Origin of the sequence: Psychrobacter immobilis (assembly GCF_003148585.1) — a bacterium.
Classification (GTDB): Bacteria; Pseudomonadota; Gammaproteobacteria; order Pseudomonadales; family Moraxellaceae; genus Psychrobacter; species Psychrobacter immobilis.
Genome location: NZ_QGGM01000013.1, coordinates 57,672 through 102,974, shown reverse-complemented (window position 1 = coordinate 102,974; position 45,303 = coordinate 57,672). Strand labels below are relative to the sequence as shown.

Sequence of the window (45,303 nt, the reverse complement as noted above, 5' to 3'; positions counted from 1 at the left end):
TCACTATATCTCTTAACTTTCTTTGTCATGGTAAACTCCTATTTGTCTTCTTTAGTTTACCAAGTTTTTGTCTACGGTTTTTTCAGCATATATCATTATGATGGTACATATAGAGTGAGAGGGAAAATTGAACGGAATTTATTATAGAAATACGCAAACTAATATACCTAGATGGATAGATAATTTGCATGAAAGAAATGCTCTAGGTTATGCCTACGAAACAGACTCACATTTCGTTCATATTTACGGTAAAAATTATGATTTCAATGTTATTTCTGTCGGTTTGACCGCAATTGAAGGTAAAAGCGGTAGTTTGCGTGATTGGGTAATTAGAGTATTTGGGGCTCAAGATGTAAAACCATTACAATTACCCATTGGTAGTTCTATAGAAAACGTTTGGAGGCCATCCTTATATTATATACAGGACATCCATGACGCTTTGAAAATCAATGCTTTTGAACAACGTTCAGCCGAGCAAGCATTGAGGGTATTGATAGAAAAATTAGATGATTTGTTACTGTACATTGAACCAGATCAAAATGGATTAAAATCTTACGGACATAAATCCAGAGAGCTACTTATTTTGGCATGTACAGAGGTAGAAAACTCATGGGTATCGATTTTCAAAAACTCAGGAATATCACCTCAAAATAATCGAATGTTTACCACAAACGATTATGTAAAATTATTGTCTAAAGCTCGCTTGAATGAATTTCAAATTACTTTCAAAAATTATGATGATCTACGGAATTTTATACCATTTTCTCAATGGGATGTATCTCAACCTACAAAATCCTTAAAATGGTATGACTCTTACAATAAGACGAAACACGATCGCAATTCTTCATTTAACGAAGCAACATTAGAAAATGTTTTAGATGCAGTTTCAGCTAATATAGCTATGTTTTGCGCAAGGTTTAGTCCATTTAGCCTGCTTAATAATAACAATACATTATCTTCTTTAATTAATCAGCATTTTAAAATTAGTCTTATCGCAAGTGATCCATCAACATATTACATACCAAAAATAGAACTTCCTGCTGATACAAGAACAGATTTATTAATCTATGATTGCTATGAGCAAAAACACAATCTTGCTTGGAATATTGTTCCGCTTGTATTGTAAAACTATCTAAAAAGCATCATATTATTTTGAATTTAAACCGTAATATGTATAACTTTAAAACAACTCACCAGTCTCAACCACTTCTTCAAAATCAAATCCTAACTGCTCGTCTTTACGATCTCTCATTTGCTCTATACGCAGCTTACGTCCTGCGATAAGCCTTAGCACATCGCGCTGTTGTTCTGTCGTCATATCATGCCATCGTTGGCGCTCAGGACGACTACGCAGGCAACCGAAGCAATAGCCTTTTTTATTGCTTTGGCAAAGACCAATACATGGATTGGCAATCTCAAACAGCTCAAACTGTTGGTTCATGGCGACTCCATTGCTATTATCGTCATTCCTTTGACTTGCATAAAACTATTATGACAATATTATTATGTCGCAAATACTGACTAATGGTGTGCCGTTTTATTGTTATTATTTTTGTTTGGCGGGTGCTATGCTTAGCGTCACTAGCCTATATAAGATAATCATAACAAAATTAATAAGTGAGATGATACGTGAACTTGATTTATATCCATGGACTGGACAGTGATGCGAACTCTACCAAGGGAATGCTATTAGAAAAATACTGCCAGCATCATCATCCTGATATCAATGTACTGCGTCCCGATTTGAATAAATCGCCACAAGACGTGTTTGATAAACTGATAAGTCTAGTTGAGGAATGGGGCAGCGACTCAAAAGTTGTATTCGTTGGTAGCTCATTGGGTGGCTATTTTCCTACCTTGGTGAGCAATCATACAGGCTGTGCGGCTTTACTATTAAATCCTAGTACTCAGCCACATGTGACATTACAGCGCTTTGCTCATGACTTACTGCTAAATAACGATAGTAATGAAGGTCAAGGCGAAGATGAATTGCCAAAGAATCAAATTCTCTATACGACCACTGGCGGTTGGGATATTACTTCTGCGGATTTGCAATGGTTTGCAGATCATCAGTTATCAGAAATTCATTATCCTAAAAAAATTGCTGTATTTATCAAAGAAGGCGATGAGTTATTAAATCCTGAATTGTCTAAAGCCTTTTATCAACAGCAAGGGAGTACGGTTATTTTACAAGCGGGTGGCGATCATCGGTTTAGTGACTTTGGTGAGCAGTTGCCGATGGTGATAAATATGCTACAAGATTTAGTACGAGCCTAAATTAGTTGACCACTACAAACAGGCGACATTATATGACGTGAGCGATGGACTATTAACCTTAACGTCGCTATTTTTGGTTATAATGGTTGAATAGAATTAATCAGACATGAATCGTTAAGGATGCATTTGTGAGTCAATATAATGCGCAATCGTTAGAAGTTTTAGAAGGGCTTGAGCCAGTACGTCGTCGTCCAGGTATGTATACCGATACCACGCGCCCCAATCATTTGGCGCAAGAGGTTATCGACAACTCAGTTGATGAAGCGTTGGCGGGTTATGCTAAAACCATCAAGGTGCAACTGCATAGTGATGGCTCGTTGTCTGTCGAAGATGATGGGCGTGGTATGCCGACTGATATTCATCCTGAATTTAATCAATCGGGTATTGAGCTGATTTTAACTCGTTTGCATGCCGGTGGGAAGTTTTCGACTTCTAATTATGAAGTGTCAGGCGGTCTGCATGGTGTGGGTATCTCTGTCGTCAATGCGTTATCAACACGTGTTGAGGTGACGGTATGGCGTGATAGTACACAGTTTGATATGGCGTTTGAAAATGGCGCACCAGTTACGCCGTTGACTGAAGCAATCAGCTCAAACAAACGCAAACGTGGTACCAGAGTACATTTTTGGGCAGATGGTCGCTTTTTTGATACGCCTAAATTTAATGTAAAACAGCTCAAGCACAATCTAAAAGCCAAAGCAGTATTGGCCGCTGGATTGACGATTGAATTTGTCGATGATATTAATAATGAAAAGGTGGTTTGGCAGTTTACTGACGGAGTGGTCGAATATCTAAGCGAACAGTTGGATGGTTTAGAAACCTTACCTGAAGCACCGTTTTATTATAATTACGATGCAAAAGCGGGCGAACGTGCTGCTATTACCTTTGCCTTGTCTTGGTTGCCTGATGGTGGCACGCCGATTCAAGAAAGTTATGTGAACCTTATCCCTACGGCTCAGGGCGGTACGCACGTCAATGGTCTGCGCACTGGTATATTAGAGGCATTGCGTGAGTTTTGCGATATTCATAATTTGCTGCCGCGTAGTGTCAAGCTAACGGCAGAAGATGTCTGGGATGGGGTGAACTATATTCTGTCGCTTAAATTTTCTGAACCGCAGTTCTCTGGGCAAACCAAGGAGCGTCTGTCTAGTCGTGAAGCTGCTGGGGCAGTACAGGCGTTGGCAAAAGATGCCTTTAGTCTGTGGTTAAATCAGCATGCCGATATGGGTACTCAAATCGCAGAGCTGGCGATTAATAAAGCTGGACGTCGTCTCAAGTCTGCCAAAAAAGTCGCCCGTAAGAAAATCACGCAAGGTCCTGCATTGCCGGGTAAGTTGGCAGACTGTCGTGGTGATTTGCGTGATGGTGCTGAGCTGTTTTTAGTAGAAGGGGATTCTGCGGGTGGTAGCGCCAAGCAAGCACGTGACCGTCATTATCAGGCGATTTTACCGCTGCGTGGTAAGATTTTAAATACGTGGGAAGTGTCTTCTGATACGGTGTTATCGAGCCAAGAGATTCATGATATCGCTATTGCTATCGGTGTCGATCCGGCATCTGACGATTTGTCTGAGCTGCGGTATGACAAGGTATGTATCTTAGCGGATGCGGATTCTGATGGTCTGCATATCGCCACGCTCATCTGCGCTTTATTTGTGAAGCATTTCCCTGCGCTAGTGGATGCGGGTCATTTATTTGTCGCCATGCCGCCGTTATATCGAGTAGACGTGGGCAAAGAGGTGCATTATGCGTTAGATGAGCCTGAGCTTCAGCATATTTTGGCCAATGTGCCGGGCAATAAAAAAGCGCAGATTACCCGTTTTAAAGGCTTGGGTGAAATGAGTGCAGAGCAGTTACGTGAGACGACCATGAACCGTGATACTCGGCGTTTAGTTCAGCTAGATATGGATGACATGGTGTTGACTAATAGCGTGATGGATATGCTGTTGGCTAAAAAACGTGCTGCTGATCGCAAGGTTTGGCTTGAGAATAAAGGCAATTTGGCTGACATATCCTAATGGGCTCGATGGATATGTCCATCAATAGCTATATATTTATATAAGTTTATAAACCGGTAAGCTGGCAAGCAATAAAAGCCTATAAAATTCAATTTAGTTGTATAAGCTTAATGTTATTATGTAGGTATCTTTTATTATGTGGTGCCGTCATGACATCAAAGTTATTTAATCGCTCAAAAGCTGCTGCTTCTCAGTCTGTAAACTCTAAAATATTGCCCAAGCTTAGTAGAAAGCAGCTGGGTATTTTAGTTCCGAAACGCGGTAATAAAATTGCGCCAGTGATTGCCTCAGCTATGCTAAAAGCTGCGGGTTGGCGTACGGTTGGAGAGATTCCAAATATTTCACAAGCTGTAGTTTTAGCGCTGCCGCATACTTCGAATATCGACGGGGTTTATGCGATACCCAGTTTATTTGCCCTAGATTTGAAAATCAGTATTATGGGTAAGCATACGTTATTTAAAGTGCCCGTATTTGCTCAGCTATTAAGCTGGATAGGGGTGATTCCCATTGATCGTAGTGATAAAGGCTCAGTGCTGCAAGCAAGTATTGATAAGTTCAAAACAGGTAAGCCACTATTTTTGGGTTTAGCACCAGAAGGCACTCGTCAATATACTGAAACTTGGAAATCAGGTTTCTATTATTTAGCAGTGGGCGCTGGTGTACCTATTTTGCCGGTAGCGATGGATTACAAAACCAAAGAAATACGCTTTATGTCGTTAGTTTATCCTAGTGGTGATATCGAAGCGGATTTACCAAAAATTTATGCTCAGTATAAAGGGGTGATACCAAGACATCCCGAGCGCTTATCTCAACCATTACAAGATATCAATCATTCAGCTGAATAAAGTTTTTAAATGAGTTATGAGTATCTGTATTATATTAAGACCCCCTGACTGATTAATGTCAGGGGGTCTTTTGTTTGCGGTGATGAGTTTTAAGAATGGCTAAAAAACTAAGCATTGAGTTAGCTGTTGAACGTACTCACCCCACCATCGACAGGTAAATTCATACCAGTAATGATGGCAGCGTCATCACTGGCTAAAAACATCACAGCGGCGGTTACATCAAACGGTGTCGCTGTCTTCCCTAGTGGAGAGTGGGTAATAAATGGATTTGGACTGATATCCGTTGCCACCAATCCAGCAGATACGGCATTAATACGTACATTATTTGGTATATTCTCTAATGCCAGCTTCTTTGTAACATCAGTCAAATTCTTTTGTCTAGCTTTATAGGTCTCTATATTCCAGTCTGCTGATATCTCCGTTAGCGTTGACACATTAACGATATTGCCTTGTGTTTTTATCAGTTCTGGAATAACTGACTGATGAATGCCAACCGCAGTATCTATATTGACCATCACATCAATATGTTTATATTTATCGCGTACATGCTCTATTAATCTTGCCGTTTGGGTCAGATCATTAATATCACTGGTTACGGTAAGGTGGTTACCTGTATTGATCCATGTATGATCCTGTGGCAGCTCCTCGTAGATGTATTCTAAAATATCGTTATTAATACCAACGATTATACAGTTCGCCCCTTCTTGTGCAAATCTAAGCGCCGTTGCACGACCAATATCAGAATCTGCACCTGTTATAATGACAGTTTTTTCTTTAAAGCGCTTCATAACGTTCAATCCTTTTTATTATATGATGGTCATTAAATAATTTTAATAAATGACTCTAAAAAATGTAATCAAAGGCAGCCCATAAGCGATAAGTTTGACTGCAAATCATGCTACTTTGCTATTATCATAACAACTCATTGCCCTGAAAGCGACTGCATTTAATAAGGCTTATTTTGTTAAGTTTTTCGTTGGTAGCCTGTCGTTATAGCAAAAACATTTGCGAATATTCAACATGCTCTAGTGTTATGCTCATCAATAGCAACTTACCATACAACGCGTCCATTCGATAATAAAAGGTTAACACTGTGTCTGACTCATCTATTACCCTATCTGATAATGATTGTCTTGTTAATGAGTTGACCTGCTATTTGCAGAAAGAGGCTGTAGATATTGCTTTGACCAATATGCAGCATCTTGAGCATAAATATGACGCGTATTACCGTGCTCAGCAGTATCACTATCAATTGCCACTGGGTAACCTATCATTACTTGAGCTCATATTGTATTTGCCTGCTAAAAGTAGTCTGGTCGATATTGAAGCTGCGCGTGTGGCGGTAGTAAAGGCCGCGCTCATATGGCACAAGACATATCTCACTCAGCATAAAAATAACGCCAACATGAGCCATAATGTTTTAGTTTTTGATATTCAGCTCACCGATAAAGCTGAAGAAATCAATAAAATTAAGATAAATAACCAGCAACGACAACTTCTAAAACGGCTCACTCATGGTTTTGGTGTCCGCTATTTTATGGAAGATTTGGTTGTGGATATGAGCGACAGTATGCAGCAGCTACAAGTTTTTAGCTGGCATGACTGGCAGGCGATATTAGTAAGCCTACAAGCACCATGCGAGTTATGGCGATTTTTGCATTATCGTTTAGGGCAATTACAGTCTTCAGCCAGTAATCATGTCATTAGCTTTGAATCAGAAGCAGATCTAGTCACTCAGTTTTTACATAGCCCGACTTTATTTACGGATGCTATCGCAGTAGATAATGCACTCATCAAGTACGAGGTGCAAGATGAGCCCAATCCTGCATTAGTCGCTATGACACTTGCCTACAAAAACAAAAGCACGACTGCGCAGATGTATCATCAGCATATGGTGCAAGCGGCAGCTCTGTGGTCGCAGCTAAGCACCCAAATGATAGAGATGCTCGATGAAGAAGTACTAGACAATGCTGATAAAGAGACACTAGGAATAAAACGCTGTTATTGGCAACAGCAGCTATTGGACGAGTCTTTATTTTCGCGCCATGAGCTGGTTCGAACTCTATATAGGCATCCTAAACAAGCACATGGTCTGCAAAAAGAAGGTTATGTCGTCCATCAGCACTCTTATGAGAGCTTGGGACGGCATTATGTATTGATCTTCTATGGGCAAGATGTTGAGAGCCAGCACAGTAAACAGGCTATTCAGCCAAACTTAGCAAAGATTGCACAGGATGTTGCGAGCCGCCTGCCAATAACCGAGCTGCATCATGTAATTGTGTTGGGCATTGATTTTATTGACGAGTCTAATGACACCTTTATTGATATCGATTTATGGATTCAACCGGTTGATCCGATGACCCAGCGTGAGCGGCAGCTGACCAAGCAACTACAGCGCTTAAACCAACAGCATAAAAAGCAAACGAAAAATAACTTATGAGCAAGTAACAATGAGTCAGTGCGAATGCAATTAAATTTGAATATACCTGCACGGAAGACCAAGTCCTGAGTATGATTTTGTAGCGATGTTTTCATAGAAACTAAATTTACGCCATAAAAAAAGACAGCCTAGGCTGTCTTTTTTTCAAATTAAATCGTTAACGATGACTTATTTTAAGTCGTTATTATCAATATCAGTAAAGCCTTTATTACTTGGCGCTAGATTTGAACCAGTGTCGATATCGTCATCACTTGTTTCAACATGAGTGATATCTACATGACCCGTACTAAGATTGTTGGTATCGACAGTGCTAGTAGGGAAGTCACTAGTCATTGTACCTGAAGCAGCAGGAGTGTTCTCTCGAACTGAGTCAGCAACTTTTTCTTGTGTACTTGAGCTAGTATGAAGAGCAGATTTCGCTTTAGCTTCTTCACGTTCTTTGTCCATTTTATCCTGCATTTTACGTAGGAAACGGGCAGCGGCTTCTTGACCACCAAGACCAAATGAAAGGGCAAAGGCTACTGCTACGGCACCTAGTGTTAGACCAAAGGCTAGGTTAACGATAGAATCAGCAATACCCATCGCTTTTAGACCCATGGCAAGTACTAAACCCATGATTAGTACACGGACGATGTTTGCTAAGAATTGTGAGCCTTGCTCAGAACGCTCAACGACACCTGCAATGATATTGGCAAGCCAGAAGCCAATAAATAGGATAATTGCGCCCAAGATAATGTTGGCACCAAACGCAATAAACATGGCGATAATGGCTGAGATAGGCTCAAAACCTAGTAAGTCAGCGGCGGCAATTGAGGCAAATAACATTGCAAAGAAGATAATCGCATAACCAACAAGGTCAGAGACTCTCTTGTCGCCCATCGTTTCTTGTAAACCAACTTTCGCAGGCAATTGGTTAATCTCAGTGTTTTCGATCAAACCTTTGATGATATTGGCAACCATGCGTACCACATAGAAGGTCACGACTAAAATTGCAACTGCCATAAAGATGTTTGGCAATGCTTCCATGATTTTGTTCAGCATGTTTGTCGCAGGACGAGCAATCACTTCAATTTTTAATGCATTTAATGCAGCAATAATAGTTGGAATGATCACTACTAAAAATGCCAATGAACCAGCGATATTAGGTAAGCTATTTTTTTCGCTTAAACCTGCTTTTGTAGCCAATTCTTGAACATTAAAAGTAGAAACAAGATTAGTCACAATGCCGCGTACCACTTTGGCAATGATATAACCGACGACAAAGACAACACCTGCAATGAGGATGTTAGGAATAAAGCTAAAGATTTTATCAACCATGTTAGTCAATGGAGCAAATAAACCATCAAGCTCTAATTTCCCCAATACCATCGTTAAAACAACCAACAAGATGAACCAATAAACCATATCGGCAATCGTGCTACTCATCGGTTTTACACCTGCTTGAGCACTTAAACGCTCATCCATTGACGTTTTCGCCAATGCCGCGTTGATAGCTGTGCGTGCAACAGTAGCCAAGACCCAACCAATAATACCCACAGCGATAGCGCCGATAAGATTAGGGATAAATGCTAGGACTTGATTGACCATATTTGCAAACGGTGTCGAGATTGAGTTCAAATTCAATTGATTCAGCGCCCCAGAAATCGCGATGATAAAGATGAACCAAAATACAATCTTAGAGATAATACCTTCTAAATCGTAGGTCTTACCCGTTGAAGAGTTCATGCGTTGGTTCAGATTGACTCTAGATAATACATTACGAACCAGTGCTGCGATACCCAGTGCCACTAGCCAACCAATAATAAATATTAAAATAGCACCAATAATAGAGCCGATAGGCCCACCAAGATAACCGTTAAAAGATGTGTACATTGGATTCATCTTATCCTCCTTTAATCATCATACGAAAGCCACTCAACAATATCATCAGTACAGCTAGTGTTGAGCGAAACCAATACATAGATGGTTATAATTAATAGTATTTTTAAAATAAGTTATGCGGTGATATTATAATTTTTGATTAGGTAACCTTATCAAAAAACCTTATCAAAAAACGTTGGTTTCCCTCGTGTTGATTACCTTACTGCCAATGTTAATCATCCATGATAAAGACGTACACTCGGTTACTTATCACCTTAACTAATTTAGCTTAGCTGATGTATTAGTGGATTTAAAGATAGAAAGCTTAACGTGTTACTGTATTTGTGTGATAACTTGTTATTATGATGAGAAATATTAACATAGACTGTACATTCGCCCGATAATTTGACGGCAAACATGGTTCCTAAAACTAAGATTTGTTATTATAGGAACATGTGACATCTCGCCACTATCCTTACAATTTGAGAGTACTTTATGAAAAAAATCACTACTTTAAGCATTGGTGCACTTGCTAGTGCTATGTTGTTGGTAACAGGCTGTAGCACAAATAACGGTAACCAAGAGACCGCTGCTAAAAGCGTTTCAATCACCGAGCAAAGCTCAGCAAATGAAAAAGTAGGTTATAGCTTAGGCTTCATGATGGCTGAAGGTAACAAAGAAGCGGTCGGTGACCTGAATCTTGATACCTTTGAAAAAGGCTTCCGTGATGGTTATGAAGGCAATGAATCAGCATTGACCCAAGAACAAATGCAGGAAGTATTAACGACTTATCAAAAAGAGCAAGAAGAAAAGTTCGTTAAAGACATGGAAACAAAAGCTGGAGAAAACAAAACCAAAGGCGCTGCATTCTTAGCAGAAAACGCTAAAAAAGAAGGCGTCAAAGAAACGGCTTCTGGCTTACAGTACAAAGTTATCACCGCAGGTACGGGTAAATCACCAAAAGCGACTGACGTGGTTGAAGTAAACTACGAAGGTAAGTTAATCGATGGTACGGTATTTGATAGCTCTTATGAGCGCGGTGAGCCAATTGAGTTCCCGTTGAACCAAGTCATCGCTGGCTGGACAGAAGGTCTACAGCTGATGAAAGAGGGCGGCAAATATGAGTTTTATATCCCATCAGATATTGCTTATGGCGAAGCGGGTAACGCAGGTATCGAGCCTAACAGCACGCTTATCTTTACGGTTGAGCTGTTAAAAGTAAAATAATACTTAGTACGCACCCTAGTTAACAGTGTTAAAAAATAAAATCATAAAAAAGCCCTCATAATATTATGAGGGCTTTTTTATGACTAGAGATTGAGCATCTAAAGAGTTTTTTGAAAGACTTTAGAATTACGACCATTATGGTATTTTTCTTGACGCGATGCAGGTAACGCGCTGGCCTCGACTTCGGCAAAGCCTTGCTCGACGAACCAATGTGCCGTCCGTGTCGTTAACACAAACAACTTGTGCAGACCATGACTGCGCGCTTGTTGCTCTAAAAATGCCAGTAAGTCTGCACCGCGACTACCGCTACGATAATCGGGATGTACGGCGACACAGGCAACTTCTGCTGATTCTGCATCCAATGGATATAGCGCCGCGCAGCCCAAAATCATACCATCACGCTCGATGACACTATAATTATCAATCTCTTGCTCTAAGCGTTCGCGTGAGCGGCTGACTAATATGCCTTGCTCTTCTAGCGGTGATAATAGCTCAATCAGTCCGACCACATCGTCAATATTGGCACGACGAATCTCTTCGTAAGGGTCATGGCTGATAAGAGTGCCAGAGCCATCACGAGTAAATAACTCTTCTAATAAGGCACCGTCTTTGGCGTACGAGATAATATGGGTGCGATGGACGCCTTGGCGGCAAGCCAAACTGGCGCAATTTAAGAAATAATTGATCTCGCAATTTAAATCACGATCACGTAAGAAGCGATCGACTTCATTAGGAATCATCTCCCTTAGTAAGCGATCATCGTCATTGATGCCTGCTTCTTCGCCCAAGAAGATAAGCTTATCAGCACCCAGTGCCACAGCCGCACTGAGCGCCACGTCTTCAGCCAACAAATTAAAGACTTCACCAGTCGCTGAATAACCCATTGAGCCTAAAATCACAATATGGTCGTGTAGCAGGTTGTTTTTGATGGCTTCAACATCGATAGAGCGCACTTCGCCAGTCATTTGGTAATCGATACCATCACGAATACCGTAAGGACGTGCGGTCACAAAATTGCCTGAAATGGCATCGATGCGTGAACCATACATAGGTGAATTGGCCAGTCCCATCGACAGCTGTGCTTCGAGTTGCAGGCGAATAGCGCCTACCGCTTGTAAAATAGCAGGCATCGCCACGCGCGGTGTAATTCGAATGTCTTGATGCAGTGGGGAGGTAATGTCAGCATCTTTTAAGTTCTTTTCGATTTGCGGTCGCGCTCCATGTACCAATACCAGCTTGATACCTAAGCTATGCAGTAGCGCAAAATCATGAATAAGGGTGCTGAAATTTGGATGATTGACCGCCTCACCACCAAACATAATCACGAACGTTTTGCCGCGATGGGTATTGATGTAGGGGGCAGAGTTACGGAACCAATGGACATATTCAGGGTTAATTTGGGGCATGGCGCTAGTAGTCATAATAAGGGCAATAGTAGTGAGAATAAGAAAAGGGGCGTAGCAAAAAATGCCTATCGCTAAAGAATTACCATAGCAAAAAACGCCGTTATGAGCTATCTTTTATTTCAGTAGTATCAATCAATTTTTATCACTGATGGACGATATACACAACCTCAACACGGGGTTAGTGTACGTACAAACACTTTTTGCTATGCTAAGCGCTATTGCTTTACAGGCGATGAACGAAGATAATCAATAAAAATAAAAACTTTATACGATAAGCTTACCAGCTATGACAATATAGACGCCAGCAGCATAGACGCCAGCAGCGCTTGCCATTAGCTGTCACTACAATCAGCAGCGATACTAGGTCTGCCAATACTATAACAGTCGACCATTTATAATGAGTTATGTTTCTTATAGCATGTTTCTTATAAGTGGATATATTTCGTCTAAATTGCGCTGCCTATCAACGATTCAATATACACCAAAAGTCATTCAAATTTTACCAGCTGCGTTTTACCGACATATTAACCAGGGATAATGAAAACCATGAAAAAAAGTAACCAATTTGCTAGCCCATTTAGTGCTTGGAGCGGACATCGCTTATTCCACGTTGTGGCTGGTACGCTCATCGGTGCGATGGTAGTGACGCAAGCCTCGGCAATGCTACCGACGCCAGAACAAGCCGTTGATAGTTCGGCAGCTGTACAGACCAATGCTACTAAAAGCAGCAACTCGAGTGCACAGGCCGTCAATAGTAAAATTACCGCGTCATTGATTAGCGTTGATGCAAATGGTCAAGAGGTTTTGGCTCCGGTGAATGCTAGTACGCGCCTGCAATCAGGTAATGTCTTGGAGTACCAAGGCTATTTTACCAATACCAATGCAGATCGCGTCCGAAAAATGACCGTGACGATGAGTATCCCTGAGCAGGTAGAGTTATTGCGTACAGTATCACCTGAATTTCCATACGGCAGTGCAGACGGCAATACTTTTGCCCGTATGCCATTACGTGGAAAAGTGGATAACCAACTGCAAGAAATTCCATTAAAATATTATAAAGCGGTACGCTGGGATTTAGAGGGTGTTGGCCTTAATGACACCGTAGTGGTTAAATACCGTGCACGTGTGAAATAAGTCAGTCATTTAGTATTAAGTATTTTATCAGTGTGATTTATTTAATACCGGCTTAATATTCGTTTAATCACAAAAAGCATCACGGCTCGTTGCTGTGGTGCTTTTTTATGGGTTGTTAACAAGAAATTTTGGTACGCCGTTGCAAGGCGCTTAAAGCGTCGCGTATTTCTGGTTAGATTTTTCTTTGATTAATTGCTTGATGGCAGCCATCTGTGCGGTAGTGGCTTGCGAGCCTGCAGCTATGAGAGCACGGCGCTGGCTGGTATCTAGTGAGCTGATATGACTGACCGCAGGCGTAATCAGCACATCAGCACGATCTCGTTCACGCTGCATCGATGAGGCACGATTGGCGCTTGGCGAGGCTACGACATTACTCTCCAAAAATCCCCAAAAATTGCTTAATCCGTTGAGGTTTAATTTTTTATCAAGTGTAGAGACACCGCTAGGATTGTTAATACCAGTGTCTGTCACATCAACGGCAATAACAATATCAGCGCCCAAATCACGGGCGCTATCGACAGGTACTAGGCTGACCACGCCACCATCGATATATTTTTTACCGACCTTTTCGGGGATACGCGGTGCAATAAAAATATTCGGTACGCTACAGGACGCTTGAACGGCAAGCCCTGCATCACCAGTGGTAAAAATGGCTTTTTTCAAAGTATGCTTCTCCGCCGCGACTGCTGCAAAGCGGATAGGGAAATCCTCTATTACTCGTCCATCGACTTTATCGTTGATAAAGTTCTTGAGTTTGATACCCTCGATGACACCTTGGTTGGATAAGACAAAATCTGTCAATTCGCTATCTGTAGTGGTCAGTGCCAGTTGCTCAAGTTGTACTGGTGTGTAACCGCTCGCATATAGGCTACCAACCAAGCTACCGACGCTGGTGCCAACGATGAGCGTGGGCTTAATACCATTTGCTTCTAGTGCTTTAATCACCCCAACATGGGCGAAGCCTTTGGCACCGCCGCCGCCCAAGACTAACGCCACATTAAGTGGCGCTATTTTTGGTGTTTCAGGTAACGGCTGCGCTGGCGTTAGAGAGCTACAAGCGCTAATAGATAATCCGAGTACGGCAATTAAGCTGGTGCATAGCACTCTCATACTATGTCGCACTCTTAGACTATTAAGAGGTTGTCGGTACTGGGCAGGAGCGAACATAAAAACACCTTATAAAATGACGATAATACGGAAAATAAGACATCAGTTATTGATATGATACAAATGAGCCGTTTGACTTTCAGGCTTTTTGACGCAGTATTACTAAATAGCTGAGCATAAGCAATTGTATTGTCAGCTATAATGAAATGAGTCGGTGTTTTGATGTGTCCTGTTGATGACAGCTGTTTTATAAAAACTGTCATCATATACGGTATATTGAAAATACTTGAATGAGTATATGAAAACTAAAAATAATATCGTTAGGATCTTTGATGTCAGTATCAGTGAACGCTTCTTTAACTAGCCCAACAGAGCACTTTGGGTCTGAGCTGCCACTCTCAGCGCTAGATATGCCAGTGACGGCACTGGCGGGTGTGGGATTAAAAGTCGCAGAACAGTTGGCACAATTGAATATTAAACGAATATTTGATTTATTGCTGCATTTGCCACGTGATTACGAAGATCGTAGCCGACTGCTGTCTATAGCAGAGGTGGGGCACGGGCAGTCTGCGTTAATTACTGGGCGTGTGGTGCACGTCGATACCAAGCGCAGCGGTATGACGGTCGTGGTAGATGATGATACGGGCACCATATCGCTACGGTTTTTTAAGGTTTATCGTGGTCTTGCACAAACCATGAGCTTAGGGACGCAACTGCAATTATTTGGCGAAGTAAAGGTGAGTCGTTATGGTAAGCAAATCCACCATCCTGAATATCAAGTTATCAGTAGTAATGAGACGGTAGTAAATACTGGCTTACAGCCTATTTATCCAAGTGTTAAAGGTTTGCATCAAAATAAGCTGCGTACCTTAATTAAGCTGGCATTACAGACGGTTCGCAGTGAAGGCTTACCAATGACGCTGTTTACTCCTACAGACTTTGCAGTCGTGGCTGACTTGCCATTAGCACCTTTTGAACCAGCTAAAATACCGATAACAGAGACGGAGTATCCAGAAGATATATTCTCGACACTGGCGCGTAGTGTGCCAGATAATACGACTGGTCATAGCGTTAGTAGTGTCAATAAAACCAATGTCTATGATGCCAATAATAATACAAACAGTGATATCCATACAGTCGCTAATAGAACAGTTAATAACAACGTCTATAACCTGACGATATTTGAAGCCTTAGTATTACTGCATACGCCGCCGACTTATACCGACGCAGGACGACAATATCAGCTACTCACCCAGTTAAGTGCCCGTACTCATGCAGCATGCCAGCGTTTAATTATTGAAGAATTAACCGCCCATCAGCTCAGCTTGTTATATCGTCGTCAGCAACTGCATCAGCATAAAGCGCCCAAATGTGCCACGCAAAGTCCATTGACTGATCAGTTGTTTGCCGCATTACCATTTGATTTAACGGGTGCCCAGCAACGAGTCATGAAAGATATTACGGCTGATATGGCAACGTCCATCCCGATGTTGCGGTTGGTGCAGGGCGATGTTGGCGCGGGCAAGACTCTGGTCGCAGCGGGTGCAGCGGGTTATGCGCTTGATAGTGGTTGGCAAGTGGCTGTTATGGCACCCACAGAAATTTTAGCAGAGCAGCATTTGGTCAATTTCAAACAATGGTTTGAACCGTTAGGTATTGGTGTCGGCTGGCTTGCTGGGAAACAAACGGCGAAGCAGCGCCGCGAAGCATTGGAAGCAGTCGCAGAAAACACGGTGCAAGTGGTCGTCGGTACTCATGCACTGTTTCAAGAGCAGGTACAGTTTGCCAAATTGGGCTTAGTTATTATCGATGAACAGCATCGCTTTGGTGTTGAGCAGCGTATGGCACTGACCAATAAAGGGGTGGCGAATAGCACACCGCATCAGCTGATTATGACCGCTACACCAATTCCGCGCACGCTGGCAATGAGCGTTTACGGTGATATGGATACCTCGATTATCGATGAATTGCCACCGGGGCGTACGCCAATTACTACGGTGACCATTGACCGTAATCGACGCGATGAAGTCATTGAGCGGATTGCGGTTAATTGTGAAGCGGGTAGGCAAGCATACTGGGTTTGCTCGTTGGTCGAAGCGTCTAGTGTGCTGGATGCGCAAGCTGCTGAAGCCACTTATGAGGATTTAAATGAGCGCTTGAATATTCGCATTGGTCTTGTCCATGGCAAGATGAAATCCGTTGACAAACAAGCCATCATGCAAGCATTTAAAGCTGGCAATTTGGACTTGTTGATTGCCACAACGGTCATTGAAGTCGGCGTAGATGTCCCTAATGCGTCGTTAATGGTCATCGAAAATGCCGAACGATTAGGTCTATCGCAATTACATCAGCTGCGCGGGCGAGTCGGGCGTGGCTCAACCAAAAGCTATTGCGTACTGTTATACCAAAAGCCATTATCAGAAACTGGTACAGAGCGCTTAAATGTCCTGCGTGATAGCACTGATGGTTTTGTTATTGCCCAAAAAGATTTGGAATTGCGTGGTCCCGGCGAGTTATTGGGCAAACGTCAAACGGGTAACGTCGGTTATTATTTGGCTGATCTGATACGTGACGAGCAGCTGTTTGCCATTGCTCAGCGTTTAGCCAAACATTTAATTGCAGATCCTACGCGCAAGGCAGATGTCAGCCAACTGATTCACCGCTGGATGCCTGAGGCAAGTCGTTATACCAATGCCTAAGGCGTGTCCTCAATTCAATCGATTATCCTTTAAATGGGCTAAAATGGCTAAATTAATGAAAAAAAAGAGGACAGCCAACGCTATCCTCTTCTGTTTTTTGACGTAGAGCCATCATCTGGAAACAAAGCTATTTAGCTTTTTTCGACTTTTTCAATGACTTCTTAAGATCTTTGAGGTCTTTCTTTTTCTGCTTAATTTTTGCTTTGGTATCTTTAATTTCTTGCTTAAGCTTTTTTACGTCTGATTTATTAGCCATGATGGATTCCTTTATTAGTAGATTTATCTTAATAATGACAAATTACCCCGTAAATACAAGTCTAAACTGTAGGGCGTATGTATCATTAGTTTTTACGAGTGATGGTTCCAACTATAATGGGCGCATCTTAATGCATTCAATATGACAGCATATTTGGTCATTTTTTCATTGGCTGAATAAGTTTTAAGAAAGGGGTTTTGTGTGAAGAAGACTTATGCAATGAACTGGAAATACGCTGTTTTTTGTCTTTAGTTATCGTTCACTTTATAATCTTTGCTACTAATAATCTTTATTAAGTTCAATGTCTTACTATATCTTGATTATTATGTCTTGATGACTATCAACAATTGACTATGTAGATACTTAACATAATTGACCCAATGACGAGATAGTCTACAATGATAAAAGACTATTTTGATAAGCTCTGCCAGCATCATTTTGTTTCCCTTATACTTTTTACGGCGTTAGTACCGTGCTTATTTATAGAGACCGACTATGAGTGATTTTGAACATCCTAATAATAAGCAAGCACCGACTAGCGAGCAAGAAACCAACATTGAGCCACCTCAACCATCTGAGCTACCACCGTATCGCCAGTCTGATACTTTGTCTAAAAAAACTTCTTCAAAATTACCGTTATGGTTGTTACCCGTATTGGCAGCCGTGCTTATCATTGGTGTGCTACTTGGAAAGTATTGGGGCGGGAGTGATGAAGCCGCGACGGATGAATCGCCAGTTTCTAGTGGTACTTCAAGTAATGGTGCCACTGCAAGCGCTACGAGTACTGAGCAGGCGGTATTATCAGTAGAGACGGTCAGCCCAAGCCAAGATGATATTGGTAACACACTCAGTGCTGATGGCACCATTGATGCCAAAGATAAGGCGAATGTCAGTGCCAAAGTAAACGGTGTTGCTATCGAGCGTATATTGGTCGAAGAAGGTGATCGCGTCAAAGCGGGTCAAGTATTGGCGATATTTGACACCGATGCTATGGAGCAGCAAGTCTTGCAAGCAGAGGCAGATGTTGCCGAAGCAGAAGCGACGCTTGCCAATGCCAGCGCTGATGCTGCCCGTGTATTGCCATTGATAGATATTGATGCGATTAGCAAACAAGAAGCCGATCGCTATCGCACTGCAAAACTTCAAGCACAGGCTGCGCTACAAGCTTCCAAAGCGCGTCTGAGCACTCAGCGCTTGAGTGTAGATAATGCAACAGTGGTCGCACCAGTCAGCGGTGTCATCAGCGAGAAAATGGCGGAGGTTGGTATGGTTGCTGGTGGCGAGCCATTATTTACTATCATTAAAGGTGGTATTTTGGAATGGCGTGCAGATATTGATCCCAAGCTTGTTGGTGAAGTCAGTGTCGGGACGCCAGTACGGGTGAGCTTACCAGATGGTGATACGGTAATGGGGAAAGTGAGCCGCATAGCACCAACGGCGGACAACAACCGGCAGATTACCATCTATGCGAGCTTGGCAGCCAATGCAAAAGTACGGGCAGGTATGTATCAAACGGGTGAGTTCCTATTAGGCAGTGCCAGTACGCAAACGGTGCCCAATAGCGCTATCGTCAGCAACGATGGCTATGATTATGTGATGCTAGTAACCAATGTGACCACTCAAGATGGTCAGACCATGGGTCGTATCAAGCAACAACGAGTGACATTGGGCGAGCGACTTGGCGAAAATGTGGCAGTGCTAGAGCCATTGCCTAGTGACAGTCAAATTGTCAAACAAGGCGGCAGCTTTTTAAATGATGGAGATTTGGTGCGTATCGTTGATGGTGTTAGCCAAACGAGTACAGCAGCGCAGGCACAACCATGAGTTTAAATGTTTCTGCTTACTCGATAAAAAATCCTTTAGTTGCCATTTTGCTATTTATACTACTGACGTTAGGCGGTATTTATGGCTTTATGAAAATGAAGGTGCAGCAGTTTCCTGATATTGACTTACCTGCAGTCGTGGTCACGGTGACTTTACCGGGTGCCGCGCCATCACAGCTCGAAAACGACATCGCAAAAAAGATAGAAAACAAGCTTACGAGTATTGAAGGTATCAAGCATATTCGCACCACGTTACAAACGGGTGCTGCCACCATGGTCACAGAGTTTGTGTTAGAAAAGAATATTCAAGAAGCGGTCGATGATGTGCGCTCGGCAGTAGGCGAGGTACGCGGCGATTTGCCTGCCGCTGCCAATGACCCTATTATTACTAAAGTTTCAACCGCAGGATTCCCCGTTGTCACTTATTCTGTGGCTTCTGAAAACATGAATGTGGAAGACTTGTCTTGGTTCGTCGATGATACAGTCACCAAGCGTCTTTCTGACATACCGGGTGTCAGTACGGTTAGCCGTATTGGTGGTTTGCAGCGTGAGATTACCGTCGCAGCTGACCCGATTACCTTGAGTGGTCTTAAGCTCTCTATCACACAACTATCCAATCAAATCACGGGTATTCAGCAGGACAGCTCTGGTGGTGAAGCAGAAGTGGGCAAAACCACCCAGACGATTCGTGTCCTTGGTGCGGTGGAGCGGGCAAGTGAGCTCAATGATTTACAAGTGGCAATCCCAGCAGGCGGCACACAAGCGCTTGGACGTATGGCAAAAATCACAGATGGCGCGGCTGACCCAAGCTCTATTGCTAAGCTTGACGGGCAAACGGTGGTGGCATTTAATATCACCCGCTCGCGTGGTGCCAGTGAAGTTGAGGTCATGGAGCTGGTTGATGCAGAGCTTGCCAAGCTGTCAGCCGATGTAGGTAATATCACTATTGAAAAAGTCTATGATCGGGCAACGCCCATCGCTGAAGATTATCAAGCTTCTTTACGGATGCTGATCGAAGGTGGTCTGTTAGCAGTCGTCGTCGTATTCTTATTTTTGCGCAATATTCGGGCGACTATAGTTGCTGCTGTCGCCTTGCCATTATCAGTGATTCCCACCTTTTTAGGTATGTACTTATTTGGCTTTAGCCTCAATATTATATCTTTGTTGGCATTGTCGTTAGTGATTGGTGTATTGGTCGATGATGCGATCGTCGAGGTCGAAAATATCATACGGCATTTACGCATGGGCAAGACACCGTATGAAGCGGCGATGGAAGCGGCTGACGAGATTGGCTTGGCGGTAGTCGCGACCACCTTTACTTTGATTGCCGTGTTTTTACCCACCGCCTTTATGGGCGGTATCGTTGGACAGTTTTTCCGTCAGTTTGGTTGGACAGCTGCATTATCGATTTTTGCGTCTTTGATGGTCGCGCGTCTTATCACACCGATGATGGCAGCGTATATATTGCGACCAGAGAAAAAACACGTTGAGAAGCAAAGCGCGCTGATGGGTTGGTATCTCAAAATAGTGGCATGGACACTGCATCATCGCTGGCTGACGATGGGTGCAACTTTAGTGTTATTCGTGGCGTCACTGATGCTTGTCAAATTACTACCAACGTCGTTTATTCCTGATAATGACATTGACCAAACTCGTGTGGCGATTGAGTTGACACCTGACGTTGCACTGGAAGACACAGAGCGCGTTGCTGCGCTGGCAAGTGAACGTATTTTAGCAATGTCTGAAGTCACCAATATTTTTACCTCAGTCGGTGAGGCTCAGGCTAGCATGGACTCAAACTCTAGTGGTGGCAAAGCCGAAAATATAGCAGGTCTAGATATCGTGCTAGCACCGCGTGCAGAGCGCGGCTCTAAGCAAGAGATTGAACGTCAAATAAGTAGTTTGTTGGCAGAAGTCCCAGGTGCGCGCTTTACCGTTGGTTTGTCGAGTGGTGGAGAGAGTGGTTACAACTTCTCTATGACCAGCACCAATCCGCAATTGCTTGAACAAACCGCTCAGCAAATCATGTCAGAGATTCGAGGGCTGCCCAGTGCTGGCTCCGTGACCAGTGACCGCAGTTTGCCGCGTCAAGAGTTAACGGTGACACCAGACAGACTGGCGATGGCGGATAAAGGGGTGACCACGCAAGACATCGCTACGACGTTACGAGTGGCGACGGTGGGTGACTATGAGCAGCGTTTATCCAAGCTCAATTTGGATACGCGGCAGATTCCTATCGTCATTCGTCTACCAGATGTTGCCAAACAAAATGTCAGTCAATTAGAAGGTCTATATGTACCGAGCTCGTTACCCGCAGGACAGGGTGTACGTGTGGGTGAAGTCGCGTCATTGGACTTTGGCACTGGGCCTGCGCAGATTAGCAGGCTCGATCGGGAACGCGCCATCAGTATCACGGTGCAACCTGCGAGTGGCGAGCTTGGAGATTTGGTACAAGCGGTTAAATCAGTACCTGCCATGCAACAACTACCGCCTTCCATTACCATTATTGACCAAGGTCAAGCAGAAAACATGGCTGAGCTATTCAGCGGTTTTGTGATTGCGATGTCGGTCGGTGTGGTTTGTATTTTAGGCGTACTTATTCTATTGTTTGGGCGTATATTGCAGCCTTTTACCATTTTGATGGCATTGCCTTTATCGATAGGCGGCGCTTTTGTGGGCTTGGTTATTACCAATAGCAGTCTTTCTATGCCATCGATGATCGGCTTTATTATGCTAATGGGTATTGCTACCAAAAATTCTATCTTACTGGTCGATTATGCACTGATTGCACAGCGTCGAGGTTTGGCGCGTTTTGAGGCTATTATCGATGCTTGCCGCAAGCGGGCGCGTCCTATTATTATGACCACCATTGCGATGGGCGCGGGGATGTTGCCCTTAGTCTTCGGTTGGGGTGATGCTGATCCAACCTTCCGTCGTCCGATGGCCGCTGCGGTATTGGGTGGTCTGGTGACTTCGACGTTATTAAGCCTTGTGGTAATTCCCGTGGTTTATACTTTGATGGATGATTTGTCAGGATGGTTTGCTAAATGGCTCGTACCTAGTGGCAAAGAGCAGACAACGACAGATAGTAAAGTATGATTTAAAGGATTTATTTGATCATACTTATCACATAGCGTTAGCAGTGATAATGCTATGTCTAAAATAGACAAGCCTATATTTATTGATTAAGTATGGGCTTGTTGTCATTATATAAGAGAGTAATTATAAGAGCACAATCACAAAGGATGTGATTGCTCTATCATTTATCCAGCAAAGGAATGTTACTATGAATCAAATGTCCCTCTCGACAGTCATACTGTCCTCGCGGAAGCCGCTACTAGCCTTATTCCTAAGCATGTTAGGTATCGCCAGCAGTCAGGCGATGACTTACGATATTGATCCCACTCATACCAATGTACGCTTTGCTATTGACCATTTTAATACCTCTACCAACACAGGTGGCTTTTATAATATCACTGGGCAGCTAGATTATGATCCAGCGGCTAAGACCGGTAATATCTCGCTAGTAATTCCTCTGAATAGCCTAAATACAGGCAATACAGCATTTGATATTACGTTAAAAAGCGCAGATTTTTTCGATATTGAGCAGTTTCCACTGGCGCAATTTGATTCTACCAAATGGTATTTTACGACTGATGGTAGTGGCTCAAATGTCAGCAAGGTTGATGGTATGTTGACACTACATGGCAAGACTAACCCCATTACGCTGACGGCTACCAAGTTTAATTGCTATCTAAACCCAATATTGAAAAAGCCAGTTTGCGGTGGGGATTTCACAACGACCATTGATCGAACGAAATGGGGCATCAGTAAATATACATTATTAGGTATTACTGAAAAAGTTCAGCTAAATATTCAGATTGAAGCTGCAAAGCGCTAACACAATCAATAGAAAGTAATTTTCTATTTATATTATCAAAAAAAAGGGCTGAGACTTAGAAAATAAGTTTCGACTTTTTTAATGAGAGAATCCTTAGATTCGTTAGTTAGTTTATCGAAATTTTCTTTATGCTTTCTTTAGCGTAGCTCATTTTTCTACAGGCTTATTTTTTGCTGAATGATGCTATCGAGTAAGTCGTAAAGTCTCCGCTATCCAATCTCATGTCATACCATAACTTCATTAACATGAATTATATTCATTTTATATTTAAATAGTATCGTTTTTATTCATGTAATAGTTTAGGTATGATTCACCTCATACACAAATTTGGTTTTATCTCAAATAATGAGATTAGATTAGGGTAGCGGATTATCATGAGTAAAGAATTTAGTTGTGCAATTAAGCGCATTCGTTTTGATGAAAACTATCATCCTGCAAATAGCACGCGTCTCACGACGAACTTTGCGAATTTGGCGCGTGGCGAGCATCGTCAAGAGAACTTAAGCAAAACGTTAAGAATGATAAATAATCGTTTTAATGCATTGGCACATTGGGATAATCCCACCGCAGATCGTTATTCTGTTGAGGTTGATATTATTTCTGTCGACATGGATGTGGCAGGAAATGGCGATACTTTCCCTATCATCGAGATGCTGCAAACAACGATTGTGGATCATAAAGAAAACACCCGTATTGACGGTATGATTGGTAATAGTTTCTCATCTTATGTGCGCGATTATGACTTTAGCGTGGTCTTATTAGACCATTTCGATAAACATCCATCATCTGCGCCACCAGTAGATTTCGGTGACTTACATGGCAAACTGTTTCAGTATTTATTGAATTCAGAAGCTTACCAAGCTAATTTCACCAAGAAGCCTGTGATTTGCTTGAGTGTTTCCACCAGTAAAACCTATCAACGTACGACCAATCAGCACCCTTTATTGGGCGTTGAATACAAACAAGATGGCTGCTCTTTGAACAAAGGATCACTAACCGATGAGTACTTTTCCAAAATGGGCTTAACCGTTCGCTACTTTATGCCTACGGGTAGCGCCGCGCCATTAGCATTTTATTTTGCGGGTGACTTGCTGAGCGATTACACCGACCTTGAGCTGATCAGTGCGATTGCTACCATGGAGACTTTTCAAAAAATCTACCGACCTGAGATTTATAATGCCAATTCGGCAGCCGCTCAAGTTTATCAACCTAGTTTGAAGTACCAAGATTACTCCCTAACGCAAATCGTCTATGATCGCGCAGAGCGTAGTCAGATGGCAGTGACACAAGGTAAATTCACCGAAGAGCAGTTCATCAAGCCATACCAAACCATTCTTAATGAGTGGGCAGCAAGCTATGATGTAAATGAGCACGCGGCAGAAGCATGTACGAATAAAGAATACGCTGCCTAAACACGCTCAATCTGGCTGAAATGAGAATACCAATAAATAAGAAGATGAATCGTATGACAATATTATTACCGACACAAAAGTTATTACCGACGTCAACGGCTGGCAGCTTACCGAAACCTTCTTGGCTTGCAGAACCTGAAAAAATCTGGTCACCTTGGGCATTAGAAGGTGAGCAACTGCTTGAAGCCAAACAAGACGCGCTACGTTTGACATTGCAAGAACAAGTGCATGCAGGCATTGATATTGTCAGTGACGGCGAGCAAACTCGTCAGCATTTTGTGACCACCTTTATTGAACATCTGGATGGCGTCGATTTTGAGAAGCGTGAGACCGTGCGCATTCGTAATCGTTATGATGCCAGTGTGCCGTCAGTCGTGGGCACGGTAAGTCGTCAAAAGCCTGTATTTGTTGATGATGCTAAGTTTTTACGTGCACAAACCGATCAGCCAATCAAATGGGCACTGCCTGGTCCGATGACCATGATTGATACCTTGTATGATGGTCATTATAAAAGCCGTGAAAAATTGGCGTGGGAATTTGCTAAAATCTTAAATCAAGAAGCCAGAGAATTAGAAGCGGCTGGGGTGGATATTATCCAGTTCGATGAGCCTGCATTTAATGTGTTCTTTGATGACGTCAACGACTGGGGTATTGCCACGTTAGAGCGTGCTATTGAAGGTCTAAAGTGTGAAACGGCGGTGCATATCTGCTACGGTTATGGCATCAAAGCCAATACTGATTGGAAAAAGACACTGGGTTCAGAGTGGCGTCAATATGAGCAAGCATTCCCTAAATTGCAACAGTCGAATATTGATATTGTCTCTTTAGAGTGTCAAAACTCACATGTTCCCATGGATTTGATTGAATTGATCCGCGGTAAAAAAGTGATGATTGGTGCCATTGATGTGGCAACCAATACCATTGAAACCCCTGAAGAAGTGGCCAATATACTACGCAAAGCATTGCAATTCGTCGATGCGGATAAGTTGTATCCTTCAACCAACTGTGGCATGGCACCGTTGTCTCGACAAGTGGCACGAGGTAAGCTGCAAGCGTTAAGTGCAGGCGCAGCAATCGTGCGTCAAGAACTGACCGCTTAGGGTTCATTGACTAAACTGATGCAAAATTTAGCTTTTATAGGTTGGGTTTTTAACCTCGTCTATACTAGCTTGTTTAAACTCATGAGTGACCTCAGTTATCAATGAACTTAAAGATTTAAAATTTAGGAGTTAAGTCATGATTGAAGCCACCGATTTTAGAGACGGTATGTCTTTGTTAACAACCGCGGTCAATGTCATTACCACAGAAGGCAGCGCTGGTACTCATGGATTTACCGCATCTGCGGTGTGTAGCGTCACCGATACACCGCCAACCTTGCTGGTTTGCATGAATCAGACATCTCGCTCACATGCCCATTTTATTGAAAATAAAACGTTAAGTGTCAATGTTTTAGGCGCACAGCACGAATCAATATCTAACGCTTTTGCCTCCAAATTGAGTTCACAAGAGCGATTTGAATATGGCTCTTGGTCACCGCTTAAAACAGGCGCTCCCGTTTTAGATGATGCATTGGTCAGTTTTGATTGTGAGATTGAGGACATTCAGCAAGTGGGCACGCACAGTGTTTTCATGTGCCGGGTGGTCGCTATTAGACAAAGTGAGCAAGAAGAGAGTTTGGTGTATTTTAATCGTGCCTATTCTCGGGTTGGTCAAGTGGATCAAGTAGAAATCGCTTAAGTTGGCTTTTTAACTGATTGATTGTCACTGAACTAAAATAACCATCGTACTAACTCTACATAAGAAGTAAATATCCCGTGGAATTAATCATTTTTTTAATCATAGGCGCGCTAGCAGGATTTGCTGCGGGGCTATTTGGTGTGGGCGGTGGCACAATTATCGTGCCATTATTGTTCATCGTCTTTACGCAAATGGGTTACAGCCCTGACAATATCATGCATTTGGCATTGGGGACGTCATTGGCGACCATCATTGTCACCTCTATCAGCTCGTTAATGGCACACAATAAAAAAGGCGCAGTCATGTGGCCTGTCTTTAAAAATCTGGCACCAGGCTTAGCGATTGGTTGCTTTTTAGGGGCAGGGATTGCAGGGCAGGTATCTGGGCTGTACCTTCAACTCATTGTTGGCGTATTTTTGCTGTGGGTCGCCTACAAGATGTTTTTCGGTGGCAAAAAACAGGTTGCTAATCCTGCTACCAATTCTAGTAGTGCCGACGATGCTAATACACAACTGCCTTCAAAACCTAGGCAATTAGCAGCAGGTGGGGTTATCGGTATCGCTTCTGCTATTTTCGGTATTGGCGGCGGTAGCTTAACCGTGCCTTATCTCACGCGTTATGGTGTAGTCATGCAAAAAGCCGTTGGCACCTCAGCAGCTTGTGGTCTGCCGATTGCTATTGCTGGAGCATTAGGTTTTATGTTTTTTGGGATGCAGCAACGAATTGATGTGCCTAACACCATTGGCTTTGTGCACATTTATGCCTTTTTAGGGATCAGCATCATGAGCTTTTTCACCGCCAAGCTAGGCGCGAAAGTTGCTCATATACTATCACCGCAATTATTGAAAAAATGCTTTGCGTTGTTATTAACGGTTGTAGGGTGTTACTTTCTGTATAAGGGATTGGTTTAAGTCTTTATATTGGAGCGTTTAAACTGCAACGTTTAGATAGTTCAAAGGTTTATTTTGAGTGGTTCTGTTATATCAGTCTGCTTTAAGTGGTCTATTAATGGGTCTAAAGGGTGAAGTAGCTGGGTTCTGTTGGGGTATACTCTTTTGTTTTTCAGAATGATCTTTGGAAAGAGAAAATCATTTTTCCTAGAGTCTGGCAACACGTTAGATGTGAGTAGTACAAGTGCTGGTAGATTATTCAAAGAAGGTTTGCTAACCTCTCTTTCTAACCCAAAACCTATCTTATTTTCTATGGCTGTATTTCCGCAATTTATCGACACTGAGCAAACCTGTCTTTCTCAATTTCTGATTTTAGCTTCAACTTTTTGCCTCTTGGTCTTACTGATCCATTTTTGCTACGCAGAAGCATTTTTTTTAGCCAGCCGATATCTATGGAAAGCTCAAGATAACCTATAGTTAATTACAAAAATAGGCGGTACAGCATTAATGCTCATTGCCGTTCTATTGTTTGTAAGTGTAGTGCTCACTCTCTAAAAGCATTCTATGGTTAATACGAGATTGTCATAAATTTTTTTTAAATATAATAATCAGCCATAACTTCCTAGGCCAACTACATGACTCCTATATACACTGCATTGGCTGTACTGGTTACTTTTATTTGGGGTGTAAACTTTACCTTTATTGCATGGGGACTTGAAAGCTTTCCACCGCTAATGCTCACCGCCCTGCGTTTTTTCTTTACCGCTGTGCCACTGGTTTTTTTTCTAAAACCGCCCAAATTTAACCGTACATTACTTATCTATGCTATCGGTACGTTTGTCATGCAGTATGCTTTTGTATTTACTGCCATGCACTTAGGGGCATCAGCAGGATTGACGGCATTATTGCTACAAATTCAAATTTTTATTACCGTATTGTTGGCGTATTTTATACTGGGTGAGGCAGTGAGTCGCATGCAAATCATCGGTATGCTGGTCGGTGTGCTAGGGCTTAGCGTCATCGCGTTGAACCTTGGTGGTGATATGCCTCTGGCTGGGTTTGTCTGTATCTTGATTGCTGCCATAGGCTGGAGCTTTGGTAACATTGCTTCAAAACAGGCGTCAACACAAGCGACGCAGCAAGGATCAGACGGGGCTATTATTCCGTCTAATACTGAAAGGAATAAGGCATCCGCGTTGTCTGCTCTCGCTCTCGTGGTTTGGGGTGGTCTGATCGCTTGCGTGATTTTAACTCTATCTTCTCTCATATTTGAGACCGAGGCATGGCAGCTGGCGACGTTTAACGAGGCATCGCTTAAGTCTTGGTTATCACTTGGGTTTATCGTGTATGTCTCAACGCTGATAGGATTTGGACTGTGGGCGCATCTGCTTAGTCAAAATACGGCTTCTAAGGTTATGCCGTTTGCTCTATTGGTGCCAGTATTCGGTATGACAACCTCAGTGCTGCTTACAGGAGAGGTCGTGACATGGTGGAAGATGCTGGCAATGATATTGATATTGTCGGGGTTGGTGCTAGCGAATATAAAAATGAAACTGGGAAGAAAGCGCCAGCCAATATGATGTTAGCTGTTCTTATTCCTATAACAGCGCTTACGGTAAATAAAAATAAAAATCCAAAAGCTCATAGCCGAAAGTTCAAGTCCTCACTAGGATACCGAACCTTCGTATCTAGCATCAGTATGTCGACTTCTTTGATATGACTATCTAAGATAAAACCTACACTGTTTAATCTTTAGCGCTGTCTACCCAAGAAAACTCTTCTAAGATACGCATCCATTGGTCGTCTAATTTAGCTTTTAGCAATAACGGCTCACCAGTGACAGGATGGCTGAGCGCTAAAGTCTGAGCATGCAGCAGCATGCGCGTACAATCATAGTGAGTACGAAAAAATCGTGTGTGCCGTATATCACCGTGGCTGGTATCACCCACGATATGATGGAATACATGTCGCATGTGCCGACGCAGCTGATGCTTACGCCCAGTCTCGGGTGTCAAGCGCACAAGACTATAGCGGCTCGTGTCATGCTTTTTTGATACGGCAAATGGTAGCTCGATTTGTGCCAAACTTTGCCAATGGGTCACCGCCTCTTGAGCGGATTTGTCCAAATCAGCAAACTTATCGGCGATGGCATCGGGTTGAAAGCTCAACGCATAATCAACGGTGCCTTGTTCTGACATATAGCCGCGCACCACGGCTAAATACTGCTTGGTAACTTTGTGTTCAGTAAAAGCCTCGCCAAGGCTGCGCGCCACGGCTGAGCTCTTGGCAAACAATAATACGCCCGATGTGGGCTTGTCTAACCTATGCACCGGAAATACATGACAACCTACCGCATCACGGGTGAGCTGCATGGCAAAGCGCGTCTCGCCTTTATCCAGCCAACTGCGATGCACCAATAGACCTGCCTCTTTATTAATTGCCACCAGAAATTCATCTTCATAGATTATTTCTATTTGACTAGCGATTTGATTGGCGGTGCCGCTTTCGATATCCATGTTCTCATTGTCCATACTGTAGATACTATAATTATATAAGTGACTGATATTTTTCTATTTTGTTATTCACAAAAAAATCCTTCGCTATCTTATTCGTACCAGATAGCGAAGGACTTGGTGTAAAAAGCAACTGATTGATAATAAAATTATTAAAATCAAATACTTATATTACTCAACAGTCACTGATTTAGCAAGGTTACGTGGCTGATCGACATCAGTACCGCGCATTACGGCGACATGGTATGACAACAGCTGTACGGGTACGCTGTAGACGATAGGGGCAAGCGTTTCACAAACATCGGGCACATAGACCACATGTAATCTGTCTTCTGCGACCATTTGACTAGATTCGCTGGCAAAAACGAACAGCTCACCATGACGCGCGTGTACTTCTTGCATATTGGCTTTTAGCTTATCAAACATGCTGTCTTTTGGCGCTAGTACGACGATGGGCATGTCTTTATCGACCAATGCCAATGGACCGTGTTTCAGCTCGCCTGCGGCATAACCTTCGGCGTGGATATAAGAGATTTCTTTCAGCTTTAACGCGCCTTCTAGCGCTATTGGAAACTGCAAACCACGACCTAAGAACAAGCAGCTCTTTTTATACTCAAAATGCTCACTCATGGCTTTGATAGGTGCATCGAGGTTTAAGCTGGCATGTAGTTGACCACGTAGCTCTTGTAATTGACCAAGCAAGGTACTCAGGTTTACGCCAGTCATGCGTTCTTGAACGACACCCACTTTTAAGACCACTAGCATTAAAGCGGCGAGCTGAGTGGTGAATGCTTTGGTAGAAGCAACACCAATCTCGGGACCAGCAAGCGTTGGTAAAAAGATATCCGTCTCACGTACCAAAGACGATGTCGGTACGTTGCATAATGCTAAGCTAACTAGATCTGCTGGCGTGTGCTTTTGAATATCACGTAGCGCCGATAATGTGTCTGCCGTTTCGCCAGATTGAGAAATACAAATGACAAGTGTGTTGTCGATGACGACAGGATTGCGATAGCGAAATTCACTAGCGACTTCAACGGAACAAGGCACACGAATCAGGCTCTCAAACCAATATTTTGCGACCAAGCCTGAGTGGTAACTGGTACCACAAGCGATGACTTGGACATGCTTAATGCCTTTTAATTGCGCTTCATGACGCTGTAAAAAATCATCGCGCAGTTTAGACGGCTCATCGCTATCTACAGCCATCTCAACAGTACGGGCAACCGCGTCTGGCTGCTCATAGATTTCTTTGAGCATATAATGCTTAAATTCACCTTTATCCGCATTGTGCTGTGCCGCATCAATTTCATGTATCTGACGTTTTACTTCGACACCATCGGCATAAACCTGAATGCTACTGCGCGTCAATTTGGCGATATCACCTTCTTCAAGGTACATAAAGCGATTGGTGACCGGTAGTAGGGCTAATTGATCAGAAGCAATAAAATTCTCACCGATACCCACACCAATCACTAGTGGAGAGCCTAAACGAACAGTAATCAGCTCTTCTGGGCAGTCGATATGTAGAATACCAAGGGCAAATGCGCCATGTAATAACGGAATAACGGCACGAACCGCTTCTAGTAAATCAGGCGTTGTTTTGTAGATATCATTGATTAGATGAGCGACGACTTCGGTATCGGTCTGCGACGTAAATACGTAACCTTTAGCAATCAATTCTTCTTTTAATTCGGCATAGTTTTCAACGATACCATTATGTACTACAGCGATTTTTCCTGATACGTGCGGATGGGCATTACGCTGTGCCGGCTCGCCATGGGTGGCCCAGCGTGTATGCGCAATACCAATATGACCATCGAAAAATTCAGGATTGACTGCCACAGCATCGACCAATGCTTGCACTTTACCCACTTGGCGCTCGCGATGGAGTTCGCCATCACGAATGACAGTCAGACCAGCAGAGTCATAACCACGGTATTCTAGGCGTTTAAGGCCTTCAAGTAAGATATTGGCAATATTCCGCTCAGCAACTGCTCCAACGATTCCACACATAATTATTCCTTAAATTTTATGTTCTCATACCATGTGATTTTGAAAGTTGCCAACACATGGATAATCATTAATCTGTAAATATAAATAAGCAGCACCACAAATTATTGTCGTACTGCTTTAGTGGTTTTACCATCATTTTATCGAGTCAACTATCAGCGCCGCCTTTATTTTTTGGTTGGACGCTGAAAGTCATTTTTTTGTGTTTGGCGCGCACGGCCAAAGGCTAAGGCGCTATCATCGACGTCTTTGGTAATCACTGAGCCTGCCGCAACCGTAGCGGTATCACCAATGGTAACTGGCGCAACCAAGCTGGCGTTAGAGCCAATAAAGGCATTGTCTTCGATGATGGTTTGCGATTTATTGACGCCGTCGTAATTACAGGTAATCACGCCCGCACCGATATTGACATTTGTTCCAACCGTCGCATCACCCACATAACTTAGATGATTGACCTTGCTACCTTGACCGATAGTCGATTTCTTAATCTCGACAAAATTACCTACTTTACTGTTATTAGACAAAACAGTATCAGGGCGTAAATGGGCGAAAGGTCCAATATCGACGCCGTTACCAATGTGCGCACTGTCAATGACGCAGTACGGCTTTAGGTGACAGGCATTACCAATGTGCGCATTTTTAATCACACAGCCAGCTTCGATATAAACGTTGTCACCTAAGACACAATCACCCTCAAACACAACGCCCACATCGACGAATACATCTTGGCCTGCGATCAAGCTGCCACGAATATCAACGCGCGTCGGATCGGCAAACTGGACGCCAGCTTCTTGCAGGTCAGCAACCAACTTACCTTGCCACGTACGCTCCAAGCTGGCAAGCTGTTGGCGGTTATTGACGCCTTCAATCTCAAAGCTATGTTCAGGCTCGATGGCGACAATATTGATGCCTTCAGCAACCGCCATCTTAACAATATCGGTGAGATAGTATTCTTGCTGCGCATTGTCGTTAGACAGCTTTGGCAGATATTTATGCAATAATGCATTATCAACGCAGTAAATACCGCTATTAATCTCTTGGATCTTTTGTTCATCGGCGTTGGCATCTTTTTGCTCAACGATGGCTTCAATATTGCCCTCTTTATCGCGTTTGATACGACCAAGACCAAATGGGTTGTCTACTGTTAGCGTCAACATCGACATACCATCAGTATTGGCAAGTTTTAAAGCTGTTAACGTCTGGCAGCTGACCAATGGCACATCACCATATAAAATCAGACTTTGGCCTTCTTTTGGTAACTCAGATAGGGTGACTTTTACTGCATGGCCCGTACCTAACTGCTCAGTCTGGGCAACCCACGTAATCGGCAAATGCGCATATTGCTCATTAATGTCTGCTTGGACTTGTTCGCCGCCAAAACCATGGACAATAATGGTGTCATCAACGGTCAATTGATGACAAGTATCAAGCACATGACCCAATAATGACTTGCCAGCCAGTGTCTGTAGTACTTTTGGCTTGGCTGATTGCATACGCGTGCCTTTACCAGCCGCGAGGATAATTACTGAAAGAGGAGCTGTCATAGTATTCCTAAAAAAGAGCCTACAAATGTAACAAAATATAATTCTGAATTATAACGCAAATTACGATTTAACTAAAACGCTATGTCGTGACATCTTTGTAAACTGATTATGACATTAGCTGTCTATAGATATAAATTAAACAGCAGGCGTTCAGAAAATCTAACCGCTAAATAGGTGAGCGATATAAAAGGCGATAAAGTAGAATTATTTATGGTAAAAACATTTATTTGAGGTTTAAAGGACAAACTTAAGATTAAAAGCTAAAAGAGAAGATAAAGGTATAAATAATCACCCAAACGGCTGCCGCCATCACTCCCGCAATAATATCGTCGAGCATAATACCCAGACCGCCCGCGACTTTTTTATCTGCCCAGCCAATCGGCGGCGGCTTAATAATGTCAAAAAAGCGAAATAGTATAAAGGCAATAATGATGGCTAAGATAGTAGGTATTTGAGTGAAATTTTGCCAAAAACTACCGTTGGCGATACCCATATAAGATAGCGGCAGGAGGGTAAGCCACATACCAGCCCACTCATCCCAAACGATGTGCGGGTTATCGTGACCGCCCATCAGCTCTGAGGTACGACCGCATATCGCATTACCAAGCAAACAAGCTAAAATGGTAATCATCAAAAACGGCACAAAGCCTAGGCTTAATAATGGTATCGCAACGATTAAAGCGCCAACCGTACCCCAAGTGCCGGGTGCACGGCGCGGCAGACCGCTACCTAGACCGATACCAAGCCAATAAACCAAACGATCAAACGCGCTGGCATTGGCGGGTAGAGGCGGGCAATCATTGGCTTGTCGGATATCAGGCTTAGATAGGTTGTGATCAATCATGGGTTAACCTGCAAAATGTTGGTAACCCGTCAGATTGGGCCAAGTAGTAAAGGGGGCGGGATGCGTCGGTGTGACTGCTAGGCCTTGATAAAAAATCTCGGGTCGTACATTTTTAGCAGTATCTGCCTTGTTTGCGGCTATGACTTCACCGATACAGGTCACAGGCGTGTCGCTATTATTATCAATCGGTGGCTCGATATGGGCAGGCAAGGTAAAAGCCAGCTCATAATCATCGCCGCCCGCCAACTGACATAATAAGCGTTCAGATAGACCAACGCTTGATAATGCTTTACTGGTAGGCAGATGCTCAAGGTGGATGCGCATACCAACGGCACTTTGCTCACAGATATGCCCAAGGTCTTGATACAGACCATCAGAGATATCTATCATCGAAGTTGCGCCAATTGTTGCCACTGCTGCCCCTAAGGCAATACGCGGCGTTGGCATATGCAGCCGATGGGCAAGCTCAATACCGATAGCAGTATTAGGATGCTGTAGCGCATAAGCAGCATCGCCAAGCGACCCTGAGACATAGATTTTATCGCCGACTTGCGCGCCTGAGCGGTAGACAGCCGGAATGTTTGCAGCCAGTAATCCTTGCGCGCTGACACTAAGCACTAATCTATCACTGCGCGTGGTATCACCGCCAATAAGCGTGATACCAAATAGCTGGCAGGCGTGAAATAAACCTTTGGCAAATTCAGTCAGCCATTGCTCATTCGCCAAACGCTCAGGTAAGGCCAATGCCAATAGAATACTATGCGGCGTTGCGCCCATCGCGGCAATGTCTGAGACATTCACTGCGACCGCTTTATAGCCGATTTGAAAGGCTAATTCGTTTACGTCATTCCAATCAGCGCTAAAGTGCCGCCCTTGAACGAGGGTATCAATACAGCTAACCAAGTGTGCACCTGCAGGCAGGCTCATTACCGCCGCATCATCACCAATGCCTTTTTCGATATTGTGTGCTTCGGCAGTGTTGGACAATGACGGTGCAGCTTGCATTTGCGCAAATATACGCTCAATCAGCTCAAATTCGTTCATGGCTAGTCTTTATTGTTTTCATTAGGAGTAACAAGGTTTGAATCATGTAAGCCTACGTCAGCTGCGTCACTATTCTCATCTTTGCTAACCCCATTAGTAGCCCCATTTTTTTCTAAAGAGTTTTCTTCTAAAGCGCTTTCTTCTGCAGATTTGTCATTAACGATATTATTTGGCGTTTCATTTTTTGCGGCGTCGTTTTTCTTATTGATCTTATAGTCCATAATATTTGCTAGAGCTTTACTCGCGCTATTGCGTTTAACACTGGCATTATTGGCACTGATACGCGGTTTGTTCGAAGCAGTTGACGTACTATCGACATCAGATTCAGTAGTGCTTTCGCTAGCTTCTTCAACAGCAGTAGATTGAGCTTCAGTCTGCTTAGTATTTGCTTGAGTCGCCGCTTTTTGTGAGGTGCGTAGATTGGCTTTGCTGTCGGCTTCGACTTCAAGCGCGCGCAATTCAATCGCCATTTTATCAAGGACGGCATTAATCAATTTATGCGCGTCAGTAGCGCCGAAATGATTGTTTAGCTTCATCGCTTCATCAAGCACGACTTTATACGGAATCTCTAAGCGGTTTTGTAGCTCATACGCCCCAATCAATAAAATGGCATGTTCGACGGTATCGAGTTTGTCGATGTCACGATCAAGGTGCTGACTGATTAGCGCATCGAGAGCGTCAATCTGCTCTGGAATATCGCGCATCATTTCATGATAGTAGCCGATATGAACGGTATGCATGGCATTGGTCGCGCGCGTACGGGCAGCGATATCATGCGGCGCATTGTCCTTCCAGCCAAGCTTGCCATCGATATCAAAACGGCGATCGGTAACCAACCACTCATATAGGCCTTGCATCGCAAAGCGACGAGCCTTACGCACAGCGGTGTGGCTAGTCTTATAAGTCGTTTCACTCATATCAAAGGTTTGCTCACCCGCGCTGCTGCTCGCGATACGAGTAGCTTCAGCTTGTGCATCATTGGCTTGGGCGGTTTGTGCAGCGTTAATGGCGCGCTTGAGTTGGTCAGTCATAGGGGGTCTATACCTAGTTGCTAAGATAAAAAGTTTTTAAGATAAAAAGTTTTAAAATAAAATGTTAAATAGTAGTTAGCTGGCAGGCTTTGCCAGTCGAGTTTTGTAGCGTACTTGGTAACAGTCTTTGTAACACTGACGCTGTGGCTCTCGATAAAAACGAAAGCTCATAAGAACCACAGCGCTCATTAAATAACAAACAGCCTATCAAATGATGGCTTGATTAAGCGTCTTCACTGTCATCTTCAATATCTAACTGTGATAGTACAGCAAGCATTTCCAGTACAACCATTGCCGCTTCTGAGCCTTTGTTACCCGCTTTTGTGCCAGCACGCTCAATCGCTTGCTCAATGCTGTCAGTGGTCAAGACGCCATTGGCAACTGGGATATTATAATCCATAGCTACCGCGCTTAAGCCTTTTGCAGATTCGCTTGCAACGAAATCAAAATGCGGTGTGCTACCACGGATAATCGCACCTAAAGCAACGATGGCATCAAAGCGATCAGACTCAGCGGCGCGCTGTGCAACCAATGGCAATTCAAAAGCACCAGGCACGCGGATAACGGTAATGTTGCTACCCAATACACCATGACGTAGTAGCGCATCAATTGCACCATCTACCAATGACTCAACGACAAAACCGTTAAAACGACCGACGACGATACCAATGCGGGCATCTTCATTTTGATGTAAATTGCCATCGATATGGGTAATATCATTGCGCTGCTGTTGTAAATTTGACATAAGAAAATCCTTTGGGTAAGTAGCGTTTAAAACAAAATTTTTATGTAAAATCTCGATTGTTTTCAATAGTTAACTGAAAAAAATAAATAAGTAGCGCTATGATACCATTTTTTGCATAGGCATTGATATTTTAGCAATCTTAAAGACGCATCTGTATGCCTTGCGCGGCCATATATGCTTTGGCCTCTTGCACGGTATATTCGCCAAAGTGAAAAATGCTGGCCGCAAGTACGGCATCGACTCCGCCTTCTAATACGCCTTCTGCTAAATGTTGTAAGTTACCAACGCCGCCCGAAGCAATGACGGGCACATTCACACGGCTGGTAATCTGCTTCATTAAAGCCAAATCATAGCCTTTTTTGGTGCCGTCACCATCCATTGAGGTCACCAATAATTCGCCAGCGCCGAGAGCAGCCATTTTACTTGCCCAAGCAACCGCATCAATACCGGTTGGCTTACGACCACCGTGGGTGAAAATCTCCCAACGCGGTACGATAACGCCATCGACCGTTATATCTGCAACGCGTTTGGCATCGATAGCCACGACGATACATTGATTACCAAATTTCTGTGCCGCCTCCCCAACGAACTCAGGGGTAAATACCGCTGCTGAATTAATCGCTACTTTATCCGCGCCTGCATTGAGCAAATTACGAATATCAGCGATTTTACGCACACCGCCGCCGACCGTTAGTGGCACAAACACGGTTTCAGCCATACGCTCAACGGTATGATAAGTGGTATCGCGCTCATCATTGGTCGCGGTAATGTCTAAAAAAGTAATCTCATCGGCGCCTTGCTCGTTATAGCGTTTGGCGACTTCAACCGGGTCACCTGCGTCTTTGATATCGACAAATTGCACGCCTTTGACCACACGGCCATTATCCACATCCAAACAAGGAATGATACGCTTTGCTAACATAGGGTCTTTCACCTTATAATCAATTTATCCGTAAGCGCTAGTCTAGCAAAATCGCCGCCATATCAGGCAGCTTTTCGCAAGATTATTATGCTTTTAACCAAAGTTTGCTCATGCGCGGTACAATCACTGTCATTACCGTCGATATTTATCCTATTTACCTTCTTTTAATTGCCATAAGTGAGATGTCATGTCCGTCTATACCCAGTTAACCGATGACCAGTTTGCCGCTTTTTGCCAGCGTTTTGGCGTGTCATTTGCGCGTGCCATTCCGATTACCCAAGGTATCAAAAACTCTAACTGGTTTATTCAGACGACTGATGATGTAGATGGCGCGCACTCTTATGTATTTACTTTATTTGAAGAGCGTCCACCAGAAGACATCGAAAAAATGGCGGTTATCCTTAATCAACTGGATGGTAAATTGCCAGTCGCTGCGCCGTTAGCATTGCTTGATTTAGGCGCTGATAGCGCAGAAAAAGGCTATGTCATACGCTATGACAATAAAGCGATTACCTTAGTGCCTTGTCTAGCTGGCGCGCATCCACAGCAGACGACGCAAGCGATGTGTTATGAGATTGGCGCCGCTTTAGCCATGCTGCATGAGACCTTACAAGCATTACAGCCTGCGGAAGAATATGGCGTGCCTTTATACCCATGGGCGGAAGTACGCGACCGTGAAATGCAGTTTATGCCGGGTGACGAAGCCAAGCTCATGAGCGATATTTGGCAGTCATATAGCGAATTACCGCTTGCGACGTTGCCAAAAGGCTTATGCCATTTAGACATGTTCGCTGATAATACCTTATGGGACTTATCGTTAAGTAATAGCCAAAAAGGCGCAGCGCGTTTAACGGGATTGTTAGACTTTACCGAAGTCAGCGTCGAGCATTATGTGATGGATATTGCCATTACCATTAATGATTTTTGTACGACGTGGGGCGATGCCGAGCAAGGCGAAACCGTCAATTTTGATCGCAGTAAAATGGCGGCTTTTTTGCAAGGCTATGAGTCAAAACGTCAGCTTGGCGAAGATGAAAAACGCGCTTTACCAGTGATGCTCGCCAAGGCGGCGGTGATTTTTTGGCTATTGCGTTTAAACGTTATCCACTATAACCGTACCGAAGGTCGCACTGGCGATAATATCATGGTCAAAAACCCTGACCTGATGAAACGCTTAGCGGCTTATCATTGGTCACATGTTGAAAAAGAACAAAATACGGTATTCGTGCTTGAACACGCACGCTGTAAAGACGATGATAAAAACAACGATGTCGAAGATATTAAATTAATCGGCGTATTTGCTACTGAGCAACAAGCGCAAGCCGCTATCAACCAATTAAAATCACAACCCGGTTTTAAAGAGTACCCAAACGGTTTCCATATTGATGCTTATCCGTTAAATCAAATTAACTGGTCATCAGGTTTTGACTTCTATTAAATCCATCTGTATTAACAAGATATTTAACTGTTTAAAAGGAATTTACCATGACCGATCAAGTTGCTAACTGGCACAAACTGGCGCGCTACGATACCAATATGCAAGGCGAGCTGCATGCCAATCTGCTGCGTAACAATGGCATTACGGTGTCACTGCAACCGCTGAGTGCCATGCCCGGTATGAATTCTGGGATTGTGCTGTGGATACAAGATACGGATTTGGCGCATGCGCAGCGTATTTTGGCGAATATCGATACCGATGGGGCCACGCCTTATGAGATGTTTGATGAAGTGTCAGAAGCTACTCTAAACCCTACTTTAAATTCTGCAAAAGACAACAACGGCGGTGAAGTATAAATGTGTCAACTCTTAGGAATGAACTGTAATACCCCAACCGATATTGGTTTTAGCTTTGCAGGGTTTCGCCGTCGCGGCGGCATGACCGACAGTCATGAAGATGGCTTTGGTATTGCGTTTTTTGAGCGCAGTGAATGCGCCAATAATGATAAAACCGCCAATGCTTCGACTGGTTTGCGACTGTTTCATGACAATCATCCGAGCCATCTATCGCCCGTGGCTGATTTGGTGAATAATTATCCGATTAAAGCCATGAACGTCATCGCCCACATTCGTAAAGCGACCCAAGGGCAGAATTGTTTGGCAAACACCCATCCTTTTGTCCGCGAAGTCTGGGGTGAGCAGTGGGTATTTGCGCACAATGGGCAAATGAATAGCGAATTTATCAAACGCTGTCAGCGCTTGCAAGACAACGGCAATGCCTCACATTGCCAGCCAGTCGGTTCAACCGATTCTGAGATGGCGTTTTGCTACCTTGTTAATCGTTTAAAAAGTAGCTTTAAATCGCGTCCTGATGACCAAACGCTGTTTAATTTTTTGACCACCCAATGTCGTTATTTATCTGCCAATGGCTTGTTTAATTGCTTGATATCGAATGGTAGCTGGCAATTGGCTTATGCGGGGAGTTTATTGTTTTATCTCACGCGTCAAGCGCCGTTTGGCGAGGCGAAGTTGGCAGATGATGATTTGGCCATTAACTTTGGCGATGTGACGACAGATACGGATAAAGTCACGATATTGGTCACCGTGCCATTGACTGAAAATGAAAAGTGGCAACAGTTAGCCGTCAATGAATGCTTGATATTCCAAGATGGCGATGTCATTTATAAAGACAGTCCAAGCCAGCGTAAGTTTTTAACCATTGACGAAGGCATTGCGGTAGCACGGGCGGTTGGGGCGAGTGTTTAGAATTGGCAAGTATTTAACGTTGATTAAATATCAGTTAGATATAAGCGCCACAACAGCGCTTAAATTTCTCACCCGAGCCACAAATACAGGGCTGTTTCTGGCTGACGGACATAGAAACAGTTGGGTCGAGGAAGTACCAACGCGCATTATTACTGTTTTTGTCTGTTACTTTTACAAAGGCAGATAACTCATGATGTGCTTGCAAGTTCTCATTGGTCTTAAAATAAGCTTTAAATTCAACCTGCGCATGACGTTTACCCAACTTCGGCGTGTGCGTGACAATTTCTAATCCTGCCCAGTCCGTCTCCTTTGCCCAATTCTCAATAGCTTTTATATCGAGCAAATTTTGCTGTGCGGGTATTGTAGTCTTGACGATATAGTTTGGCTTGACCAACACAAACGCACTATAACGCGTGCGCATTAATCGCTTAGCAGTTTCTGCTTTTATGCCGTCAGCTTCTTTATTTAAAAGTCCGTCATGATAAGGCTGACAGCAGTCTTGATAAAGTAGCGGTGCGCCGATAGCATCTGAGACTGGATTGATTTGGCAAGGGCAGATTGGTAGGGAAATTGACATTATTTACTCGTGTATTATTCATTTTTTAACGGTTCTATAAATTTTAATTGAGCCAGTTTTTTATCAATTCTGGCCATAGTCCCAGTTTAAGCTTTGCCCAAGGTTCGGGGTCACGCAGCTGCTGCCAAAACTCAGCAAATGGCGGCGCAAAATATACCAAGAGCGCAAGGATGACGTACAGGAGCAGATACCACCATTTATCTTTATGCTGATAAAACTTCATCGCTGTACCTGATGAGCGCTTCATTTTCATATTCGATAAGTTAACACTATATAGCTCGTCCAATGTTAAATGCACTAGCGCGCCACCGAATAAAAATAAACCGTAAAACCAGCTTGCCGTCAGTGGAAGGTGCAAGACGTAGTAGCTTAAATAAGTCAGCCCCAAACCCAAAATTGCCATATAAGGCACGGAGTGAATCACACCGCGATGCACGGTCATGTTGGTAAAAATAGAGAAAACCACATAACGCATAAAGCCGTAGCCTGCTAGCCATAATGCAATCAGGGCGAGCAAACTCAGTTCACTGCGCCAATGCATGACCAAACCAAAGGCAAAAATAAATGAGGTGATATTAAAGCCAAGTTTAATCGGTGTCGAATTATCAGAATCCAAATCAGGCAGCAGCCCACCGATAGTGCCGAGCGCCACGCAAACTAAAAACCCCGAATCATCAATCAATCCCGCTTTATAAACCGTCAAACTGAGCGTACCACTGACCATGAATGCAACATTCAGGTGGGTGTTAAAATTTGCCATAAAAACTCATCAATAAATAGCGCGCGAAACGATTGTTTCGAGGCGTTTGCCTAGCGGTAAAAAAGCGCACCATAATAGCATAGCGCAGCCAAACGTCTAATAGATAAGGCTCGTATGCCGCGACCGGTTTACCCACTACCTTTGATTCTAATATTTCTTTGGAAAATATATTGATACTTAATAATAGAGCGTTAAACCCTTGTTACGTTTACGATTATGCCACGATTTGACAACGTCTAGACGTTAACAAAGCGCCGCCGTTTTGTTATGGTAAAAGAGCGTTATTGTTAAGTCCTAAAGAGTCGCTTAGCTATTTTGTTAACTCAACTTTATATTGTATTGTGTCAAATAATAACGATTTTGAATGCAACTCGTACAATCATCTATCTAGCCACCAATCCTCAGCATAAACCTATAACCGTTTAGGCTTAGGATCTATAACAACGATAAGGAAGCTACCATGAGTGATATTTTTAATGTAAAAGACACCATTACGGTCGATGGCAAGGAACATGCCTATTACAGTTTGCCAAAGCTGACCGAAACTTTCGAGCACATCAGCAAATTGCCATTTTGCATGAAAATCGTCTTAGAAAACCTATTACGTAATGAAGATGATGGTCAATCTGTCGGCAAAAACCATATCGAAGCGGTTGCTAACTGGGATGCAGGCGCAGAAGCGTCAAAAGAGATCGCCTTTATGCCAGCCCGTGTGGTCTTACAAGATTTTACGGGTGTACCGTCAGTTGTCGATTTGGCAGCGATGCGTGATGCCGTAGTAGAGCTTGGCGGTCGTGCTGAGCAAATTAACCCATTTATCCCGAGTGAATTGGTTGTCGATCACTCTGTACAAGTCGATGCTTATGGCCGAGAAGATGCACTAGACTTGAACGAAAAAATTGAATTTAAACGTAACAATGAACGTTATGAATTCCTGCATTGGGGTCGTAATGCGTTTAAAAACTTTGTGGTCGTACCACCAGCGACGGGTATTGTGCATCAAGTTAACCTTGAATACTTAGCTCGTGTTGTAATGGCTGCTGATGTCAATGTTGATGGTAAAAGCGAGTTGACGGCTTATCCTGATACGGTATTTGGTACTGACAGCCACACGACGATGATTAATGGTATTGGCGTGCTTGGTTGGGGTGTCGGCGGTATTGAAGCGGAAGCGGCAATGCTTGGTCAACCGTCATCAATGCTGATTCCACAAGTGGTCGGCTTTGAGCTAAAAGGTAAACTCACTGAAGGCGTTACTGCGACGGATTTGGTATTGCGTGTGGTTGAAATGCTACGTGCGCATGGTGTGGTTGGTAAATTCGTTGAGTTTTATGGCGAAGGCTTACACAGTATGCCACTGGCGGATCGTGCGACGATTGCCAATATGTCACCAGAATATGGGGCAACCTGTGGTATTTTCCCGATTGACCAAATGGCGATTGATTATTTGCGTCTATCAGGTCGTGAAGAAAGCCAGATTGAGTTGGTCGAAAAGTATGCCAAGGCGCAAGGCTTATGGCACGATGCCGATACGCCAGCAGCGACTTATTCAAGTAAATTAGAGCTAGATTTATCATCAGTACAGCCCGCACTTGCCGGTCCGAACTTGCCACAGCAGCGTATCAATTTATCCGATATGCACGAAAAATTTGGCGAAGCTTTAGAAAAAATGACCAAAGACCGCAAGTCAGAAGTCGAAGGCAAGGTACGCTTTGATGAAGAAGGCGGCGAGCAAGAGCAAGCGGATAGACTCTATGCTAAGCCTAATGTTTTCTCTGACGTCAATATCGATGATAAGAGCCATAAATTGCGTGATGGTTCTGTCGTTATCGCAGCGATTACCTCATGTACCAATACCTCAAACCCTGCGGTGATGATTGGCGCGGGCTTGGTGGCGAAAAAAGCCGCTGCAAAAGGTCTAAAAGCCAAGCCTTGGGTCAAAACCTCATTGGCACCCGGTTCGAAAGTCGTCACCGATTATCTTGAAAAATCTAAGCTAATGGACGAGCTTGAAAAAACAGGCTTCTATTTAGTGGGTTATGGTTGTACCACTTGTATCGGTAACTCAGGACCGCTCTTAGAGTCGATTGAAAAAGGTATCGAAGAAAAAGACTTAGTCGCTGCTGCCGTGTTGTCAGGTAACCGTAACTTTGAAGGTCGTATCCACTCGCACGTAAAAGCCAGTTATTTGGCGTCACCACCACTCGTAGTTGCTTATGCACTAGCCGGGACAGTGGATATTGACCTGACCACGCAGCCGTTAGGACAAGATCAAGATGGCAATGACGTATTTTTAAAAGATATTTGGCCAACGTCAGATGAGATCAATGAGCTGATTGCCAATAATATCGATGCGGATATGTTCCGCAAAAATTACGGCGAAGTGTTTGACGGTAGTGCCGCATGGAACGCTATTAGCTCAGCCGATAGCCAGTTGTATCCGTGGAGCGAAGCGTCTACTTATATCAAAAACCCGCCGTTCTTTGATGGTATGACCATGGAGCCAGAAGGTATTCCTGATATCGAAGGCGCGCGTATCTTGGGTCTGTTCGGCGATTCAATCACCACTGACCATATCTCACCAGCGGGTAATATCGATCCAGACTCGCCAGCAGGTAAGTACTTGCAAGCGCGCGGTGTAATGCAAGCCGACTTCAATAGCTATGGCTCACGCCGTGGTAATGACGCGGTAATGACGCGCGGTACTTTCGCCAATATCCGTATCAAAAATACCATGATGGCTGGCAAAGAGGGCGGTTATACCTATTACTTTAACGGTGATAGCGCCACGCTTCAAGACGGCGAAGAAATGGCGATTTATGATGCGGCAATGAAGTATAAAGAAGATAAGCGTCCGCTCGTGGTACTTGGCGGTGCAGAATATGGTTCTGGTTCTAGCCGTGACTGGGCAGCGAAGGGTACGATTTTGCTTGGCGTAAAAGCAGTATTGACTAGCTCGTTCGAACGTATTCACCGCTCAAACCTCGTCGGTATGGGTGTGTTGCCATTGACCTTTAAAGACGGTGAAAATGCAGAAACTTATAATCTAGACGGCTCTGAAGTGCTTAGCATCACTGGTCTAGATAATGGCGAAAGCAAGACCGCCAAAGTTACGGCTACACGTGCCGATGGTTCGTCTGAGAGCTTTGATGTCAATGTCATGCTACAGACGCCAAAAGAGCGCGAGTACGTGCGTCATGGTGGTGTATTGCACTATGTGCTACGTCAGTTAGCTGCTGAGAGCAAAAACGCAGCGTAATAGTCAATTGAGCTTAGTATGACAAAAAGCCCAACCCCAGTCAAAGTAGGGGATTGGGCTTTTTTATGGACTTTTCTTCTGCTTATATTTATCGTCTTTACCAATCTCAATTAGTTCAGTATATATATATCTTAATTTACTCTCGTTAACTGAAAGCTCTAAACCTGCTTTATCAAACAATATACAAGTAGAAAGTATAGTGCGGTAAGCTAATTGAAACGGATTAAAATCTAGTGGTAAGCTATATGATTTATATAGACTTCGAGAACCGTGGACCAAGTTTGATCTGAGGTCATATATTTTGCTCAAATCACTCTTC

38 protein-coding genes (1 of these 38 cut by a window edge) are annotated in these 45,303 nt (G+C 43.5%); 21 read left to right on the top strand and 17 right to left on the bottom strand.

Annotation, left to right across the window (positions count from 1 at the left end; genetic code table 11):
- Positions 1–184: 184 nt before the first annotated feature.
- Complete coding sequence (locus C8D84_RS10755) at positions 185–1,126, top strand: hypothetical protein (RefSeq protein WP_228244540.1); 942 nt, start codon at positions 185–187, stop codon at positions 1,124–1,126.
- A gap of 54 nt (positions 1,127–1,180) precedes the next feature.
- On the opposite strand, the gene C8D84_RS10750 is transcribed toward C8D84_RS10755, so the two are convergent.
- Entirely contained in the window at positions 1,181–1,441 is a 261-nt protein-coding gene (locus C8D84_RS10750; RefSeq protein ID WP_109592058.1) for a DUF1289 domain-containing protein, read from the bottom strand.
- 188 nt (positions 1,442–1,629) lie between these two features.
- Here C8D84_RS10750 and C8D84_RS10745 point away from each other — a divergent pair, with 188 nt between their 5' ends.
- From C8D84_RS10745 to C8D84_RS10735, 3 genes are all read left to right on the top strand, one after another.
- Positions 1,630–2,277, top strand: coding sequence for a YqiA/YcfP family alpha/beta fold hydrolase (locus C8D84_RS10745; protein ID WP_109592056.1), 648 nt, complete (start codon positions 1,630–1,632; stop codon positions 2,275–2,277).
- A 128-nt stretch (positions 2,278–2,405) separates the two neighbouring features.
- Complete coding sequence (gene parE / locus C8D84_RS10740) at positions 2,406–4,292, top strand: DNA topoisomerase IV subunit B (protein ID WP_109592054.1); 1,887 nt, start codon at positions 2,406–2,408, stop codon at positions 4,290–4,292.
- A gap of 149 nt (positions 4,293–4,441) precedes the next feature.
- Positions 4,442–5,137, top strand: a complete 696-nt coding sequence (locus C8D84_RS10735) for a lysophospholipid acyltransferase family protein (RefSeq protein WP_227676014.1) — start codon at positions 4,442–4,444, stop codon at positions 5,135–5,137.
- Between the two features lie 119 nt (positions 5,138–5,256).
- On the opposite strand, the gene C8D84_RS10730 is transcribed toward C8D84_RS10735, so the two are convergent.
- On the bottom strand, positions 5,257–5,925 hold the full coding sequence (locus C8D84_RS10730; RefSeq protein WP_109592050.1) for an SDR family NAD(P)-dependent oxidoreductase: 669 nt from the start codon (positions 5,923–5,925) through the stop codon (positions 5,257–5,259).
- Positions 5,926–6,230: 305 nt separating this feature from the next.
- Between C8D84_RS10730 and C8D84_RS10725 the strand changes: the two genes are divergently transcribed.
- The gene (locus tag C8D84_RS10725) at positions 6,231–7,577 is read left to right on the top strand and encodes a hypothetical protein (protein WP_109592048.1); all 1,347 of its coding nucleotides are present in this window, start codon (positions 6,231–6,233) and stop codon (positions 7,575–7,577) included.
- Positions 7,578–7,745: 168 nt separating this feature from the next.
- On the opposite strand, the gene C8D84_RS10720 is transcribed toward C8D84_RS10725, so the two are convergent.
- Positions 7,746–9,458 carry a mechanosensitive ion channel gene (locus C8D84_RS10720; RefSeq protein WP_109592046.1) on the bottom strand — a complete coding sequence of 571 codons (1,713 nt, stop codon included), beginning with the start codon at positions 9,456–9,458 and terminating at the stop codon, positions 7,746–7,748.
- Positions 9,459–9,932: 474 nt separating this feature from the next.
- Here C8D84_RS10720 and C8D84_RS10715 point away from each other — a divergent pair, with 474 nt between their 5' ends.
- Entirely contained in the window at positions 9,933–10,664 is a 732-nt protein-coding gene (locus C8D84_RS10715) for an FKBP-type peptidyl-prolyl cis-trans isomerase (protein ID WP_109592044.1), read from the top strand.
- Positions 10,665–10,762: 98 nt separating this feature from the next.
- Here the strand turns inward: C8D84_RS10715 and argA are convergent, their stop codons facing one another.
- Positions 10,763–12,085, bottom strand: coding sequence for an amino-acid N-acetyltransferase (gene argA, locus C8D84_RS10710; protein ID WP_055125407.1), 1,323 nt, complete (start codon positions 12,083–12,085; stop codon positions 10,763–10,765).
- A gap of 531 nt (positions 12,086–12,616) precedes the next feature.
- Here argA and C8D84_RS10705 point away from each other — a divergent pair.
- The gene (locus C8D84_RS10705; RefSeq protein WP_055125406.1) at positions 12,617–13,204 is read left to right on the top strand and encodes a hypothetical protein; all 588 of its coding nucleotides are present in this window, start codon (positions 12,617–12,619) and stop codon (positions 13,202–13,204) included.
- A gap of 150 nt (positions 13,205–13,354) precedes the next feature.
- Here C8D84_RS10705 and C8D84_RS10700 read toward each other — a convergent pair whose 3' ends face one another.
- Positions 13,355–14,371, bottom strand: a complete 1,017-nt coding sequence (locus C8D84_RS10700) for a patatin-like phospholipase family protein (RefSeq protein WP_322872471.1) — start codon at positions 14,369–14,371, stop codon at positions 13,355–13,357.
- A 272-nt stretch (positions 14,372–14,643) separates the two neighbouring features.
- On the opposite strand from C8D84_RS10700, the gene recG reads away from it, so the two are divergent.
- Entirely contained in the window at positions 14,644–17,010 is a 2,367-nt protein-coding gene (gene recG / locus C8D84_RS10695) for an ATP-dependent DNA helicase RecG (protein ID WP_228244539.1), read from the top strand.
- Between the two features lie 127 nt (positions 17,011–17,137).
- On the opposite strand, the gene C8D84_RS13970 is transcribed toward recG, so the two are convergent.
- A complete protein-coding gene (locus tag C8D84_RS13970; RefSeq protein WP_265088293.1) occupies positions 17,138–17,266 on the bottom strand; it encodes a hypothetical protein in 129 nt (42 codons plus the stop codon).
- A gap of 495 nt (positions 17,267–17,761) precedes the next feature.
- Between C8D84_RS13970 and C8D84_RS10690 the strand changes: the two genes are divergently transcribed.
- From C8D84_RS10690 to C8D84_RS10650, 9 genes are all read left to right on the top strand, one after another.
- On the top strand, positions 17,762–19,090 hold the full coding sequence (locus tag C8D84_RS10690) for an efflux RND transporter periplasmic adaptor subunit (protein ID WP_109592040.1): 1,329 nt from the start codon (positions 17,762–17,764) through the stop codon (positions 19,088–19,090).
- Entirely contained in the window at positions 19,087–22,188 is a 3,102-nt protein-coding gene (locus tag C8D84_RS10685) for an efflux RND transporter permease subunit (protein WP_109592038.1), read from the top strand. The genes C8D84_RS10690 and C8D84_RS10685 overlap by 4 nt, the downstream gene beginning before the upstream one ends.
- A gap of 187 nt (positions 22,189–22,375) precedes the next feature.
- Entirely contained in the window at positions 22,376–22,990 is a 615-nt protein-coding gene (locus tag C8D84_RS10680; protein WP_109592036.1) for a YceI family protein, read from the top strand.
- A 374-nt stretch (positions 22,991–23,364) separates the two neighbouring features.
- Positions 23,365–24,402 carry a DUF1852 domain-containing protein gene (locus C8D84_RS10675; protein ID WP_109592034.1) on the top strand — a complete coding sequence of 346 codons (1,038 nt, stop codon included), beginning with the start codon at positions 23,365–23,367 and terminating at the stop codon, positions 24,400–24,402.
- A gap of 53 nt (positions 24,403–24,455) precedes the next feature.
- The gene (locus tag C8D84_RS10670; protein WP_109592068.1) at positions 24,456–25,502 is read left to right on the top strand and encodes a methionine synthase; all 1,047 of its coding nucleotides are present in this window, start codon (positions 24,456–24,458) and stop codon (positions 25,500–25,502) included.
- Positions 25,503–25,638: 136 nt separating this feature from the next.
- The gene (locus C8D84_RS10665; protein WP_109592032.1) at positions 25,639–26,139 is read left to right on the top strand and encodes a flavin reductase; all 501 of its coding nucleotides are present in this window, start codon (positions 25,639–25,641) and stop codon (positions 26,137–26,139) included.
- Positions 26,140–26,216: 77 nt separating this feature from the next.
- Positions 26,217–27,050 (top strand): sulfite exporter TauE/SafE family protein, encoded by an 834-nt coding sequence (locus C8D84_RS10660; protein WP_109592030.1) that lies wholly within the window; start codon positions 26,217–26,219, stop codon positions 27,048–27,050.
- A gap of 156 nt (positions 27,051–27,206) precedes the next feature.
- Complete coding sequence (locus tag C8D84_RS14030) at positions 27,207–27,506, top strand: LysE family translocator (protein ID WP_109592028.1); 300 nt, start codon at positions 27,207–27,209, stop codon at positions 27,504–27,506.
- 158 nt (positions 27,507–27,664) lie between these two features.
- Positions 27,665–28,609, top strand: coding sequence for an EamA family transporter (locus tag C8D84_RS10650; protein WP_109592026.1), 945 nt, complete (start codon positions 27,665–27,667; stop codon positions 28,607–28,609).
- 165 nt (positions 28,610–28,774) lie between these two features.
- Here the strand turns inward: C8D84_RS10650 and truC are convergent, their stop codons facing one another.
- The 8 genes from truC to hisF all read right to left on the bottom strand — a co-directional run bounded on the left by truC (position 28,775) and on the right by hisF (position 37,685).
- On the bottom strand, positions 28,775–29,545 hold the full coding sequence (gene truC, locus C8D84_RS10645) for a tRNA pseudouridine(65) synthase TruC (RefSeq protein ID WP_109592024.1): 771 nt from the start codon (positions 29,543–29,545) through the stop codon (positions 28,775–28,777).
- Between the two features lie 168 nt (positions 29,546–29,713).
- Positions 29,714–31,558 (bottom strand): glutamine--fructose-6-phosphate transaminase (isomerizing), encoded by a 1,845-nt coding sequence (glmS, locus tag C8D84_RS10640; protein WP_109592022.1) that lies wholly within the window; start codon positions 31,556–31,558, stop codon positions 29,714–29,716.
- Between the two features lie 164 nt (positions 31,559–31,722).
- The gene (gene glmU, locus C8D84_RS10635) at positions 31,723–33,099 is read right to left on the bottom strand and encodes a bifunctional UDP-N-acetylglucosamine diphosphorylase/glucosamine-1-phosphate N-acetyltransferase GlmU (RefSeq protein WP_109592020.1); all 1,377 of its coding nucleotides are present in this window, start codon (positions 33,097–33,099) and stop codon (positions 31,723–31,725) included.
- 253 nt (positions 33,100–33,352) lie between these two features.
- Entirely contained in the window at positions 33,353–33,943 is a 591-nt protein-coding gene (locus C8D84_RS10630) for a phosphatidylglycerophosphatase A family protein (protein WP_109592018.1), read from the bottom strand.
- Positions 33,944–33,946: 3 nt separating this feature from the next.
- Complete coding sequence (gene thiL / locus C8D84_RS10625; RefSeq protein WP_109592016.1) at positions 33,947–34,987, bottom strand: thiamine-phosphate kinase; 1,041 nt, start codon at positions 34,985–34,987, stop codon at positions 33,947–33,949.
- A 2-nt stretch (positions 34,988–34,989) separates the two neighbouring features.
- Positions 34,990–36,018 (bottom strand): transcription antitermination factor NusB, encoded by a 1,029-nt coding sequence (gene nusB, locus C8D84_RS10620; RefSeq protein WP_109592014.1) that lies wholly within the window; start codon positions 36,016–36,018, stop codon positions 34,990–34,992.
- 223 nt (positions 36,019–36,241) lie between these two features.
- Entirely contained in the window at positions 36,242–36,763 is a 522-nt protein-coding gene (gene ribH, locus C8D84_RS10615; RefSeq protein WP_109592012.1) for a 6,7-dimethyl-8-ribityllumazine synthase, read from the bottom strand.
- A gap of 139 nt (positions 36,764–36,902) precedes the next feature.
- Complete coding sequence (gene hisF / locus C8D84_RS10610) at positions 36,903–37,685, bottom strand: imidazole glycerol phosphate synthase subunit HisF (RefSeq protein WP_109592010.1); 783 nt, start codon at positions 37,683–37,685, stop codon at positions 36,903–36,905.
- Between the two features lie 187 nt (positions 37,686–37,872).
- On the opposite strand from hisF, the gene C8D84_RS10605 reads away from it, so the two are divergent.
- From C8D84_RS10605 to C8D84_RS10595, 3 genes are read left to right on the top strand one after another with little or no spacing between them, the layout of a single operon-like run.
- Positions 37,873–39,123 carry a homoserine kinase gene (locus C8D84_RS10605; RefSeq protein ID WP_109592008.1) on the top strand — a complete coding sequence of 417 codons (1,251 nt, stop codon included), beginning with the start codon at positions 37,873–37,875 and terminating at the stop codon, positions 39,121–39,123.
- 47 nt (positions 39,124–39,170) lie between these two features.
- Positions 39,171–39,479 carry a hypothetical protein gene (locus C8D84_RS10600; RefSeq protein ID WP_225211599.1) on the top strand — a complete coding sequence of 103 codons (309 nt, stop codon included), beginning with the start codon at positions 39,171–39,173 and terminating at the stop codon, positions 39,477–39,479.
- On the top strand, positions 39,480–40,388 hold the full coding sequence (locus C8D84_RS10595) for a class II glutamine amidotransferase (protein ID WP_109592006.1): 909 nt from the start codon (positions 39,480–39,482) through the stop codon (positions 40,386–40,388).
- 34 nt (positions 40,389–40,422) lie between these two features.
- Here the strand turns inward: C8D84_RS10595 and C8D84_RS10590 are convergent, their stop codons facing one another.
- Complete coding sequence (locus C8D84_RS10590; RefSeq protein WP_109592004.1) at positions 40,423–40,965, bottom strand: YchJ family protein; 543 nt, start codon at positions 40,963–40,965, stop codon at positions 40,423–40,425.
- Positions 40,966–41,008: 43 nt separating this feature from the next.
- Positions 41,009–41,725 carry a metal-dependent hydrolase gene (locus C8D84_RS10585; RefSeq protein WP_109592002.1) on the bottom strand — a complete coding sequence of 239 codons (717 nt, stop codon included), beginning with the start codon at positions 41,723–41,725 and terminating at the stop codon, positions 41,009–41,011.
- Positions 41,726–42,185: 460 nt separating this feature from the next.
- Between C8D84_RS10585 and acnA the strand changes: the two genes are divergently transcribed.
- Entirely contained in the window at positions 42,186–44,984 is a 2,799-nt protein-coding gene (acnA, locus tag C8D84_RS10580) for an aconitate hydratase AcnA (RefSeq protein WP_109592000.1), read from the top strand.
- A gap of 63 nt (positions 44,985–45,047) precedes the next feature.
- Here acnA and C8D84_RS10575 read toward each other — a convergent pair whose 3' ends face one another.
- Positions 45,048–45,303, bottom strand: the 3' end of a protein-coding gene (locus C8D84_RS10575; RefSeq protein WP_109591998.1) for a HEPN domain-containing protein. Its footprint extends 1,085 nt past the window's final position; 256 of the gene's 1,341 nt are visible here — the last part of the coding sequence; its start codon lies off the right edge, out of view; its stop codon occupies positions 45,048–45,050.

Excerpts from the sequence above, each read along its gene's own strand:
- C8D84_RS10685 (WP_109592038.1), top strand. The coding sequence starts at position 19,087 with ATGAGTTTAAATGTTTCTGCTTACTCGATAAAAAATCCTTTAGTTGCC.
- C8D84_RS10665 (WP_109592032.1), top strand. The coding sequence starts at position 25,639 with ATGATTGAAGCCACCGATTTTAGAGACGGTATGTCTTTGTTAACAACC.
- C8D84_RS10730 (WP_109592050.1), bottom strand. The coding sequence starts at position 5,925 with ATGAAGCGCTTTAAAGAAAAAACTGTCATTATAACAGGTGCAGATTCT.
- C8D84_RS10705 (WP_055125406.1), top strand. The coding sequence starts at position 12,617 with ATGAAAAAAAGTAACCAATTTGCTAGCCCATTTAGTGCTTGGAGCGGA.
- C8D84_RS10720 (WP_109592046.1), bottom strand. The coding sequence starts at position 9,458 with ATGAATCCAATGTACACATCTTTTAACGGTTATCTTGGTGGGCCTATC.
- hisF (WP_109592010.1), bottom strand. The coding sequence starts at position 37,685 with ATGTTAGCAAAGCGTATCATTCCTTGTTTGGATGTGGATAATGGCCGT.
- argA (WP_055125407.1), bottom strand. The coding sequence starts at position 12,085 with ATGACTACTAGCGCCATGCCCCAAATTAACCCTGAATATGTCCATTGG.
- C8D84_RS10670 (WP_109592068.1), top strand. The coding sequence starts at position 24,456 with ATGACAATATTATTACCGACACAAAAGTTATTACCGACGTCAACGGCT.
- ribH (WP_109592012.1), bottom strand. The coding sequence starts at position 36,763 with ATGTCAAATTTACAACAGCAGCGCAATGATATTACCCATATCGATGGC.
- C8D84_RS10735 (WP_227676014.1), top strand. The coding sequence starts at position 4,442 with ATGACATCAAAGTTATTTAATCGCTCAAAAGCTGCTGCTTCTCAGTCT.
- truC (WP_109592024.1), bottom strand. The coding sequence starts at position 29,545 with ATGGATATCGAAAGCGGCACCGCCAATCAAATCGCTAGTCAAATAGAA.
- C8D84_RS10675 (WP_109592034.1), top strand. The coding sequence starts at position 23,365 with ATGAGTAAAGAATTTAGTTGTGCAATTAAGCGCATTCGTTTTGATGAA.
- C8D84_RS10600 (WP_225211599.1), top strand. The coding sequence starts at position 39,171 with ATGACCGATCAAGTTGCTAACTGGCACAAACTGGCGCGCTACGATACC.
- C8D84_RS10690 (WP_109592040.1), top strand. The coding sequence starts at position 17,762 with ATGAGTGATTTTGAACATCCTAATAATAAGCAAGCACCGACTAGCGAG.
- C8D84_RS10650 (WP_109592026.1), top strand. The coding sequence starts at position 27,665 with ATGACTCCTATATACACTGCATTGGCTGTACTGGTTACTTTTATTTGG.
- nusB (WP_109592014.1), bottom strand. The coding sequence starts at position 36,018 with ATGACTGACCAACTCAAGCGCGCCATTAACGCTGCACAAACCGCCCAA.
- recG (WP_228244539.1), top strand. The coding sequence starts at position 14,644 with ATGTCAGTATCAGTGAACGCTTCTTTAACTAGCCCAACAGAGCACTTT.
- acnA (WP_109592000.1), top strand. The coding sequence starts at position 42,186 with ATGAGTGATATTTTTAATGTAAAAGACACCATTACGGTCGATGGCAAG.
- C8D84_RS10680 (WP_109592036.1), top strand. The coding sequence starts at position 22,376 with ATGAATCAAATGTCCCTCTCGACAGTCATACTGTCCTCGCGGAAGCCG.
- C8D84_RS10605 (WP_109592008.1), top strand. The coding sequence starts at position 37,873 with ATGTCCGTCTATACCCAGTTAACCGATGACCAGTTTGCCGCTTTTTGC.
- C8D84_RS10630 (WP_109592018.1), bottom strand. The coding sequence starts at position 33,943 with ATGATTGATCACAACCTATCTAAGCCTGATATCCGACAAGCCAATGAT.
- C8D84_RS14030 (WP_109592028.1), top strand. The coding sequence starts at position 27,207 with ATGATCTTTGGAAAGAGAAAATCATTTTTCCTAGAGTCTGGCAACACG.
- C8D84_RS10715 (WP_109592044.1), top strand. The coding sequence starts at position 9,933 with ATGAAAAAAATCACTACTTTAAGCATTGGTGCACTTGCTAGTGCTATG.
- C8D84_RS10585 (WP_109592002.1), bottom strand. The coding sequence starts at position 41,725 with ATGGCAAATTTTAACACCCACCTGAATGTTGCATTCATGGTCAGTGGT.
- thiL (WP_109592016.1), bottom strand. The coding sequence starts at position 34,987 with ATGAACGAATTTGAGCTGATTGAGCGTATATTTGCGCAAATGCAAGCT.
- glmU (WP_109592020.1), bottom strand. The coding sequence starts at position 33,099 with ATGACAGCTCCTCTTTCAGTAATTATCCTCGCGGCTGGTAAAGGCACG.
- glmS (WP_109592022.1), bottom strand. The coding sequence starts at position 31,558 with ATGTGTGGAATCGTTGGAGCAGTTGCTGAGCGGAATATTGCCAATATC.
- C8D84_RS10590 (WP_109592004.1), bottom strand. The coding sequence starts at position 40,965 with ATGTCAATTTCCCTACCAATCTGCCCTTGCCAAATCAATCCAGTCTCA.
- C8D84_RS10700 (WP_322872471.1), bottom strand. The coding sequence starts at position 14,371 with ATGTTCGCTCCTGCCCAGTACCGACAACCTCTTAATAGTCTAAGAGTG.
- C8D84_RS10750 (WP_109592058.1), bottom strand. The coding sequence starts at position 1,441 with ATGAACCAACAGTTTGAGCTGTTTGAGATTGCCAATCCATGTATTGGT.
- C8D84_RS10595 (WP_109592006.1), top strand. The coding sequence starts at position 39,480 with ATGTGTCAACTCTTAGGAATGAACTGTAATACCCCAACCGATATTGGT.
- C8D84_RS13970 (WP_265088293.1), bottom strand. The coding sequence starts at position 17,266 with ATGGCTAATAAATCAGACGTAAAAAAGCTTAAGCAAGAAATTAAAGAT.